Here is a 57,671-nt window from a genome sequence, read left to right as displayed (position 1 = left end):
TGAGTAAACAGGTTATAGGCAACGCGCACCGTCATCTGATTTTGCGCGTGCAACTGCTCGATGATCTGATAATCTTCAGGATAGTTCTGAAAGCCCCCGCCAGCGTCGATAGCGCTGGTAATACCGAGGCGGTTCAGTTCGCGCATAAACTGGCGCGTTGAATTTATTTGCATATCCAGCGGCAGTTTTGGCCCCTTAGCCAACGTGGAGTAGAGCAGCATCGCATTTGGTTTGGCGATCAGCATGCCGGTCGGATTGCCTTGGCTATCGCGGACAATCTCGCCTCCCGGAGGGTTGGGCGTTTCTTTGGTATAGCCGACCGCTCTCAGCGCTGCGCGATTAAGTAGCGCACGGTCGTAGAGATGCAGTACAAACACGGGCGTATCCGGTGCGGCTTCATTTAACTCTTCAATTGTGGGCATGCGGCGTTCGGCAAATTGAAATTCAGTCCAACCGCCCACTACGCGAACCCATTGGGGCGACGGCGTGCGTATCGCTTGGTCTTTAAGCATTCGTAATGCATCTGCCAATGAGGGCACGCCTTCCCAACGCAATTCGAGGTTATAGTTCAGCCCGCCTCGGATCAAATGAAGATGAGAATCGTTGAGGCCAGGAATGACCGTGTGGCCTTTAAGATCTACGATCAGGCTTCCCTCACCGGCAAAGCTCATTATCCAAGACGTCGTTCCGGCGGCGAGAATTTTGCCATCTTTAATCGCCACCGCTTCAGCCAGCGGATTCTCACTATCCAGCGTATGAAACTGGCCGTTGGTAAAAATTAGTGAAGCATGTTGTGACATAAACCGATCTCCTTACGAAGTCTTACTTTTTAAGCCAACTTGCAAACAGTCTGGTCATCATCGGCATCCATAGCCAAACTACTAACATCACCACGCAGGCGTCATTTATAAAATGTAGTCCTAACGTGCCGTGTAATTGAGGAAATATTTTTTCCGTTATCCATGGGATCAAGTTGGTACTTGGAAAAATGACCAGTAGCGTAATAAGAAACTGTTTCCACCTCGGTGGCTGTTTCATATTGGTACTTTCTGGCGTGAACCAGAAGGCGGCTTCAGTATGTACGGTGACTTTGTCATCGTCGTTCAAAACAGGCCCGATCTCTTCAACGAGCGCCTGTCGTTCGGGCGAATTGACCCAAGCATTGAGGTGTTCGAGGGTATCGAAGCGTATCACCACGTTGTAAGTGCTATTTCCAACCGTGGGACGAATAACGTGCACCCCGAGGTGGCCGGGAAAACGCGCCGCGATCGGCATTGTTTTTTCCAACCACTGTTCATAGCGTGCGGCTTGCCCCGGTTGGAGAGAATGAGTAATCAGTAGAGTAAAGGAATTATTGTCGGCCATATGAATACTCAGAATCAGAAAAGGGAAGTCAATCAGGGCGGAAACACCGCCCTGAAAATGAAGCGTTAGGCTTTACGCTCTGGCGCCCCGTGCACCATGGTGTAGGCGTAATCGACCCCCATGCCATAAGCACCGCTGTGCTCACGTACTAAATCAATCACGGCATCATAGGTATCTTTACGAGCCCAATCGCGCTGATACTCTAATAGAACCTGTTGCCAGGTTACGGGTATAGCACCCGCCTGAACCATACGGTCAATTGCGCGTTCATGTGCGTCTACGGAGGTACCGCCAGATGCATCCGTCACGACATAAACTTCATAGCCTTCTTCCAGCGCCATTAACGTTGGGAACGCGAGGCAAACTTCGGTCCACAGTGCGGCCATGATGAGTTTTTTTCGACCGATAGCTTTTACTGCTTCAACAAAGTTCTTATCTTCCCAAGAGTTCATCGAGGTACGTTCTATCGGTTTCACCTCGGGATGAACGGCCAATAGCTCTGGCCAGATGTAGCCGCTGAAACTTTGGGTTTCTACTGAGGTAAATATAGTTGGCACATTAAAAATTTTGCCGGCCTTTGCCAGGGCTACGGTGTTGTTTTTCAGAATTTGACGGTCGATATTGGCGACGCCAAACGCCATTTGAGGCTGGTGATCGATAAAAATCAGTGTAGAGTTACTTGGGTTGATGAGTTCACGGATAGACATTTTTTTCCCCTCAATTATTACTTTATTGATGTTTAGCTCAACCAGATATAACTGAGCTAGTGTCTGTTCCTGAGCCGAAAATTGATAACTGAAAATTTCTAACGTCTTATTTAATTATTTTTTGGTGATAAAGCTTTTAACATTTCTAGAGGCAAAGAATATGCGGGTAAATTTAGACGTATTGATGATTCTGGATGCTTTGGACAAATACGGTAGCTTTGCAGCAGCGGCTGAATCACTTTATAAAACGCCGGCTGCACTCAGCTACATGATACAAAAATTGGAAAAAGATCTAGACGTTCAATTGTTAGATCGTTCTGGCCATCGCGCGCGGTTTACTGATACCGGCCGCATCGTTTTGGAAAAAGGACGTATGCTGCTGAATATGGCAAAAGATCTGGAAAAACAGGCAATACAATCGGCTATCGGCTGGGAAAAAACGATAACCATCGCGCTGGACAGCTCATTTCCCTTTCATCTTTTGCTACCGCTGATAAAGTCATTTTATTCCCTTGGGCAGAAAACCACGCTTAACTTTACCCATCACTCCTTGGCGGGATCGTGGGAAGAATTAATCCACAACGGCGCTAGCATTATTCTCGGGGCAATCAACGAGCCACCGACTTCGGCTGAATACGCTTACAAGATGCTCGGTACGTTAGATAATGTGTTTGTGGTTTCACCGGTTCATCCGCTTGCTTTTATACAACGCCCACTTCGATATGATGATATTCGCCATCACATCGCGGTACTTATTGGTGACACGGCAAGAATCTGCCATACCATCAATACCAATTTTATCGAAGAGCAGGAGCGGATAGCGGTATATGATTTTCATAGTAAAGTTTTGTTGTTAACCGCGGGCTTAGGCTGCGGATTTTTGCCCCGTCACATAGCCCAACCCTTGGTCGCTAGTGGAGAACTGGTAGAAAAACAGGTTGAATCGTATAGGAAAACCGATGTGACCTATATTGGCTGGCGTGCTCATGATGAGGGGATAGCTGCACGCTGGTGGAGGGACCAGATCATTAATGAAGATTTTATGCAGAGGCTTTATCAAAGCTAAGCCGCGAATATCGTTTTTTATGGGTGATAACATCAGCGATGGCGCTAACTTGTTTTGGCCACCATATCTCAAACTCAAAAATAATAAAAAGACGACGTTTTTTTCGGTTGGATATAAGAATACGCGGTCTATTTATCATATTGAGCAAAATAAACGTATATAAATAAGGGGGGTAATACATAAGTATTTATTTTTCACAAATAGAATTTATATATTAAAAATCGACAAATTGTTAATGTCGTTACATTTAATTTATATATTCACATTCTTTACCCTCTTAGCCCATTTCTGGTGCTTTAATGTCAGGATTATAAATATCACTACCTTATAAGTAATATTTATAGCAAAAACATGATGTTGAATTTTTTCTCGTTGGCCAATTAATATCTTATTTGTTAATAGATAATTCTATCAATGCGTGTGAGTAAATATGGCATGATTTATGCTTTTGACCTGATTTGGCTACAATGCGTAAGTGGCTTTTCTATTGATTAATAATGATTTGTTTGTTTTTTTTGCCTGTTAATATTCGTAAGTTTTTGAGTTACATCTAATTTACACTCTAATTACTTTGATTTTACGGTCATTGACAAAACTCGGTCTAGAATTCATTTCAGATTCAACGAAAAGGAATCAATGTGTTAGTTGATTAGTCTGCCGCTGAATAAGTTAAATAAGAACACAATTAATTTACTTCGAGGTATACCAAATGAAAAAATTATTATCACTGGCCGCAGCAACCATGTTCGTTCTGTCAGGCACCGCGTTCGCTGCTGAGGCCGTCACTCAACCGGCTCAGGCAGCTACTGAACAATCTTCAGCCGCGCCGCATAAAGCCAGCGAGAAGACTAAGCATCATAAAGCACACTCTACGGCTAAAAAAGAAGCTAAAGTAGCCGCTGAACCCGCTGCTAAATAATTAACGCTATCCATTTTTATAATCAGGGTATATCAAATGAAAAAATTATTATCACTGGCTGTCGCATCTATGTTTGTCCTGTCTGGCACGGCGTTCGCGGCTGAAACCGTCACTCAACCGGCTCAGGCAGCTACTGAGCAATCTTCAGCCGCGCCGCATAAAGCCAGCGAGAAGACTAAGCATCATAAAGCACACTCTATGGCTAAAAAAGAAGCTAAAGTAGCCGCTGAACCCGCTGCTAAATAATTAACGCTATCCATTTTTATAATCAGGGTATATCAAATGAAAAAATTATTATCACTGGCTGTCGCATCTATGTTTGTCCTGTCTGGCACGGCGTTCGCGGCTGAAACCGTCACTCAACCGGCTCAGGCAGCTACCGAGCAATCTTCAGCCGCGCCTCATAAAGCCGGTGACAAGACCAAGCAACACAAAAAGCACAATAAAGCTAAGAAAGAAGCCGCTACGCCAGCCGCTTAATGAGTGACTTCTTATTAAATAAATGCCTGAAGCATAATTTTAAAAACCCCGGATACGGGGTTTTTTTATGGTGCAATATAAATCGCGGGACGATAACCCATAGCTTTGGTGCTTCTTTGTGAGTCAATTAATTAACGTTTACGCACTACATTAGTGCGGCGCACTCTCTTCTTATTTCCCGTCGGTTTATTTTGTTAATCCTATCTTTATTATTTTATATGTTCTGAAAGAGTCAGCGGAAATAAATATATATCGCCTATGCTGCCGGTACTCCCTCTGCGTTTACGCAATAAGCGTTGTTTAATTGTTATTGATTTGTAAGGTGATTCATTTCTATTTTGAGCCGGTATGATTAATCGTTAATCAACAGCGCCTCTTTGTCGTTGGCTCCGTTATTGGTTGGCTAATGGCGTTGTTTAAAAAACTGGCATGTTACTTGCTGTTATTCAATGGTTGGTGAATTACTTAATTGCGTTAAAGCGTTACCCGCTATCTGAGGAGAGGCATATGAAACTTGTCACTGTAGTGATTAAACCCTTCAAATTGGAAGATGTGCGCGAAGCCTTATCTTCAATTGGTATTCAAGGGTTAACCGTTAGTGAAGTTAAAGGATTTGGCCGTCAGAAGGGACACGCAGAGCTATATAGGGGCGCGGAATATAGCGTAAATTTTTTACCCAAAGTGAAAATAGACATTGCTATGTCTGACGATCAGGTTGATACCGCAATTGCCGCTATTACGCAGTCTGCCTATACCGGCAAAATTGGCGATGGGAAGATATTTGTCACTGAGCTGCTGCGGGTTGTTCGTATCCGTACGGGCGAAGCAGATGAAGATGCTTTGTAAGTTATTACCAGCTTGAATTTGATGAAGGATGAATAGCGATGAAAATACTCTTATCCAAACTGATTATTGGCCTCTCGGTAGTGATACCCGGAGTGGCGATGGCCGCTGAAAACGTGGCAGATAAAGCAGATAATGCCTTTATGATGATATGTACCGCGCTGGTGCTATTTATGAGCATTCCCGGCATTGCGCTGTTCTATGGCGGTTTGCTGCGTTCCAAAAATGTGTTGTCTCTGATGACTCAGGTCATCGCCACGTTCTCATTGGTTTGCGTACTGTGGGTGATTTACGGTTATAGCTTGGCTTTTGGCGAAGGCAACGCGTTTTTTGGCAATTTTCATGGTGTGATGCTTAAAGATATTCATTTAACCGATGTTATAGGAACGTTCTATAAGCTGATTCACGTTGTTTTTCAGGCATCTTTTGCCTGTATTACCGTAGGCTTGATTGTTGGTGGATTTGCGGAGCGGATCCGATTTTCTGCGGTAATACTTTTTATTCTTATCTGGTTCACTTTAGCCTATTTACCCATGGCCCATATGGTATGGGGAGGCGGATACCTGTTTACCCTTGGCGCTATCGATTTTGCTGGCGGTACTGTCGTACATATTAATGCCGCAACGGCGGCCTTAGTCGGGGCATATCTGGTCGGTAAACGCAGTGGCTTTGGTCGGGAAGCGTTTAAACCACACAACTTGCCGATGGTGTTTACCGGAACGGCCATTCTGTATATCGGCTGGTTTGGATTTAACGCCGGTTCAGCCAGCAGCGCAAACGAGATTGCAGCGCTGGCCTTTATTAACACCGTGGTTGCTACGGCGGGTGCCGTTCTGTCATGGCTTTTTACCGAGTGGATGGCGCGCGGTAAGCCTTCTCTGCTGGGTGCGTGTTCCGGCTGTATTGCCGGTTTGGTCGCCATTACGCCAGCGGCAGGAAGCGTTGGAATTGGTGGGGCATTAATTCTGGGGCTGGTCGCCGGTATTGCAGGGCTATGGGGCGTAGTGATGCTCAAGTCCTGGCTAAACGTGGATGATACCTGCGATGTGTTTGGTGTACACGGCGTGTGCGGTATTGTTGGCTGTATTGCGACCGGTATTCTGACCTCTTCAGCGCTTGGTGGTACAGGCTACGCAGAGGGGGTGACCATGCTTAAACAAATTGGCGTTCAGGCTGCCAGCGTAGGCGTCTGTATTGTGTGGTCCGGGGTTGTGGCGCTGATTGCCTTTAAAGTGGCCGATATTTGCGTAGGGTTACGGGTTTCGGAAGAGCTGGAACGCGAAGGTCTTGACGTCAACAGCCACGGGGAAAGGGCATATAATCAGTAGCGGATTAGGCTAGTTTGCATAAAAAAGACGGCATGCGCATGCCGGTCAGTTAAACATTTTTACATAATACGGTCCTATCATGTCGTCATCCCGGCGAAAGCCGGGATCTAGGTTTTAGCTAACAAATTAACACTTGGCTTAAAGACTGGGCCCCGGTTTTCACCGGGGTGACGACGGAGAAGGACTGATGATAATCAAGTAGATTATAGTTTCAAGGATGTTGATTACCCTGAACTGACTGGCATGCGCGCGCATGCCGTCTTTTTTAGTTCGTCGTTATCATCAGGCAAACAGGGTGTAAAGAATGGCTGAAATAGCAATCAGGCCCATGCCAATCACAAAAATATTGCTTAAATAGCCACGATACTTCTGCATCGCCGGCACTTTGCTGATGGCATACATTGGCATCATAAATAGAATCATCGCGATAACCGGGCCACCGAGGGTTTCAATGATGCCCAGAATGCTTGGGTTAAGCGTAGCGATAATCCAGCAGGTGACGATCATAAACACCGCAGTGATGCGCTCTAAGTTTCTCATCTTGATTGCTTTACCGCGTGAACGCTGAGATTTAATCATTAATCCCTGCATACCTTCGCTAGCGCCCAGATAGTGTCCTAAGAATGATTTAGTAATCGCAACGAATGCAATCACCGGCGCAACGTATTCAATCAGCGGAGTATGGAAGTGATTCGCTAAGTAAGAAAGAATTGAAATATTTTGCGCTTTGGCTTCAGCCAGGTTTTCCGGCGTTAAGCTCAATACGCAGCTGAATACGAAGAACATCACGGTGATTACCATCATCATGTGTGCGTATTTCAAGATTTTTCCGCTTCTTTCATCGGCATTCTTGCCATAGGTCTCTTTTTGGCTCACGGCAAAAGAGGAGATAATCGGCGAGTGATTGAATGAGAAAACCATGGTCGGAATAATTAACCACATGGTTAACAGAAGCCCTTTAATGCTGGCGGCATCAAAGCTGGTGTTAGCCTGTTGAAATATGGCACCGGTCCATTCTGGGATCATATAAAGCGCCAGTAGCATCAGTATTGCCACGAACGGATATACCAGAATGCTCATCGCTTTTACCACCATATCTCGCCCAAAGTGAACGATGGTCATCAGGCCCAAAATTAGGACAATCGACAGTAACCAGCGCGGTGGCGAGGTCATACCTAACTGAACTTCAATAAAGCTGATGGTGGTATTGGTAATACCAACGCTATAAATCAACAAAATTGGATAAATCGCGAAGAAATAAAGCAGGGTAATCAGAACGCCGGCAATTTTACCAAAATGTTCTTCAACAACTTCAGTAATGTCTCCGTTACGGGATGAGCCGGAAAGCACAAAACGGGTTAATGCGCGATGTGAATAATAGGTCATAGGAAAAGCGATGATCAACATGATCGCCAAAGGCCAGATCCCGCCTAAGCCTGCGTTAATGGGTAAAAAAAGAACGCCTGCTCCAATGGCCGTGCCGTATAGGCCTAACATCCAAGTAGTATCTTGTTTTTGCCATGCTGAAGCCTGATTCTGAGCTGTTGAGTCAGGGATCGAATCAGAGATGTCTTTAACCGACATTGAAAAACCTCATTGAGTTACTAATAGAATATTCGAAATCGCGCACATTCTAGGGGGAGTGGCTATAAGAAGATATAGATTCGATCACATAATTAGCGGGTTAGTCGGTGTTTCTAGCTAAAACATAGTGTAATAATTTGTGTTTTAACTGAATGGCAAGGTCAATGTGTTGGTTGAAAATTGTACGGTGAAATAAAAATCCTTTGATACGCAGTGACGCGTGGCTGATAGCGGTAATTCAGGCCGCGAAAGCGGCCGTTACTATTTAGTCGTGTGGTGGCGAATGACGCCTTCCTGCGTGGTTGATGCGACCAACGCACCGTCTCGGGTGAAAAACTGCCCGCGGACATATCCTCTGGCTCCCGATGCTGTTGGACTTTCAATGGCGTAAAGTAGCCATTCATCCAGCCGGAAAGGGCGATGAAACCAAATGGAATGGTCTATGGTCGCGACCTGCATACCCGGTTGAAGCAGTGCGACACCGTGAGGTTGAAGCGCGGTAGGGAGAAAATTGAAATCTGATGCATAGCCCAGCAGGTATTGATGAATTCCTAAATCGTCGGGCATGGTGCCGTTAGCCCTTAGCCACACGTACCTTACCGGTTGGTCTACGCTTGCTTTGAGCAGGTTATGAAACTTGACCGGGCGCATCTCGATTGGCATTTCATTACAAAATAGCGCTCTCATTGATTCAGGAATCAGATGCGCTACTTTTTTGGCAATATCGGTTTCTGAAGCTAAGGTTTCAGGAGCCGGAACGTTCGGCATTATGGCTGCCTGATGTTCGAACCCCGGCTCATCGCTTTGAAACGAGGCGGTCATATAAAAAATGGTTAGATCGTTTTGAATTGCGCTAACCCGGCGAGTGCTAAAACTATTACCATCGCGAATAATTTCCACTTCATAATCAATAGGCTGTTTGCTATCGCCCGGACGTAAAAAGTAGCTGTGACACGAGTGGACTTTACGTTCTTCCGGTACGGTCTGTTTAGCCGCCGAAAGTGACTGGCCTACAACCTGACCGCCAAATAGCTGGCGTAAGCCTAAATTCTGGCTCTGTCCGCGGAATTTGTTGGTATCAATTTTTTCCAACTGAAGCAGGGTTAAAAGCGTTTCTAATATTTCGCTCATCGCGAGGGGATCCTGTCTGAGTGTCTTGGCAGAGTGCGCTTTGTAAAGAATAGCATAGTTAACATACTGATATTTTAGTCACAAATGCCGTTATGCGGAAATTTTTCGTCAGCAATTAAGCTAAGAATTCACAGATTATGCGATTTACTGAACTTTTGTGATGAAATATGTGTCTACAGTAGATAAATATGCCGTTAAAAGACGTTGGCTAGGCTAATTTGCTGGCATCACTGAAATTGAGGGGGATTTATGAGAGGGTTAAAAATACTAAGCAACGTGGTGCTCACGCTGGCATTAGTTGGGTGTGCTGGCCTCAGTCATATGATGAAAATGCCCTCTGACGCGGTGACCGGTACGCTAACCTATCGGGAAAAGGTGGCTTTGCCAGATGACGCCATGGTTACCGTGAGCCTGTCTGACATCTCTTTAGCCGATGCCCCGGCACGGGTTATTTCAACGGTATCATTCCCCGCTGAAGGCAAGAGCATACCGTTTGATTTTAGCCTGCCGTACAGTAACGCGCAGATAAAAGGTGCTCAGACTATTACCGTTTCCGCCAGAATCACTCACGGTGAGAAGATGCTGTTTAAGACAACATCGTTAAATGAAGTACTGACTCACGGTAAACCGGCAAAAATGGATATTGTGTTAAAGCAGGTTAAACGATAGCGGTGGCTGAACGGGCTAAATAACCGGCTAGTCTGAATGCTAATGTTTGGCTTTAGACTAGCCAGCCATAGAGTTTAAAGTTAATTCTATCGCTTTGAGTAAAGAGTACGCCGTCGGCTAATAGCGCCTCTTTCTGTCGAATATAATCAGGACCGGTTAGCGATATTTTCCCTTGAGAATTCACCACTCTAAACCAGGGCAGTTTGCTGTCTTTTGGTAGCCGTTGCAAAATGGTGCCGACCTGACGCGAGTTACGCGGCGCTCCGGCGAGACGAGCAATAGTGCCATAGGTGGTGACTTTTCCCTCAGGGATAGCGGCAATAACGGTATACACTCTAATGGGCAGAGGTGGTTCGGTATCTTCCATTAATGCTGATGTCCTTTGCCAAGTACGGAAAGTGCTAAGATTGAACTAAACAGAAGGGGATTGAAAGCGTTAGCTGGGTAAGAAAGCAACGGTTGATATACTGAGCCTTGCAATTGGCTAATTCATCCCTGATAATGCGGCACCGCTTCAGTAACATGAAGCTGTCAATGGAGGCTCTGTTGGTTCTCCCGCAACGCTAACTTGTGAACTCGGTCAGATCCGGAAGGAAGCAGCCGTAGCAGGCGACGTGTGTGCCGGGATGTAGCTGGCAGGGCCTCCACCCAATTCTAGGTATCCCCTTAATTTCCTAATAAAAATTCAAGATATATTTGCCACTACTTTAGCGTTTCCCAAAACAATTATTCTGATTCGTTACCTATAAATTTGAGCGTTATTGTTGCATCAAATGGATTAGCTCAAATATAAGGTCATTTTTGATATTTTGTTTATGCGTATAAGCGAAAGCGTATAATTCTTTCTTTTCAAGAAAATCACAATAAACTTCTTTCACGGGGAATTTTTCCGTAATTAATGGAATAAGATATTTAGGAAAAGTCATAACAACATCATTATCAATGACATTTAATAGCAGATTAATAAATGATTCACTTCGGATCCAAGGCATAGTCGTTCGAGAGTCAAAGACATTTTCAAGTTCTGAAGTGACGTTTGCACTACCGTATGTTGATAATCGGCTAACGTAATTTTCGGTAGAAAATTGTTTTAAGCTGATTGAATCCTTGATTCTTGGATGATTTTTGCGACAGATAAGCGTCAGCTCGACGTTAATCAGCGGGGTACTGATGATGTTTCTATCGGACTCCATAACAATATCAATATCAATATCAACTTCTTGGGTGCGTAGCGCATTAACTCTTTTATCTATGTTTTTTGTATGATTAACAAAATCAAGCGTACACTTATTCGGGACTATCTTTTGTTTTATTGCATTATGCGTTAGCCAATATTCCATAATGGAATTTGCTCTAACAACGATGGTCGGATGTTTCAGCCTTGAAATAACGTCACCCTTTTTTGCCGTGATATTGTCTGCAATAGACTTATTGATAGGGTTAAAAACCTCATATAAATTCATGGCTAACGTGGTGGGGTTAACGCCGTTCCTCGATCTAACAAACAGCGGATCGTTGTAGTGCTTTCTGAGTTTAGCCACGGCATAACTAACCGCGGCCGGTGCTGTATCTAAGACTTCAGATGCTCCAGTCATACTACGAGTATCGACAATCGCTACCAGAAACTTGATGAGGTTGTAGTCAAAGCTATTATTCATTGGGTCGCTCACTAGCCATTAGTGATGATGATTTTAGTATAGTTGGGATTGGTTCATAGAATTTTTAGAGGAGCATTTTTAAGTTAATTTGGTTGGACTATCTATCCGGATGAGGTTCAATAGCAACATATTCCAAGATTTCTATATCTTGTTTTATTTCTTATATGAGTATTCTGATATAAGAAATTTCTATTAATTCCAGATGAGATAAAATAATAATGCAGCGGCGCTATATTACTAAACATGAATGGGAATTGGTTTTCCAACAGTTACCCGATCTACCCGATTTCTATCGGGATCGTTGTATGCTATTTATGACATATATTCACGGACTGAGAGTAAGTGAGTTAACTGGCTTAAGAATGGCTGATATCGATATGAACTCACAAACGATTTATATTTCACGCCTGAAGAATGGTTTTTCAACTATACATCCTTTACTTGATAGTGAGATAAAACTACTGAAGCAATGGATTTCTGTTCGTAATAAGAAGCAAGGTAATGAAAATAACCCTTGGTTGTTTACTTCGAATAAAGGCGGCAGAATTTCCCGGCAATGGATTTATAGCTTAATCAGAAAATATGGTGAACTGGCTAATCTGCCCATTATCTTGCATCCACATACATTACGGCACGCGTGCGGCTATAGTCTGGCAAATCAAGGCATGGATACCCGACTCATTCAGGATTATCTTGGCCATCGTAATATTCGGCATACGGTGCACTATACCGCAAGTAATCCAAAACGGTTTAATCGAGCTTGGCAAAACTTATCAGAACCTAACATTGTATTTGATAATGGTTCTGATTTTATTTTCAATAATGAATGATTTTCATTTTAAAAAAAGCACTGAATCACATTGAGTTGTTTTTTGTTAAGATAATAGTGAATGAAATAGCATTAAGGTTATTTTGTTATGGATATATATTATTTACGCTACCCTGACGTGAGTACTTTATACCTATAATGTTAATTTTTAATTTATTGAACGTTAATAGTTTTAAATCAATTGAATCAAATCAATATTTCGCTTTTACTTTAGCTACCTGATTGAGTTGGTAAATTATTCGGGTGGATAGCAATAAAGTTTTTTTAATGCATATTCTGGGCTATTAAAAGGTGAAATATTATGTCGAAAAGGAAGTACTTATCTGGGCCTGAAGTTGAAGCATTGCTCGAGGCTACTCGAACTACTCGTCATCATGAGAGAAATTACTGTTTAATTTACATGGCTTATTTACATGGGTTGAGGGCCAGTGAGTTGCTCAGTTTACGCATGTCTGATTTAGATCTGCGAGGTGGTACATTAAACGTCAGGCGACTAAAGAACGGATTTTCGACAGTGCATCCACTATTAGTGGAAGAGATTAAAGTCATTAAAAAATGGTTGAGTGTGCGCCGATTTGCAACGGGTTTGGAATGCGATTGGTTGTTTGCAACACAGCAAGGAAGAATCTTATCTCGGCAACAATTTTATAACATTATTAGCGGATTAGGCAAAGAAGCAGGATGTTCATTTTGCCCACATCCGCATATGTTACGTCATGCATGTGGTTTTGCTTTGGCCGATCGGGGAATTGATACGCGATTGATTCAAGACTACCTTGGGCATCGAAATATCCGCCACACGGTGCGGTATACCGCCAGTAATGCAGCCAGATTTAAAGGAATTTGGAGCTTAAATAAAAACCAAAATAAACGACATTTAGGACCAAAGTGTCAATCCACTGGATTTCAGGACGCTATTTTCTATGAATAGAAAATAAAAATCCACTGTTATTCATCATCCTTTTGAATCGTAGGTTATATTTTAAGGTACTAATATACCAACTTGTTGTATTTGAAATAATTTGCTCATGGCTAATTTTTCAGTAATATATTTCAAAATGCGTTGTATTCGATATCGAAAGATGAATGTACTTTAGAGGTGAATGGTATTGGATTGTCATCCCTCACATTCACACTATTCAGTATTTTACACTTATATTGTCAAAATGGTCCTAAATGACAAGGTGCTGGGCCGGTAGAAACACTCATTTTCTAAGATAGGGAATGGATTGGAAAAGTGGAAATCACAGGGAATAGTTGTAACAAAAAAGTTGCTATTATAAATTCAGACTGTTTTTTTCTGTCATCTCTCTTCTTTTCGTTAAACTAAAGTCGGCATCTCTAATCCTAACTAATAGAGGGGATGCCGTATGATAGGTATAAGACAGAAACGAGTTTGTGTCTGAAGTTTTATAATCTCATATTGTTTAACTCTATTTTGGTATTAACAATACCAAATATATCGGGTTTTTGTTTGTCTGGATATTAATTGAGCATTATTGGATTGATCAGAGAAGATCGCCGTGTTTAAAAGAGCTCACGCAATAAGTATTGTTAATTAACGGATTTAACACGCTTTGGTTGAGTTATCGCTTGTAGGATAAAAACAGATTCATATTAAAAACGTTAGGTTATATCGCTGGTGTAGTCAATTGGACCACATTTTCATTAGCAATAATGATTGATTTAGTTTGGTTGTAAGATGCATTGGGCTTTTATTCAAATGAGGTTTGTTGATGAAGCGCTAATTCTTAATGGCATGATTTAAACTTGGTTATCTTATTAATTTAACTGTGTTTTTTATTTATAATTTTTATAGTTATAGTTTGGTCGTCGTCATTCCTGAACGAGCCATCTATTAAATTAAGTGAGTTTAAGGATTTGTTATGAAATATCAAGGACATAATGCTAAGAGTAATGGGGCGCTGTTTCCCGTTTTTAGTAAGCGGATTTTAGCCAGCTTATTATTCCCATTGATCAGTACAACTACATGGGCAGTTGATACAACAATTAGCGTTATAGACGGCAGCAGCTCAACTATTTCCGGCGATTTGAATACTTCCACCGATTATACTAATTTAATTACCGTTCTCAATCCTGGCAGTATGGTAAACAATAGTGGCGGGAACATCTTTACCGCACCCTCTTCAACGACGGGTGTTGGCGGAGCCGTTGTTGCAAACGGCGGTGTGCTGAATTTAGATGGAGCAGAATTTAATTTAGACGGTAAATCTAGCTATCTTATTCAAGTCAGGCAAGCTGGTTCAAAGATTAATTTAAATAATGTTCAGGCATCGATAGGCTTGGCAGGGGTGCCTAGTTATGTGAATACTGGAATAGTCGCCTCGGATGGCGCGGCAGTTTCATTAAACAACTCAACTATTACTAACCATTCAGGCCTTTATCTTTTAAATGTATCCGGTGCTAATACGACCTTAACCGGGAGTAATAACACCTTCAATTCATCTAGCTCGTATGCGTTATTGGTTTCAGACGCCTCTGCCACGCTGAATAATACGACGATCAACCTTGGTTCCTCATTAACCACTTATAATACCATTCGGACTATGGGTAATGGTAGTAACCTTGTCATGCTAAACGGCTTAAATGTGTCGGGGACAGTTTATTATTCCTCAATATCGAACCACGGTGCTGTTCTCAAGATTAATGATGCAATATTAAACCAGACAAATGGTCGTGCTGGGATAGACACATGGGGGGGAGAGACGACGTTAACCAATGTTAATTTCATCGCTGTTCTCAACTCCGTGCTTCCTACTGATACTTTGATTTATGTCGATGACGCAACTCTGAATATTGAGGGTGGTTCATATGAGGTTTCCAATGGCTATGGTTTTGTGAATGGCCATATTAGCGGTGAACTTCATGCCAATAATACTCAAATAACGACCAACAGTGATGAGTCTAAGGCGATAGGTTCTTTGGGTAACACGGTGCTTGCGAATACTCAAATTACCACTCGAGGAAATGACTCCATTGGCCTGTATTCATCCGGGGTGTCGGGTGTTATCGATGGAACTCATTTAAATGTCACTATCGAAGGGGCGAATAGCCTAGCTTTAAGCGCCAATCATTTAGGCTCCATGAGCATTTCTGATTCAATAATCAGCACCTTGGGCACCGATGCCCATGGACTTAATGTTCAAGATGGTGGCTCAATACTGTTAACGGACAGCCAGATTTCAACTACTGGCAATGGTGCTGACGGTATTTATGCCAATAATGGCAATAATCAAGTCGCTTCCGTCCGGTTAGATCACTCGTCGTTAATCAGTGCTACTGCAAATGCTATCACTGCCAGCGGCACTAGCCTAAATGTTGATGCAACCAATGGCTCTCAGATAAGCAGTGACAACGGCATTTTAATCAATGCTATCACTGATAATTCTAGCGGTACGGCGGTAACCAGCACTATTAATCTGTACGCCGATAGCGGCTCTATCTTGACCGGTGATATTCAGGCAGAGCAGGATAATGTCGCTAACTTATCTTTGGCCAACGGCGCAGTTTGGAATGGTACCACGCACGATGCTAACAATATTAATGTTGGCAAAGATGGCACATGGAATCTAACCGGTGATGCGGACGTTGTGGCTCTGAATCTGGGTGGCAATGTTAACTATGCACCGGGCAATAGCTTGCGGGCATCCGGAACTGATTTCAGTACGTTAACGGTGAAAAACGATCTCATTGGCAACGGCGGCGTGGTGATCATGAATGCGGTGCTGGGTGATGACAGCTCCCCAACCGATAAGTTAGTGGTTTTGGGTAACACCAGCGGCGATGTAGGTATTCAGATTAAGAATGCTGGCGGTATCGGAGCACAAACTGTAAACGGTATTCAGCTGGTGTCAGTGGCCGGTCAGTCCGACGGTAACTTTAAGCTCAGTAGCCGCGCAGTTGCCGGTACCTATGAATATAAATTGTCCAAAAATCTGGTTGATGGCGGATGGTATTTAAATTCGTCGGCTATTCGTGCTGAAGCCGGCAGCTATATCTCCAATATGGCTGCGGCCAACAAGCTGTTTAACCTGCGATTAGAAGACCGTGACGGTCGGGCTGAGAACTCCAGCATGTGGTTGCGCCAGCAAGGGGATCGCACTAAGTTCAGAGATGCTACCGGTCAGATTAAATCATCCACTAATACCTATGTGATTCAGGGTGGTGGTGAAGTGGCAGACACTCAATTTGGCATTACAGACCGTTTAGGTATTGGTCTGATGCTGGGTTACGGTAAGTCAGATAGTAAAAGCATCAGTACCAATATGGACTATACCTCCAAGGGTACGGTTGATGGCTATAGCGGCGGTGCATACGCCACTTGGTATCAAGATGCCAAAACGCTGGACGGTTTGTACGTTGACAGCTGGGTGCAGTACAGCCTGCTGAACGGCGAAGTAAACGGTGACCAGCTATCGGGCGAAAGCTACGATATGAACGGCTTCAGCGCTTCGGTAGAAAGCGGCTATCGTATGTCGGTTTATCAGAGTGAAAACGGTAATGTGTTTGTTACTCCACAGGCTCAAATTACCTGGAATGGTGTCAAGGCTGATCGCCACACCGAATCCAACGGCACCCTAGTTGAGTCTGACGGCAATAACAATATTCAGACCCGTCTGGGCGTTAAGTTATCCCGTGACGGCGTGAGCGAGATGGATAAAGGCAGCGATAAACTGTTTACTACTTACGTAGAAGCGAATTGGATACACAATACCGAACAGGCTGGGACCATCATGGACGGCGTGTCTATGGAACAGGCCGGTAATATTGATGTTGCTGAGCTGAAACTCGGGGCTGAAGGCCAACTAAACAAGAATGTCAACCTATGGACCAACGTCGCCCAACAGGTCGGCGATGATGGTTATAGTGATACTGTGTTAACCGTTGGATTTAAGTATAAGTTCTAATTGTATCTAGCACCTTAAAAGGCCTACAGCGCAAAGTTGTGGGCCTTTATGACATCCAATGAGCCGTTTCGATTTTATTTGAATAAATAAAGTGTGGAAAATATGAAAATTAAACCTTGCTGTCATTATTGTGGTAACAGTCAGCACGTTAGAAAGCACGGCGTATCACGGGCTCGTATCCAACGTTATCTGTGTATGTCTTGTAATCAAACTTTTCAGGTTCGTTATATCTATCACAGCTATGAATCCAACGTTTATCAATTAATTGATAAAATGTTATCTGAAGGGCAAAGCCACATATCTATTGCTCGTCAATTAGGTATAGACGCCATTCTTATTAGTCGGCATGTTTTGAATGCGGATATAGATCAATGATCTTTTAATATATTAATGATGAAGATTTTGATAATTTTCATACATTGTTAAAAACAAAAACGGCTGATACACACCGACCAGAAAATGCAGTTCGGTGTGTTTTTTTGATCTCATTCCACTTTATTCTTACTGACCATTAGTCGATTCCTTCGACAGCAAATCAGTTCTGATTCATAAAAATAGCCGTCCACCGTTCTTTGAGTGAGGCAGGTATCATTATTAGACTTTCCATTGCGTTAATTGAATCGGTAGGCTGCTGAGCGTCGCCGGTTGCTAAGCGTGGTCGAACGCTTTGTGTTCGTAAGCAGTAAGATGACCTGCTAACCTTTAGAATGCTGGCACCAATCACTTTAGGAGATAAATATGAAGAAATTACAGCTTGTTGTTCCTGCATTAGTACTCTCTTTTTCCGCTTCGGTTATGGCTAATCAAACGATGCATCATAGCCCGGCACCGGAAACTAAGGCCAAGACGGAAAATAGCTGCCCCTGCGCGATAGATAATTCAGTGAAAGCTGAGTCGGCATTCACGCCTGCCGGGAAAGAGTTTGAAGCTACGATGAATCGAATGCATGAGCCTATGATGGCAGCAACCAACGAAGTCGACCCGGATGTTGCGTTTGTGAAGGGGATGATTCCTCACCATAAAGGGGCGGTTGAAATGGCTAAAACGGTCTTGAAATACGGTAAAGATCCGGAGATCCGTAAGCTGGCTGAAGACGTTATTAACGCCCAAGAGGGCGAGATCAAAATGATGAACGATTGGCTGGCTACGCATGATAAGAAAGTGAAGTAAGCAACGCTCGGCACGAAGGTCGGATTGTTAGTGAGCCGGGTTTTAAGATAGTCATCGCTTATATAAGCGGAAGATGCAAAAAAGCAGGGCCGCATTTCGCGGCCCTGCTTGGAAAGTTAAATAAGAGCTAACTTATTTTACTGTTTAGTATGGTTAACTGCGTGTGAGTGCTCGATGTCTTTCGAACGGCTGTTGAAGACGCGGCGAATCACAACGAAGAACACGGGTACAAAGAAGATAGCCAATATGGTGGCTGCAATCATACCGCCGAGAACGCCAGTACCTACCGCATTCTGTGAGCCGGAACCTGCACCGCTACTGATAGCCAGCGGCAATACGCCGAGCATAAAGGCTAAAGACGTCATCAATATTGGGCGCAGACGCATCCGTACTGACTCAAGCGTTGATTCAACCAACCCTTTGCCTTCTTTGTCCATCAGGTCTTTAGCAAACTCAACGATCAAGATAGCATTCTTTGCTGCCAGCCCCACGGTGGTTAACAGGCCTACGATAAAGTATACATCGTTCTCCATACCCCGAACGGTGGTGGCAATTAATGCGCCAATAACGCCCAGTGGAACAACCAGTATGACGGAGAACGGTATTGACCAACTCTCATACAGCGCGGCCAAGCACAGGAATACCACGATTAATGAAATGGCATAAAGAGCAGGGGCCTGATCTCCCGATAAGCGTTCCTGATAGGACATTCCAGTCCAGTCATAGCCGATACCGGTAGGTAGCTGAGAGGCCAGTTCTTCCATCAGGTTCATCGCGTCACCGCTACTTTTACCCGGCGCCGCTTCACCTAAGATTTCCATCGAAGGTAAACCGTTATAACGCTCAAGCCGCAGCGAACCGTATTGCCAGCTTGCGCTGGAGAAGGCCGAGAACGGTACCATCTGATTGTTCATGCCGCGGACATACCAGTTATCTATATCCGATGGCAGCATGCGGTAAGGAGCCTCAGCCTGAACGTACACTTTCTTTACGCGACCGCGATCAATGAAGTCATTCACATAGGTTCCGCCCAGCGCAGTAGATAAGGTCTGATTAATATCGCTAACCGAAATCCCTAACGCTTGTGCTTTTTCCTGATCGATAGTCAGCTTAAACTGCGGCGTATCTTCCATACCGTTAGGACGTACACCGACCAGCATATCTGGATGTTCCGCCACTAAGCCCAGCAGTTGATTACGCGCTTTTGTTAGTGCCTCATGCCCTAAGCCTGCCTGATCGATAAGCTGGAAGTCGAAGCCTGATGCCGTACCCAGTTCAACAATTGCGGGTAAGTTAAACGCAAAGACTAAACCATCCGATATTTTAGAGAAGGATTTTGACGCTCGGGCTACAATCTCCGGAACTTTGTTCTCTTTGCCTTCGCGAAGACTCCAGTCTTTCAGGCTGATAAATACCATACCGGTATTTTGCCCTTGCCCACTGAAGCCAAACCCGTTGAGGGCAAACACAGAGTTCACGTTATCTTTCTCTTTGGTCAGATAATAATCACTAACCTCATTGAGAACTTGCTGCGTTCTTTCCTGCGTTGCGCCTTGCGGCATCTGGACCATGGTTAAAAATACACCCTGATCTTCTTCCGGTAAGAATGATGATGGTAGCTTGTAGAACAACACGGCCATACCAAAAAATATCAACGCATAAATAACAATATAGCGCCCGGTACCCTGTAAGATATTACCTACGCTTTCGGTATAGTGGTTGGTACTCTTCTCAAACATCTTGTTAAACCAGCCAAAGAAGCCAGTTTTTGAGCCATGCTCGCCTTTATGCACCGGTTTTAATATGGTGGCACACAGGGCAGGGGTCAGGATCATCGCCACCAGAACCGACAGTACCATGGCTGATACGATAGTAATGGAGAACTGGCGATAGATGGCACCGGTTGAACCACCAAAGAAGGCCATTGGTACGAATACCGCTGACAGAACCAGCGCAATACCCACCAGAGCGCCCTGAATCTGCTCCATGGATTTACGCGTGGCCTCTCTTGGCGATAGGCCTTCTTCCGTCATGATCCGCTCAACGTTTTCTACGACAACGATGGCGTCATCGACCAATAATCCGATGGCGAGCACCATGGCAAACATCGTTAGCGTGTTTATCGAATAGCCAAATATCGAAAGAATCGCGAAGGTACCTAATAGTACTACCGGTACGGCCATCGTCGGAATTAACGTTGCGCGAAGATTTTGCAGGAATAAGTACATAACGATAAATACCAGCAAAATCGCTTCGACTAACGTTTTGACTACTTCCTTAATTGAAATCTTAACGAACGGCGTAGTGTCGTATGGATAAACAACTTTTAACCCAGCCGGAAAGTATTTTTCAAGTTTATCTAGCCCACCTTTTACCGCCGCTGAGGTATTCAGGGCGTTGGCACCGGTGGCCAGTTTAATACCAAGGCCGGCTGCAGGTTTGCCATTGTAGCGGGCAATAACGTTGTAACTTTCACCGCCGAGTTCAATGTCAGCCACGTCTTTTAAACGAACCTGAGAACCATCAGTATTAATTTTTAGCAGAATATTGCCAAACTGTTCTGGGGTCTCTAAGCGGGTCTGAACGATAATTGACGAGTTTAATCTCTGTCCTTTTACCGGCGGCGTTCCGCCTAATTGCCCTGCGGCAATCTGGTTATTTTGTACTTTGATTGCATTGGTAACATCAATTGGCGTTAGCGAGTAGTTATTTAACTTATTTGGGTCTAACCATACGCGCATTGCATATTGAGAACCAAACAGCTGCACGTCACCTACGCCAGCGCTCCGGCTGATAGGATCTTTAATATTAGAACCTACATAGTCGGCAATATCTTCTTGGGTCATGGTGCCGTCTTCAGAAATAAAACCGACAACCATTAAGAAGCTACTGGATGATTTCTCAACGCTGATACCCATTTGCTGTACTTCTTGAGGAAGTAGCGGCATCGCCAACTGCAGTTTGTTTTGAACCTGAACCTGAGCAATATCGCCATCGGTACCCGAGTCAAACGTTAAGGTAATAGAAACGTTACCCGCGGAATCACTGGTTGATGACATATACATGAGGTTATCGATACCGTTCATATTCTGTTCGATAACCTGCGTTACGCTATCTTGTACCGTTTTGGCATCCGCGCCCGGATAGGTTGCAGCAATAGAGACTGCAGGTGGTGCAATGGTTGGATACTGAGAGATCGGCAATTGTATAATTGCTAAAATGCCTGCCAACATGATAATTATGGCAATAACCCAGGCAAATATAGGGCGATCAATAAAAAATTTAGCCATCTGTTATACCCAATCCCGTTTTATGGTTTTTCTGCTGGTGCTGCTTTTGGTGCTTCTGCCGTTTTCGGCTGTGCTGAGAATTCTTTGGTTTTTACCGTTGCTTCCGGTCTAACTTTTTGTAGGCCTGTCACGATGACGCGATCGCCGGGCTGAAGCCCCTTAGTGACTAACCAGTCACTACCGATAGCCTGAGCCGTTTCAATCGCCCGCAGTTCAACCTTATTGTCTTTATTGACGACCATTGTGGTTGCCTCACCGCGTTGGTTACGGGTGATACCCTGTTGAGGTACTAAGATTGCATCCTGCTTTATGCCTTCATCAACGCGGGCACGAACAAACATGCCGGGTAATAGCTGATGATCCGGGTTAGGGAAGACTGCACGTAGCGTAATCGAACCGGTTGTTTCATCAACGGTGACGTCAGAAAACTCTAAAGTCCCTTTTTGTTTGTATTCGGCACCGTTATCTAATAATAGCGTGACGGCTGCTTTACCGTCTTTCTTCAGAGAACCGCTGGCAATCTCTTGCTTAAGGCGCAAGTAGTCATTACTCGATTGAGTTACGTCAACGTAGATTGGATCAAGCTGTTGCACGGTTGCTAAGGCATTCGCCTGATTAGCGTTGACCAGCGCACCTTCAGTCACGCTTGATTTACCAATTTGCCCGCTGATTGGCGAGAGCACTTTGGTATAGCCAAGGTTGATCTGAGCGGTATCCAACGCAGCTTTTGCGGATAATACGGCGGCATCGGCCTGACGGGCACTGGCTACGGCAGTATCATAATCCTGACGGCTGATAAAGTTAGTGCCTAACAGCGGCTTGTAACGGTTTACCGTTAATTGCTTGATTTTAGCATCAGCCTGAGCCCTGACCAGATCGGCTTCAGCACTGTTGACGGTCACCTGATAGGTTGCCGGATCGATTTGATACAACGATTGACCTTCTTCTATCATGCCGCCTTCAGTAAACAGGCGTTTTAGAACAATACCGCTAACCTGTGGGCGAACTTCGGCAACGCGAAATGATGACGTACGGCCTGGAAGTTCGGTCGTGATATTGAGTGGCTGCGTTTTTACAGTAACGACGTCAACTTCTAGAGCCGGATGTTTAGCACCTTCGCCTGATTGATCGTTACATCCTACTAGTACTAAACTGCTTGATAGCATTAGTACTGCTGCCAGAGGCATTACCCCTCTGTTTCTACTCATATAAATCAACCTCAAATAATCAATATCAGTTACCACAGTATAGATAGAATCTTTGGTAACCACTCGGTTATGTTAGAAAAGTTAGCGTGCTATAATACTAACATTCATCTATGTATGTTAGTCATTACATCACACACCGCACGTAAAGCATAAATTATGGTTCGTAAGACAAAGCAACAATCACTAGAAACACGCCAGCAAATCTTAGATGCCGCAATGCAAGAGTTTGCTAAATGCGGCGTATCCAGCACATCATTGAACGACATTGCTATTTCAGCTGGCGTTACGCGTGGTGCTATTTACTGGCATTTCAAAAATAAAGTCGACATATTCAATGCCATGTGGAGTCAGATAGAGTCTAGCATTGATGATGTAGAGCGGCGATACAGAAATCAGTTTCCTTCTGAGCCGATTTTAGTGTTACGCCATACGCTTATTTTTGTGCTTGAGACGGCCGCTATCGACCCCAAGCGAAAGACTTTATTGGGGATATTATTCCATAAATGTGAGTTTGTTGGCGAATTAGTTTCTTTACAACAAATACATCAGGCTATGTATTTAGAAAATTTTGAACGCATTGAAAAAATACTCTGCCAGTGCATTGAATATGACCAATTGCCAAAAAATTTGGATACCAGAATTGCCGCCATTACCATGCGATCGTACATTTGTGGAATTATGGAAAACTGGCTGTTTATGCCTGAGGCATACGATCTGGCTTCTTGTGCGGAGCGTATGGTAGACGCTTTTATTGATATGCTTAAATTCAGTCCTGCCTTACTATGCCCATCACTATGCCCATCAGTGGCACCTGAAAAGATGCCGTAAGATTATTTAAGGAACGTAATATATGCAACATATCCTAATTATTGCTAACGGTGCTCCATACGGTAGTGAATTATTATTTAATGCATTACGCTTAGCTATCGCATTAAAAGAGCAATCGCCTGAGACAGAGCTTAAAGTGTTTCTAATGTCTGATGCAGTTAGTGCAGGTATCGCTGGGCAAAAACCGCATGAAGGCTATAACTTACAGCAAATGCTGGAAATTCTGACCGCACAAAACGTGGAAATAAAATTGTGTAAGACCTGTACTAACGCGCGCGGCATTAGCCAGCTTCCGCTGGTTGACGGCGTTGAAATTGGTACGCTGGTTGAATTGGCACAATGGACACTGGACGCCGATAAAGTCCTGACTTTTTAACCCAGCGCTGGCGAGTAGTCGCTGTGATAATAGATGGCTTGGGGGGCTGATGAATAAGGATGGCAAGGTTAAGATATCGCATCTGAACGATGTCGTTTATACATTGCTCGTTCTGATTATTGGTTTGCCATTGTGCAGTCAGGGCATGGCCTTTACCTGCTCATTATTGGTGGAATCCAGTAATTGGTTTAGCCGCGATCTGCTGTTTAATCATCGGGTTGTCGTCAGCAGAGAATGGTTAATTACTTTAACGCACGGGCTCAGTATCGCCATTTTTTGTTTTTCTATACTGATGCTAGGGTATCTGTATGGCAAATATGCCCCAATGCCGAAGCGGTTTATAGTGCGTTATTCCTTATTTATTGGCTCTATTCTCTATACTGTCATCGTTTCCGCCGTCGTTCTTTATGCCAACGGTTCCGGCGCGTTAAGCGGCCACCTTTCCGATCTTCTGTTTTGGGCTTTTCTGCCTTTCTTCACTGGCAGCGTGAGCCAGAGCCTGAGTTTTCATGACTTACACGTATTTCTTTTATTGGTCTTTTTGACCTATAGCCTGTTTGCAATCGGCGTTTCCCTTGCCAGTAAGCAGCGCTACCCGGATGAACCCAACTTGGGTATTTTTCGGTTTAATATCACTGCGGTATGCTTATTGTTGATGGGGCTATGCGGCTATTTTATCGCCAAACTAGGCTGACTAATCTAGCAGTACCTGCGCAAGGTTCGGTGTGTGTGGGCGGCCGTTGGTTAACGATGTCGAATATGTGCTAATAAAGTCGTGCTGCTCTATTTTTCAGGCTGTTCTGGTTTAGGCAGTTCTATTTTTGGCAGTTCTAAGCTAAGCCGCCTTTCTAGGTCTTGTTCAACAATTTTTAATGCCGCTAGCGCAACGTTAGGATCAATCTCATTGCTTTCCAGAAGGTAGATGAGATCGACGGCCAACTGAACGTCTTTTGGGGCCTGTTCCAGTGACATGATTGATGTCTCTTTTTATCTAAATGATAGAAAACCAATCTTAGCGGATTGGCGATTATTTTTATCTATTATTCCTGATAGCGATAGCCTGAACCATGAATGGTCCGAATGAATAATGGCAATGTAGGGTCGGGTTCAATAATTTTTCTAAGCTTTGAAATATGCTGATCTAAGGTGCGGCTATTGGGCAGATGGTCATAACCCCACGCCCAGTCAAACAGCGTATCTCGGCTAACAACCTGATTTTTATGTCGGTACAGGCACTCAAGAATTTTTATTTCCCTTAGCGATAGCTCAAGTACCTGTTGCTGGCGCTTAGCGCACAGTTCCATAGGGTAAACCATCAGGTCGCCGAAGCTGAAGGCCCGATCCGAGGCGTTTTGCTTTGCCTTCAGGCAGCGACGGGCAATGGTTTTAATTCTGGCCCGGACTTCATGAATGCCAAAAGGCTTATTGATATAATCGTCGGCTCCTAGCTCCAGCCCCAGTACTTTATCGATTTCTTCCCCTTTCGCCGACAGGAAGATGACGGGCGTATGTTCGTCATGCCTGCGGATCTCTTTACAAACCGCGTAACCGTCTAATTCCGGCATCATGATATCCAGAATGATAAAATCAGGCTGTTCCTGTTGGTACTTCATCAGCGCTATTTTGCCGTTTTCTGCCGTGGAAACCGCGTAACCTTCTCGGGATAGCATATCCGCCAGCCCCTGGCGAATGTGAAGATCGTCTTCTGCAATAAGAATTTTCATCATTGATTATTCCGTTAATTTATTCAGGCCAGAGCTGGGCGAGCGCTTCGGCAACCTAAGGATAAAATCGATGCCGGGGTTTTGACCCACGGCGTTAATCTCTCCTGAGAGACTATCGGTTAGCTGCCGGGCTATGGTTAACCCGATGCCGGTTCCGGCTACGCCTTCGGTAATGGCTGATTTAACCCGATAGAACGGCTGAAAAATCTGTTTTATCTCTTTAGAACTGAGCCCGTTGCCGTAATCCCGGACGTGAATATAAACGCTACTATCATCCTGCACGGCGCTGAGATCGACACGCTTGCCCATGGCCGCGTATTTTTCTGCGTTACTCAATAAATTGCTGATTATTTGGGTCACCCGATCAACGTCGGTTTCAGCCGAAAGCTCACCTTCAACGCGGAGCGTTAGCTGAATGTCTTTGGCTTCAAACACCGGAGTGAAAATAGCGTAAATTTGCTCAAGAAGCTGATTAATATTCACTTCCCGAATGCAGAGCTGAGGTAGTTTAGTAAAGGTTAATACGTTCTGAATCAGGCGCGACAAGCGCTGGCTTTCACTAATGATAACGCCCAGATAATGGGTATTCTGGCTCTCTTCCTCTGACTCCATCTCTTTGAGCATTTCGGCATACAGCGTGATGTTGGTTAGCGGCGTTTTCAGTTCATGAGAAACCTGCCCGACAAAGCTAACCTGCTGACTGGCTAGCCGGGCTGCCCGGTTAAACTCACGGTATAAAATAAACGCCATGAATCCGACGGCAAAAATAATGATAGCGATCAGTATTAACCCTGAATAATAGAGCGAACGCCCGTCGGCCGGTGCGGTGTAATAGTCGATTTGCCACGAATGCAGCGGAAAAGGGAGGTTCTGGCTATAAGATGGCGTTTGATTATCACCAATGGATGTCGGTAAATATTGATATAACAGCTGACCGTTGTCTGAAATTTTTAAGCTATCGGGTGCAAAATCAGGTTCGATGTTAGCAATCACGTCGGCTAAAAATTTCACATAAGACAGCCTGATACCAACGATATCACCACCGTTTTTTCGCCAATAAATCCAAACGGGATAGCTATTGTCCTGCATGACAAACCAGCCTGAATCAGGGGTTTTATCTTCAGATTTATGCTGTTTAGCGGTGAGTAGCGCAGGATCGCGGCTCACCGGAGTAATCAGCTCAACCAGTTTCTGGTCTTTCAGGCTTAACGATTTAGACGCGTCGGGAAAAACCAGCCTATTGCTCTTGATAACAAAAATTCCGTCAATATCGCTATCCTGTGAAATCAGCTTATTCAACGCGGCGTTATCTAATTCCAGATAGGCAAGCATGGCATCTAGCCTGACCTGCTTCTGGCTAATTTGTTGCAGAATATAAGACTGAACGCTGGTGACGTGGCTTTTGGCTAACTGCTGGGTTTGATATTGGTTAAGCGAGCTTTCCTGAGTGATAGTACGAAGCCCAAAATAGCCAATCAGCCCGACGATCAGGGCTGTGATTATGACAAACAAATAAAGAGACTTTTTGGATTTCATCAATACTCTGACCGCTAAATAATTGACCGGAGATAAGAGTACCTTACCTCCGGCAGTTTGCTACTTTTTGTTCTGCTGTTTTTCTGTGCTGTACGTACTTTCTTTTAGGCTTTTACGCGATGATGAAACGTCTTTAGTTTCAACTTCAGTCGCCAGTTTTTGGTTGGCCTCTTTACTGGATGTCGCCTTTGATACCGCCGCAGGCGAACTTACGCTACCTGACAGGGCATCCATGCTGGCCGCATTTTGCTGGATAATTTTATTGGCTTCATCTTTCTTACCTTCGTCCAGTAATTTGATGGCGCGTTCATTTTCAATATTGGCTTTTTGGATAGCTGAATCCACCACAATCTCTTCCTGAACCGCTGCCGCTACGGCTTTTGATGATTTGCTGTAGCTAATATTCACCATGTCATTAAAGGTATCTTTTTGGTGGGTTTTCAGATTGTCATAGCTAATAGATACGTTGGCCAGCGGCTTGTTCTCACTCTCTTTTCCTTTTGGTGGAACCACCTCTAACAGAACGTATTTTTCCTGATTAGAATAAAGCTGGTTCATTTTAACCGTAACGCTATTACCGATAATGTCGCCATCGCGGCCCAGCAGGCGAACGGGTTTTACGCCATCCTGTAGCTTAATGGTTACCACAACTTCTTGGGCAACGACGGACATCACGTCTTTAAATTCACGCACAAAGGCGGTTTCAAGGTCGGCAGAATTTTCAACATAGGCATGATTACCGTCGCTAAAGCCGGCCAGCGCGGTCATCAGATCTTCGTTATAGCCATTGCCCAGACCGATGGTGGTCACCGCAATGCCTTGCTTACCGGCAACCTGACCCAGATCGGCCAGCTCTTTTGTGGTGCTTGGCCCTACGTTGGCTTGCCCGTCAGACAGCAGAATAATGCGGTTAACCTGATTTTTCTTGATGAACTTATTAACCTCTTTGATACCTTTACTTACGCCTGCGAACAGGGCGGTTCCTCCGCCGGGCTGAACGGTATCGTTAATCACTTTAATCATATTGGCTTTATTTTTAGCTTTTGTAGCCGGAATAATGACATAGGCATTATCGTCATAGGCGATGACTGAGACAATATCGTCATCTTTGAGCATATTAATCGCCATAATGGCGGCTTCACGGGCTTTCTCAATTCGGTCGCCGGACATCGATCCGGAGCGGTCAATGACTAGCGCCAGATTTATCGGGGTTTTCACTTCTTCATTTTGTTTAAAACCGGTTAACGAGATTTTCAGGTAATTATTTTCCTGAGTATTTTCTAAAATGATGGGAGAAGAGAGCTCTGCTTTGGTGATAACTTTCAAATCTCCGTCAGGAGGCGGCATGCTTACCGCAAAGGCAGAACTGGATAAAAGGGCAAGGGCGGGTAACAGATATTTAAGGCTCATCACATAACTCCTGTATTAAGTGGTATGCCGGTATTATTGCGAAGCTATTTTTTTAGTTGTGCGTTAAATGCATAAAAATGTAACAATATGTAAATTTCCGGTGCCTAATGCTCTGAAAAGCTTGTGCTAGCTGTATCCAGACTCTCTGCGTTCTATCTGTTTTTCTATGCGCCTTAACGCTTGGCGGCAGCGTACCAGTCGGCCTTCAAGGGTTGCTAACTCTTTCTGTAATTTTTGCTGGGCATCAAGGGTAGTTTGTTGAAAGAGCAGGCTTTCTTTATCACGCAGCATTTCCTGAAGACGTCGCTCAAAGTCCTGATGCTGAGCCAGCGTTTGATACATATCGGTACCCGATTTCACTGCGATCGTATTTTTCTCCCTTAGCTTTAACGTAGCCAGTTCACGCTGAAGGGCAGTAATTTGCGCCACAATGCGTTCGGCCAGAAAGGCAACCTGCTCTTGTCGGCCTTTTTCTACTTCTTGTTTAAGCTGGCTCAAATTTTTTTCAACTTCAGCCAGATAGTTATTCAGCCGGGCACCCCGTTGGTTAAACAGCTGATTATCAAAGCGAGGCTGAGCGGCAGACATTGCTGGTGCATCAGCAATGGTTTGGGCTAGCTGCTGTATCTGTTGTTCTAATGTATGAAGTCGGTTTTTGGTGTTCATTTAAGCCTTGTTTAGAACGCGATGGTTAACTGGCCGGAACGTAGAGCGTAGCAAATAGGTTCGAATACCGTTAATGCCTTTATATATCGTGATATCTTATATCATTACTGGGGTTTAACAGATTTATTTGATATAGAATATCAGCCTGAATTACAGGGTACACGGCACTATGTATAAAATTCTTCTTCTAATTCTTGGTTGGTTAGCAATGGGATTGGCCTGCTTGGGGGCCGTATTACCTATATTGCCCACAACGCCTTTCTTACTGTTAGCTGCATGGTGCTTTGCCCGATCCTCTCCTCGGTTTCATCACTGGTTACTATACCGTTCATGGTTTGGCTCTTATTTACACCATTGGCAAACTTATCGCGGGTTACCTCCCGGCGCTAAGTGGAAAGCCATTATGATTGTGTTGGTCACGTTTAGCTTTTCATTGTGGACGATTTCTCTGTGGTGGGTAAGAGCATTGTTGATGGTCATATTGGTGGTAATATTGGCCTTTATGCTACGTATACCGGTTATTGATCCGCTACAACAAAACGACAAGTAATCAATTTAATGTGATAACAGCGGTTGCATTTCTGATGTGCATTGCATAGATTTGAGCGTTTTTTGTTGGTGACCGCGCGCTATTATGGATGCGCTAATGTCGAAAACGGGCGTTTCGGCAATGACAGGTTGTTTAATCAGGCAATAATTATGACTATTCAAGAACAGCAGCTACAGTTAATTAAAGACAGCATTATCACTATTCCCGACTACCCAAAAGCGGGAATTCTGTTTCGTGATATCACGACGTTGCTGGAAAATCACGCCGCTTATTCTACCTGCATCAAGCTGATGGTAGAAAAGTATCAAAATAAAGGCATTACCAAGATTGTCGGTACTGAAGCGCGCGGGTTTCTATTCGGTGCACCGGTAGCGTTGGCCTTGGGCGTCGGTTTTGTTCCCGTTCGTAAAAGAGGCAAATTACCTCGCGAAACGCTACAGGAAACTTACGATCTGGAATACGGTACTGACGTACTGGAAATTCACACCGACAGCGTTAATCAAAATGACACCGTGTTAGTGATTGATGATTTGCTGGCCACCGGCGGCACGATTGAAGCCACAACCCGACTGATTCGTCGCCTTGGTGGTAAAGTCACGGATGCCGCATTTGTGATTGAATTACCTGAATTGGCAGGGCGTGCCCGGCTTGCGACACAGGGGATTGAATGTTATAGCCTTGTCTCTTTTGACGGCCATTAATTCAACAACAAACATCGTCGCTTATCATCGGTTGTGGTAAGATGTTTCACCTAATTTAATCGACTTTTCGGTATCAATGAGCTATCAAGTTCTTGCCCGCAAGTGGCGCCCACAAAGCTTTTCTGACGTTGTTGGTCAAGAACATGTCTTGACCGCCATCTCGAATGGTCTGTCTTTAGGACGGATCCATCATGCTTATCTTTTTTCCGGTACCCGGGGCGTTGGTAAAACGTCTATAGCCAGGCTATTGGCTAAAGGTCTGAACTGTGAAACCGGCATTACCGCCACGCCGTGCGGCCAGTGCGGTAACTGCCGTGAAATCGAAGAGGGCCGATTTGTCGATTTGCTTGAGATTGACGCCGCCTCGCGTACCAAAGTGGAAGATACCCGAGAGCTGCTGGATAACGTGCAATATGCCCCGGCCCGTGGCCGCTTCAAGGTCTATCTGATCGATGAAGTTCACATGCTTTCCCGCCATAGTTTTAACGCGCTGTTAAAAACGCTGGAAGAGCCGCCAGAGCACGTTAAGTTCCTACTGGCAACCACCGATCCTCAAAAGCTTCCGGTCACCATTCTGTCCCGCTGCCTGCAGTTTCATCTCAAGGCATTAGACGTCGATCAGATTAAACAGCAGCTAGAAAAAATTCTGCATGCCGAGCATATTCAATCCGAGCCTCGCGCATTACAGCTGTTATCCCGCGCCGCTCAGGGCAGTATGCGCGATGCTTTAAGCCTGACCGATCAGGCGATTGCCATGGGTGACGGCGTTGTTGCAGCCGAATCGGTTAGCATGATGCTCGGAACTCTGGACGACGAACACGCTCTGGCATTAGTTGAATCTCTGGCGCACGCTAACGGTGAAGCGCTCATGTCGTTAGTGACTCAGACCGCGTCCAAAGGCGTTGACTGGGATACGCTGTTGGTTGAAATGCTGGCGTTACTGCATCAGGTTGCGATGGTTCAGCTTCTGCCGTTGGCAACCGATCCGTTAAAGCATAATGAACAGCGAATGCGCGATCTGGCCCGCCAGATTAGCCCACAAGATTTACAGCTCTATTACCAAACGTTATTAATTGGTCGAAAAGAGCTGGCCTACGCCCCTGACCGCCGGATGGGCGTTGAAATGACATTATTACGCGCATTGGCGTTTCATCCCAAAAACTTGGTGAATATTCCTCAGGTCAGCGTAGAGAATGCGCCACCTTCGCCTGCGCCCGCTAAAATACCGCATACCGTTTCGCACCAGCCCGCAGCGAGTTCCCACCCGGAGCCAGTGAACAAGGCTCCGGTACAGCATCAACAGCCACAGCAGCCAGCACCGGATTATCAGGCCCGAATTGCGGAACCCAGTGAGCCAGTAGCCGCGCTACCGCCGAGCGAGGCAGAAGCCAAGGCCGAAGCTGAAATAGCGAAAGGTTTATCAGAATCAACGGCACAAATGCTTCAGGCGCGAAATCAGGTGCGTCGTCAGCAGGGTGCCTCCGACGCAAAAAAGAATGAGCCGGCTGCGCAATTAAAAGCGCGGCCGGCGTCTGCTGCGCTCGACAGACTGGCGTCAGCGGTTGAGAAGGGCGGCGCGCCCGGCACTTCTGGCACAACAGCACCAAAATCACCGGCTAAAAAAGAGAGCTACCGCTGGAAGGCCCAGCATGATTTCGAGGCGGTTGCTGAACCGGTAACGACACCTAAGGCGCTGCGTTCCGCCCTTGAGCATGAGAAAACGCCCGAGCTTTCGATTAAGCTGGCTGAAGAGTCCTTGACGCGAGATCTCTGGGCGGCTGAAATCAATCAGCTACCCTTGCCTAAGCTGGTGCAGCAACTTGCGCTGAACGCGTTTAAGCAGCAGCTATCGGATAACGAGATTTGCCTGCATCTTCGCCCCTCTCAGCGGCACCTTAATTCAACCTCTGCCCAGCAGATCCTGAGTGAAGCACTGAGCCAGCAAGCTGGCCAGCCGGTTACGCTGACGATTGTTGAAGATGAAGACGCATCGGTGAAAACTCCGCTGGAGTGGCGGCAGGCCATCTATGAAGAGAAACTATTGCAGGCCAGAGCGTCAATGGCCTCCGATATCCATATTCAAACCCTCTGCCGGTATTTTGATGCAGAGCTTGATGAAGATAGTATCAGACCTGTATGAGCGATTACCGTTATTAGTACGCCGCTAGCGGCAAACACGACAACGGCAATTATTTGATTTTATCCACAGAAGAGAGAGATAGCCATGTTTGGTGGTAAAGGCGGACTGGGTAATTTAATGAAGCAAGCGCAGCAGATGCAAGACAAAATGCAGCAAATGCAAGAAGAAATTGCCAAGCTGGAAGTCACCGGTGAATCCGGTGCCGGTATGGTTAAAGTGACTATCAACGGTGCGCATAACTGCCGCCGGATCGAAATCGATCCAAGCCTGATGGAAGACGATAAAGAGATGCTGGAAGATCTGATTGCGGCCGCCTTCAATGACGCAGCGCGCCGCATTGAAGAGACCCAAAAAGAGAAAATGGCTCAGGTATCTGGCGGTATGCAGTTACCTCCCGGATTTAAGATGCCGTTCTGATGCAAACCAGTCCTCTTCTTGAATCACTGATGGAGTCCCTGCGCTGCTTACCCGGCGTGGGGCCGAAGTCTGCACAACGTATGGCGTTTCAGCTATTACAGCGCGATCGCAGCGGTGGAATGCGTTTAGCTCAGGCGTTGACCCGGGCCATGTCTGAGGTTGGCCACTGCCGCGACTGCCGTACCTTTACGGAAGAAGAGGTTTGTACGATTTGTGCCAACCAGCGCCGTCAGAACAGCGGTCTAATCTGTATCGTTGAAAGCCCGGCCGATATTCATGCCATTGAACAGACCGGGCAGTTTGCCGGGCGGTATTTTGTTCTGATGGGGCATTTATCGCCGCTTGACGGTATCGGGCCGAATGATATCGGTCTGGATCGCCTAGAGGAACGGTTGGCATCTGAAACGATTAATGAAGTTATTCTCGCCACTAACCCAACGATTGAAGGGGATGCCACGGCTAACTTTATTGCTGAAATGTGTGCCATGTATGGCGTTATGGCTAGCCGGATAGCCCACGGTGTACCGGTTGGCGGTGAACTGGAAATGGTTGACGGCACTACGCTGTCGCACTCTCTGGCCGGTCGTCACCAGATCAAGTTTTAATCGAACCTGAGTTCATAAAGGCAATCGATAGATTTATCGTTGCCTTTATGGCTTTTCATCTATATATAAAGTATTAATAAAGGCTGTTTTTTAGCCCTGTGTTTCTAAAAAATTATATTTCTCGGTTCTGTTTTTCTATTTTTAAATTTACTTATCTTTATGATTTTATATAAATTATTTTGGAACTGTGGGTTGGTGCCGGTTTATATTTAATTTTGATAGGATTTTGCCCATTTAACTTAATTCAGGGAATGCACCGTGAGCGTGGAAAATATTACATTACTCGCCCAAATGATTGTGACCGACGGTAATAATGGATGGCCAGATATTTACCACAAAGCAATCAGCTCACCTGAAGAACTGCTTAATAGCTCTCAATATAAAAAATACGACTTTGGCCGATATCTTGATAACGTGTACGCCGGTGGCTTAATTGACCTGCTTTATTGCTATACATATCAGGACGGTTTTATTGATATGGTTGACTGGCGTGGAGAAGATGATGACGGGCAAATTGCCAATTTTGTTGTCCGGCGCATAGCCGCTTTTCGGCCAGATATAAATCTTGGGGTTTGCCTTAATGAGCTGGAACAACGTATTCAGCGCGATGAACTGCGCGAAAAAGAGGTTGCCGCCGGTGATTATGTTCTGCATCAGTTTACTGAGGTTACGGAGTATCTCAAGCCGATGGGGCTCTCATTTGGCTGTATCAATATTGGCTGGGATTCATACCTGATATTTGTCACCACGCAGGAAAATATGGCGGTACTGCAGGCGATTGACGACCACCATTTTACTATTTCAGCATTTTAGCTAACTGATTACCTTCGCTGTACATAGGTTGGTGCCAGTATTGATTTCTTTGACGAAAAATATTGGCATCGGCTCACTTTTCACCATAATCGTTGTTATTTTGACGCAATTTTTTTAAGCATACTGAGTTTATACGCTTGAAAAGCTTCTGCTTAATCCCCATCTCTTGTACATCCGGTATTAACCTGCCTGAATGAAACTTAGATATTGAGGTAAGCAATGAGTATGAAAAGCCAAGAAACCAGAGGGTTCCAGTCAGAAGTTAAACAGCTTTTACATCTGATGATCCACTCCCTGTATTCCAATAAAGAAATTTTTCTGCGTGAACTGATCTCTAACGCATCCGATGCCTCGGACAAGCTTCGTTTTCGTGCGCTGTCCAACTCTGATTTATATGAAGGTGATGGTGAACTTCGCGTCCGGGTTTCATTTGATAAAGATAAGCGCACCCTGACGCTGAGCGATAACGGTATTGGTATGACCCGCGATGAAGTTATCGACAACCTCGGTACTATCGCCAAGTCAGGCACTAAAGCATTTTTAGAATCCATGGGTTCCGATCGGGTGAAAGACAGCCAGCTAATTGGCCAGTTTGGCGTAGGCTTCTATTCAGCCTTTATTGTTGCCGACAAAGTTACCGTTCGTACCCGGGCAGCGGGCGTATCTGCTGATGAAGCAGTATTCTGGGAGTCCGCCGGAGAAGGTGAATACACCATTGCTGAAATCAGCAAAGCCGATCGCGGCACTGACATTACGCTGCATCTGCGCGAAGGTGAAGATGAATTCCTCGATGACTGGCGCGTTCGCTCAGTGATCGGTAAATATTCTGACCATATTGCACTGCCGGTTGAAATTCAGGTTACCGAAGATAAAGAGGGCGAAGAGCCTAGCGTTAACTGGGAAAAAATCAATAAGGCTCAGGCGCTATGGACCCGCAATAAGTCAGAGGTTAACGACGAAGAGTATAACGAATTTTATAAGCACGTTTCCCATGACTTCAGCGATCCGCTGGCCTGGAGCCACAACCGAGTTGAAGGTAAACAAGAATATACCAGCCTGCTCTATATTCCGTCTCAGGCCCCGTGGGATATGTGGAACCGCGACCATAAGCATGGTTTAAAACTCTACGTTCAGCGCGTATTCATTATGGATGACGCAGAGCAGTTTATGCCGAACTACCTGCGCTTTGTTCGTGGCCTGATTGACTCAAACGACTTACCGTTAAACGTTTCCCGCGAAATTTTGCAGGACAACCGGGTGACTCAAGGCCTGCGTAATGCCTGCACTAAGCGGGTACTTCAGATGCTTGAGAAACTGGCTAAAAACGACGCCGAGAAGTATCAACAGTTCTGGCTGCAGTTTGGTTTGGTATTGAAAGAAGGCCCGGCAGAAGACGGCGGCAATCAGGAAACTATTGCTAACCTGCTGCGTTTCGCCTCAACCCATAACGACAGCAATGTCCAAAACGTTCCTCTGGCCGACTATGTCAGCCGTATGCAGGAAGGTCAGGATAAGATTTATTACATTACTGCCGACAGCTACGCGGCCGCGAAAAATAGCCCACACCTTGAGCTGTTCCGTAAGAAAGGCATTGAGGTTCTGCTGTTATCCGATCGCATTGACGAGTGGATGATGAGCTACCTGACCGAGTTTGAAGGCAAGTCATTCCAGTCGGTCAGCAAAGCCGATGAGTCTGTTGATAAACTGGCTGATGCAGAAACTGAAGAGCAGAAAGAAGCAGAAAAAGCGCTAGAGCCGTTTGTTGAGCGGGCTAAAGCTTTTCTTGGCGAGCGAGTTAAAGAGGTGCGGTTAACTCACCGCCTGACGGATACGCCAGCGGTGGTAACAACCGATGCCGATGAAATGACAACTCAAATGGCGAAGCTGTTTGCCGCAGCCGGTCAGAAAGCGCCGGATGTAAAATATATCTTCGAGCTTAACCCCGAGCACGCGCTGGTAAAACGCGCGGCCGATATCACCGATGAGGCTGATTTTGGCGAGTGGGTTGAACTGCTGCTGGATCAGGCCCTGTTGGCCGAGAAGGGAAGCTTAGACGATCCAAACAGCTTTATCCGCCGGATGAATCAGCTGCTATTGAAGTGATAGTTAAATTATCACTATGCTAAGTGGAAAAGGCCGACGGGATAACGTCGGCCTTAGACTGATGACAACGGGTTCTGATTTTGTTTCGGCGTAAGTTTCGTCGGTAAAAAGAAAGTCGGAAGATTCACTTTCTCTAGCGGCCGACCGGCAATGTTCTGCGTCCAGTGAGTTTCTGCCATAGTCTGCTTTGTATCTAGAACTGTTGTTCTACAAGCACATACGGGTTTAATGATTGTTTCCTATTAAGCAGCACGGGCTATCAAAAGCTGGTATGATACGCCCCGCTATAATTGAGCAATATTTTCCATTGTCGTTCTGAATAATGCATTTATTTCGGCAAATGAAGCGCTAGCGTGTGGGCTGGTAGTAATTGAATGCTTATCATCTGCGCTTGAGCATCATGGCATTGGGTGATAAGGTTTACGGCTGTTTCGTCATTTTAAATAAAAAGCTAAATTTCTAGGGGAGTTACGCAATGCGTATCATTCTGCTTGGCGCTCCCGGCGCCGGTAAAGGCACTCAGGCTCAGTTCATCATGGAGAAGTACGGGATCCCTCAAATCTCTACCGGTGATATGCTACGTGCAGCGGTTAAGGCTGGCTCCGAACTGGGTAAGCAGGCAAAAGAACTTATGGATGGTGGCAAGCTGGTAACCGACGCGTTGGTTATTGCTTTAGTGAAAGAGCGAATTACGCAAGAAGATTGCCGTAATGGTTTTTTACTCGATGGCTTCCCGCGCACGATTCCACAGGCCGATGCTATGAAAGAAGCGGGCATTCAGGTTGATTACGTCCTTGAGTTCGATGTGCCAGACGAAATCATCGTTGAGCGCATTGTCGGGCGTCGTGTACACACTCCGTCTGGCCGTGTTTATCACGTTAAATTCAACCCGCCGAAGGTTGAAGGTAAAGATGATGCTACCGGCGAAGAGCTAACGCTGCGTAAAGACGATCAGGAAGAGACCGTTCGCAAGCGTTTAGTTGAATACCATTCTCTGACTAAACCACTGGTGAACTACTACACTGCTGAAGCTAGCAACGGTAGCACCCGTTATTTCAAGTTAGACGGTACCCGTAAAGTGACCGAAGTTAGCGCTGAGCTGGCAAAAATTCTTGGTTAATTGATTCTTCAATTGACTAACAAAGGCGACCAATGGTCGCCTTTTCTGTATCCGTTGCTCCCAACTTCATCTGATAACTTACTGTTGATGGCTAATAACCCTTTTTTATAAGAGTTTTTAACTCATTGATTTTAAAATAAGAGAATCGAGGTCTTAGAAAAGGGTATTAGACGGCCCTGAGTGAATAAACAGATTAACAACAGTAAGGTAGTGGAGTATGGTTCTACTGAACCGCCGCATAGGCGGCTTAGAAAATTAGATCGGCGGCTCGTCATCGTTGCTCATTCTGAACCGCCGCATAGGCGGCTTAGAAACGATTATAGCCAAGTTTATCCGCGCATAACGTCTGAACCGCCGCATAGGCGGCTTAGAAAAGTAGAATCGCCAGTCCGAGGTGTAAAGAAATCTGAACCGCCGCATAGGCGGCTTAGAAATAGATCCCCAGCGCATCAGTAATGTTTCTTATCTGAACCGCCGCATAGGCGGCTTAGAAATCATGAAAGTTTACCCATTGCATACCGCCGTTCTGAACCGCCGCATAGGCGGCTTAGAAATGACTCGCTGACGCGCACCGCCTCAGCAGGTACTGAACCGCCGCATAGGCGGCTTAGAAAATTAAAATAGTAGCCACGCCACCAATTCCACCCTGAACCGCCGCATAGGCGGCTTAGAAAAGCGTGTCAGCGCCACCGACTTTGTAGATCATCTGAACCGCCGCATAGGCGGCTTAGAAAAGTCTGTGGGCGTATAACACACTGGATGCCATCTGAACCGCCGCATAGGCGGCTTAGAAACGGATGGATAAACCAACCGGATCGGCTTCTGACTGAACCGCCGCATAGGCGGCTTAGAAAACAGCGCATCATCAAACCCGTTGCTATCGAGGCTGAACCGCCGCATAGGCGGCTTAGAAAAGCGCAACGGATGATTGATAAGGCTTATCCCGCTGAACCGCCGAGGCGGCTTAGAAATTGTGCAGGACCGTGAGTTTCAAAAATTTACACTGAACCGCCGCATAGGCGGCTTAGAAAGCAAACATTTTAGCATCGAATTCGCTGCTGGTCTGAACCGCCGCATAGGCGGCTTAGAAACTTTATAAACATCCTCTGCATAAACCCAAATCCTGAACCGCCGCATAGGCGGCTTAGAAACTGATTCGCTGTACCAGTGCATTGATATCTGACTGAACCGCCGCATAGGCGGCTTAGAAATTCCTTATTTGAGCCAGCTGTAGTGATCGCAACTGAACCGCCGCATAGGCGGCTTAGAAATACGTCCGCTGCTGGTGAATATTGAGCAAGAACTGAACCGCCGCATAGGCGGCTTAGAAAAATCTAACTTTTTCTGAATGCCGACCCATCCACTGAACCGCCGCATAGGCGGCTTAGAAAAAAGCTAAATGATTCTACCGACTCCATCGGCTCTGAATCGCTGCAGGCGGTTAAAAAAGCACTGCGTTGGCAAATCATATCACCGTTATCTATCGTAGTAATTGGCTCGAAAAGAATGATATGGCGCTCGCTATATGTCAATATATTGCCTGCCGTTAAGGCCGCTAACGGATATCAGTATTGATAATATTACGGTGAACTGCCGCACGGGCGGCACCTCTTTACACTTGTTGGAGCTACCGCCTTATAGGCGAGCAAAACACCTATGCCGCAGATTAAAACCGGAATCCTGTTAGTTAACCTAGGTACGCCTGATGAGCCAACGGGGCCGGCGGTAAAACGTTATCTTTCTCAGTTTTTACACGATCGTCGGGTGGTGGATACCCATCGCCTGATTTGGTATCCGTTGCTGCACGGTGTGATTCTACCCATTCGCGTACCGAAAGTGGCTAAGCTGTATCAGGCCGTATGGATGGATGAAGGCTCCCCGCTGCTGGTTTATAGCCGCAGGCAGCAGCAGGCGCTGGCGAAACGTTTGCCCGGTACGCCGGTTGAATTAGCTATGACCTACGGCTCCCCGTCGATTAAACAGGCGCTGGCCAGCTTAAAGCGCCAGCAGGTTAATCGTTTAGTGGTGTTACCGATGTATCCACAATATTCTTGTTCAACTACGGCCGCCGTCTGGGATGCGCTATCGGCTGAGCTTCGCCAAACCCGCGACCTGCCGCAGGTGAAGTTTATTCGTGATTATGCTGAACACCCTTTGTATATCGCCGCGTTAGTTGAGTCGATTAAAGCCTCGTTTGAGCTGCACGGTAAGCCCGATCTGCTGCTGTTTTCCTATCATGGAATTCCCCAACGCTATGCCGCCGAAGGGGATGAATACCCGCAGCGGTGCGCTGATACCACCCGAGAAGTGGTAACGGCGTTAGAGCTCGATGAATCGCAGTATAAAATGACCTTCCAGTCACGCTTTGGTCGTGAGCCATGGCTTCAGCCATACACGGATGAGACGTTAAAAGCGCTGCCTCAGCAGGGCGTTAAATCGGTACAGGTTATCAGCCCCGGGTTTGCGGCTGACTGTTTGGAAACCATTGAAGAAATTGATAAGCAAAACCGCGAATTCTTTTTAGAACAGGGCGGTGAAAGCTATCACTATATTCCTGCACTGAATGACAACCCGGCGCATATTGATTTATTGCAGGCGTTGGTGACCTCAAAAGACTAATCCCGGTTTCCACCGGGATAACGATGTGGAGGGGCCGGTGATTAAATCGGACACTCTTTCATTTTTTCTTCATCTGAAAGTTTATTGTATGTAAGCGTTTTTTGCTTGGAATCGAGTGATACGTTTGAAAATGGCTGAGTATTAGCTGGTGAGTCTAATTAAAGCGGGTTTTTATGAGGATTAGTGAAATGCTGCCGTGCAGAATAAGGGTTTCCCCCTGAGGTGAAAATACTTTACCTCAGGGAAAGCGGCTTGAAGTTACTCTTTATTCTCAATATTCGGCAGTAAAGCGGTAAGAATGCCTAATAACGGTAGAAAAGCGCAAATATGATAAACCATTTCAATGCTGGTATGGTCTGCAACATAGCCTAGCGCCGCCGCACCTAGCCCGCCCATGCCAAATGATAAACCAAAAAATAGCCCTGAAACCATGCCGATTTTGCCCGGAATCATCTCTTGAGCATACACCAGAATGGCTGAAAACGCAGAAGCCATAATCAGTCCGATTATCACGGTCAAAATACCGGTCCAGAACAGCGATGCATAGGGTAAAAGTAGGGTAAATGGCGCAGCACCTAGAATAGAAGCCCAAATTACATATTTACGCCCAATTCTATCTCCCACAGGCCCGCCAATAATGGTTCCGGCGGCTACGGCAAACAGAAACACAAACAGATGAACCTGAGCATTCTGCAGCGTAACGCCGAACTTATGCATCAGGTAAAAGGTGTAATAGCTGCTAATGCTCGCCAGATAGAAATATTTCGAGAATATCAGCGTTAATAAAATAAATAGTGAGAACGCAATGGTCTTATTGGGCAAGCGTTGAGCACCGCTTGGCTTAAACGCCTTGCCGCCGTTACTGCGCTGTTGGGCCTGATACCAGCGGCCTATCTGCAATAACACCACAATGGCCAGCAACGGCGCTAAGGCGAACCAGGTTAGCGCACCTTTACCGTAGGGGGCAATAAAGATAGCCGCCATTAACGGGCCTAGTGAAGAGCCGAAGTTACCACCGACCTGAAATACTGACTGGGCCATACCGTGCTTACCGCCCGATGCCATTCTGGCCACGCGTGACGATTCCGGGTGGAATACGGAAGAACCGGTTCCCACCAGCGCTGCCGCAATGAGTACCATCGGGAAGCTCGACGCGTAGGCCAACAGCATCAGCCCGACCAAGGTAAAGGTCATTCCTACCGGCAGCGAGAACGGTTTGGGGTGTTTATCGGTATATAGGCCGATCAGCGGCTGAAGCAGGGAGGCTGTGAGCTGATAGGTTAGCGTAATCAGACCAATCTGGCCGAAGCTCAGCGAGAACTCCCCCTGTAGCATCGGGTAAATAGCCACGATCAGTGACTGAGTCATATCATTTAACATATGGGAAACGCTGATCGCTCCCAGGATCCGGAACGATGTTTTGCGCGAACTATCGGCAACCGGGGGCAGAACTTCGCTACTGCTTGTTTGCTGAGTCATAGTGATTATTTATGGTGCTTAGTTAGAGGGAGTCAGCAATTAACTATCGACAGGAGAAGCCGATGGTATTCGGAATTTATCCTGACGAGTCAACGTAAATCCAGCGTTACCGCAGTATAGCTTGGCTTTTCCGTACAATAAAAGCGTTATTGTATCGCGTATGATGATTTGTCATTAATGGCGATTTTGTACCGTGTTCTGCGGGAAACGGCTACCCAGCGTCTTTTACTGCAATGACTGCAATGGGGGCGAACGCTCCGGACACTAAACGGCAAAGATCGTCCGGCTTCAGTTCAATATCCAGACCGCGCTTTCCGCCGGAGATAAAGATGCTGACAAAGCGTTTAGCACCTTCGTCAATTACGGTGGGCAGCCGCTTTTTCTGGCCCAGTGGGCTAATGCCGCCAACCAGATAGCCGGTAACGCGCTGCGCCAGCAGGGGATCGGCCATGTCGACTTTTTTGACCGACAGGACTTTAGCCATTTTTTTCAGATCCAACATGCCCGAAACCGGCACAACCGCAACGGCCAAATGCTTTGAGTCACCGTTAACGCTGACTAACAGGGTTTTATAAACGCGGTTGGCGTCCAAGCCCAACTTGTTTACCGCTTCATCGCCAAAGTTGGTTTCATTCGGATCGTGGCTGTACGGATGCAGGATGTAGTCGATTTTTTTCTGTTTAAGTAGCCTGACTGCGGGTGTCATCGGTTGTCCTTGTGTATCAATACGCTTAACCGTCAGCGTGCAACGGCTGGAGTGGTTTGCTATTTACTCGTGTTTAATAAGTCAGGCAAATTATTTTCGCCGTACAAATGCAGAGCGCCGACCACCACCACATATTTTCCTTTTGGCCGGGAATGCAGCCACTGGGCCCATAGCGCATTACGACTGCTAATCAGCAAATTATACAGATCTCCACTCATGCCATAAGGCAGGGTGAGGTTTTTTTGCTTCGGCTTGGCTTCCAGCCACCAGTCGATCATGATTTTCATCATGTCACTGTTGTCCTGCCAGTGGGCCAGTGAATCCTGTAATAGCGGTATGCCGTTATCGGGGATTCGATCTAGCAGCTGCATTTGGCGTTCGGCTCCCTCTAGCTCAATCACCGGAATTCCCATCCGATAGGCGGCCTGTATTGCCTGATAGTCAATGCCGTTTTCACTTTGCAACCCGTTCTGGTTAGCCTGCATGGCCTGTAGCATTAGAGCAGCATGCCAGCCTGGTTTATGGGCGATCGATTGAAGGCTGAGCCCTAACGAGTGGCAGCGTTCAGCCAGCTGTTGATACTGGCTTGATGAAAGCCGCTGTTGTAGAGAAGGGTAGTCATCCGGCGTATTAAAGCTGATGGGTTTGGTAATATCGACTTCGACGATCAGCGCACTCGCGTTTTCAATCTCTTTTAATAGTGCGGGCGGGAGCGGTGACATGTCCCGCGTGCCCATATGAATACTTCCTACCAAATGTAGCCGACTGCCGTTAGCGGTGTGAACGTTATAAGCCGGATAGGCTCCGACCTGTGGTGTCGCTAAGCCCATGAGTACGGCCAAACGGCGGAAGGTTGTCATCATAAGCATCCTGGAAAACTGAGTGGTTGATTGTCGTTGAGTAATGAAGAGTATTAACAGGTTAAGCCGACAGACTCAAGACGCTGAGTTTGTCGGCCTACTACACGGTCACTACACGATTACTACACGGTTACTGTAAGGCTACTACAGGCTGGCTATTGTTTAGGTTTAAAGCGCAGCAGGCGGTTAGCGTTAGCCACTACGGTAATGGAAGACAGGGCCATGGCGGCACCTGCCACCACCGGGCTGAGTAGGGTTCCGGTTAGCGGATATAACACACCGGCGGCAATCGGTATGCCTAACGAGTTATAAATAAACGCACCCAACAGGTTTTGTTTCATATTACTCAGCGTTGCTTTAGACAGTGCTAACGCATCGGATACCCCGGTGAGGCTATGTCGCATCAGGGTTATTGCCGCCGTTTCTATGGCTATATCACTGCCGCCGCCCATGGCGATACCCACATCGGCACAGGCCAGCGCCGGGGCATCGTTAATGCCATCACCCACCATGGCCACCTTATGGCCAGAAGCCTGCAGTTGCTTGATGGCGTCGGCTTTACCATCGGGTAATACTCCGGCAATCACTTTATCGATACCGGCCTCTTTAGCGATAGCGTTGGCCGTCACCGGGTTATCACCGGTCAGCATCACCAGCCGGTAGCCTTGTTGATGCAACCGTTCCAGCGCCTTAACGCTATCGCTTCTCAGCGGATCGCGGATTGCCAATAGCGCAACCAGCCTGTCGTTGGCTGCCAGTAGCACCGGCGTTGCGCCGCGTTCAGCCTCTGAGCGCATGGTTTCTGCCGCTTCGCTGATGTCGATGTTCAGTAAAGCCATCAGGCGATCGTTACCCAGCAGTAGTGCGTTGTCGTTCAGGGTCCCGCTAACGCCAAGCCCGCGAAGCGTGCGGAAATCACTGACAGCGGGCAAGCTTATTTCACCGGCCTTGGTTAGTATCGCATGGGCCAGAGGATGACTCGCCCCCTGTTCCAGCGCGGCGGCCCATTCCAGCGCCTGAGCTTCATTGGTATTGGCAAAAGTATAAATCGCAGTAACCTGCGGCTTACCTTCCGTCAGGGTACCGGTTTTATCAAACACCACGGTATCAACATGGCTGGCCTGCTGCAGGGCATCGGCATCTCTGACTAACACCCCCAGTTCGGCCGCCCGACCCACGCCGGAAATAATCGACATCGGGGTTGCCAGCCCAAGCGCACAGGGGCAGGCAATGATTAATACCGTCGTGACGATAACCAAGGTATAAACCAGCTGCGGCTGCGGCCCGATCGCATACCAAATCAGCCCAGCGAGCAGCGCAACAGCCACCACCACCGGAACAAACACCGATGAAATACGGTCGGCCATTCGGCCAATTTCGGGCTTACTGCTTTGAGCTTGGCGAACCAGCTTAATAATTCGCGCCAGCGTAGTCTGATTGCCAATGGCACCGGCACGGAACAGGGCGCTGCCGTCCTGAACGACGGTACCGGCGTGGATTTTAGCGTTGGCTTCCACCGACTTTTGCTGTGGCATCGCTTCGCCGGTCAGCATGGCTTCATCCAGCCAGATTTCGCCCTGAATCACTTCACCGTCAACGGGTACGCGATCTCCCGTGACTAAGCGAATCGTCATGCCCAGCTCTACGTCAGATAGCGGAATGATCTGTTCACCCTGTTCGGTAACCACTTTAGCGGTGGGCGGAGTCAAATCTAAAAGCCGCTCCAGCGCTTTAGATGAACGCTGCCTTGCCCGCTGTTCCAGCATATGACCGAGGTTGATCAAACCAATAATCATGGCGCTGGCTTCAAAGTAAATATGCCGGGCCGCCATCGGGAAAACCTCTGGCCAGACGGCTACGCTGATGGAGTAAATCCACGCCGCGCCGGTACCTAAGGCAATCAGGGTATCCATGGTGGCGCTGCCATTCATCAGGCTGCGCCAGGCATTAACGTAGAAATGCCCGCCAGCGACAATCATCACCGCCAGCGTGACCAGACCCACGGCTATCCAATAAGGCTGACTGTCAGGCGTCACCATCATGGTGCCGCCCAAAATGCCCCACAGCATCAGCGGTGCACCCAAGGCTAAGGCCAGAGCAGACTGCCAGCGATAGCGTTGAATACTTTGCCGTGAGGTCTCGTGCTGGCGGGCTCTGCGCTCATCTTCATCGAGAATGATTTCTGCTCCATAGCCCGCTTTTTCAACCGCAATGATTAAATCGGCCTGCTGCGCCTGGCCGAAAACCATGGCGCTACGCTCGGCCAGATTGACCCGCGCCTGTTCAACGCCCGGTACGCTTTCCAGCGCTTTTTGTACTTTACTAACGCAGCTGGCGCAGCTCATGCCGCTGAGTAAAAGCTGTAGGCTATCGTCGCCACCACCGGCAGAGATCGCCGTTGGCAAACCGGCTACCGGAATACCGCTATTGGCCGCTGTCATCGGCTCCGGTTGTTCTGATACTGACAGCGGCTCAGATTTTGGGTGAGAAAACTCCCCGCTCAGCGTCGCGTGATAGCCCGCCTGTTCGATCGCAGCGATTAGCGTTTCTGCGCTGGCGCTACCGTAAACCTCGGCTTTATCGATGGTTACGTTTGCGGCGAATACCCCATCAATGGCCTCTAACGCTTTGGTGGCTGTTTTGGTGCAGTGGCCGCAGCTTAGACCCGATAGGTTAAGCGTAACGTCTGGCTGAGCCAGCTCCGCCTTATAGCCACTTTGTTCAACGGCGGCGATAAGCTCAGCGTTATTCAGGCTGCTCACCACTTTGGCATACTGTACGTTTACGTCGGACGACTGTACGCCGGCTAAGGCATCCAGCGCTTTTTTAACTTTCCCGGCGCATCCCATACAGGACAAACCTTCCAGATGAAAAATCGTTGTGTGTGTCATCATAAACCCCCTGAGTATTCTTCAGATTAGTATCGAAACCGGTTGGTTATCTCACCTATAAATGAGTTTAAACCTTCCAGCAACAGGAAGGTCAAGGGCGAGTCTTCATTTAGTTTGATTTAATAAAAGCGGGGTGGTTTGAAACCCATTGCGATCGGATAGCGCCTTTCACCCCATATGCTTTTTAATTATTTAATATGTCTTTCGATTCTTTAATCTAACCAAACCCGCAAGATACTCTTAGACGCATTCATTCTAAGGGATCCGCATACTATGTCCGATAAGGCGATATCTACCCCTGTTTTACCGCTGTCTCAGGAGCAACTGGCGCAGTTAACAGCGGTTACCGCGGGGCTGAGTTCCATTCAAATAGCCTGGGTGTCCGGTTACCTATGGGGGTTGAGCAGTCAGGGTTCGGAAACGCTGTCCGTCTTATCGGCTCAGCCGGTAGCCGCGTCTGCTTCGGAAAAACCGATTACCATACTGTCAGCCTCGCAGACCGGCAACGCCCGACGGGTGGCCGCTCAGCTACGGGACGACCTCACTCATGCCGGGCTACCCGCCGTTCTGGTTAACGCGGGTGACTATAAATTCAAACAGATCGATCGGGAGCAACGGCTGGTTGTTGTGGTGTCGACTCAGGGTGAGGGCGATGCGCCGGAAGAGGCCATTGCGCTATACAAATACCTGTTCTCCAAAAAGGTTCCGCAGCTAAGCCAGACTCAGTTTGCGGTTTTTGGCTTAGGCGATACCTCTTATAAAAACTTCTGTCAGACCGGTAAAGATTTTGATGCCCGTCTGGCTGAACTGGGCGCAACTCGTTTTATGGAGCGGGTCGATGCCGATGTCGATTATCAGCCACTGGCGGAACTATGGCGTAAAAAGGTGGTTGAGCATTTGACGTTGGCGATCAAAGCCAGCGCTCAGGCTGCCGTGCCCGCATCGTCAGCCAGCTCTACTGAGCCCAACGCCAAGTACAATAAAGAACGGCCGTTGATTGCCGAACTGTCGGTTAATCAAAAAATTACCTCCCGTAGCTCCGATAAAGATATTCGCCATATCGAAATTAATTTGGGTGATTCCGGGCTCAGCTATCAGCCGGGTGACGCGCTGGGGGTTTGGTTTCATAACGATCCTGAACTGATAGCGCGGTTGCTGTCTGAATTGAGCTTAACCGGCGACGAGCCGATTGAGGTTAAGGGCAAAATTGAACCGCTGCGCGATGCGCTGAAGTATCACTACGAACTGACGCAGAACACCGCCAGCATTGTGGAATCGTATGCGCTGCTTTCCCAAGATGCCCGCTTGGCCGAATTAGTCAAAGATAAGCCCCGCTTGCAGTCCTATGCGCAGAATACGCCGGTGGTAGATATGGTTCGCCGTGCGCCCTGCAGGCTAGATGCCCAAGCGCTGATAAGCCTGTTACGCCCAATAACGCCAAGGCTTTACTCGATTGCCTCATCGCAAGAAGAGGTGGGCAATGAAGCGCATCTTACCGTTGGCGTGGTGCGTTATGACATTGACGGGCAGCCTCGCACCGGCGGCGCTTCCGGCTTCTTAGCCGATCGTCTGGAGGAAGAGGGGGAAATAGCGGTGTTTGTTGAACACAATGACAACTTCCGCCTGCCTGACGACCCTGAAACGCCAATCGTGATGATTGGGCCGGGCACCGGTATTGCGCCGTTTCGGGCCTTTTTGCAACATCGGGAAGCCACCGACGCCACCGGAAAAAACTGGCTGATGTTTGGTAACCCGCATTTTACCTCTGATTTTCTTTATCAGGTTGAGTGGCAACGCTACGTTAAAAGCGGGTTGATAAACCGTATCGATCTGGCGTGGTCGCGGGATCAGGAACACAAAGTCTACGTACAGGACAAGCTGCGCGAGAACGGCAGCGAACTATGGCAATGGATTCAGAATGGCGCCCATCTTTATGTTTGCGGTGATGCAAACCGCATGGCTAAAGACGTCGAGCGGGCGTTGCTGGACGTTGTGTCTATTCACGGTTCAATGGACCTTGAACAGGCCGACGAGTTTTTAAGCGAATTGCGCCTCGAAAAGCGCTATCAGCGGGATGTCTATTAATGAGCGATGATTCTGAACTAAATCCAGTACCAAATCAGCTACCAAATCAGCAACAACAGGTAGCGCCAAAGCTGTCGGATAACGAAAGGCTTAAAGGCGAGAGTAACTTCCTGCGCGGAACCATTGCCGACGACCTGAAAGACGGGTTAACCGGTGGTTTTCGAGGCGATAACTTTCAGCTAATTCGCTTTCACGGCATGTATCAACAAGACGATCGCGACCTGCGTGCCGAACGCGCAGAGCAAAAGCTCGAACCGCTACTGAACGTGATGTTGCGCTGTCGGCTACCGGGCGGAATTATTACTCCACGGCAGTGGCTGGGAATCGACCGGTTTGCGGCGCAAGACACGCTATACGGTAGTATTCGCCTGACAACTCGCCAGACCTTTCAGTTTCACGGCGTGTTAAAAAACGATATTAAACCGATGCACCAGTTGCTTAACAGCTTGGGGCTAGACTCTATCGCCACCGCTGGCGACGTTAATCGCAACGTGCTTTGTACCTCTAATCCGGTTGAGTCCGTGCTGCATCAGCAAGCCTATGAATGGGCGAAAAAGATCTCTGAACATTTGCTGCCGAAAACGCGCGCTTATGTAGAAATCTGGCTGGACGGCGAAAAGCTGGAAACCACCGACGTAGAGCCGGTGCTGGGTTCAACCTATTTGCCGCGTAAGTTTAAAACCACGGTGGTGATCCCACCGGATAACGATGTCGATCTTCACGCCAACGACCTCAACTTTGTGGCGGTGGGTGAAAAGGGCCAACTGGTTGGTTTTAACGTACTGGTCGGCGGTGGTCTGGCGATGACCCACGGCGATAAACTGACTTATCCGCGAAAAGCCTCTGAATTTGGCTATATTCCGCTGGAATATACGCTGGCTATCGCGGAAGCGGTGGTTGCGACCCAGCGCGATTGGGGAAATCGCTCAGAGCGAAAAAATGCAAAAACCAAATATACCCTTGAACGGGTTGGCGTTGAGGCGTTTAAACAGGAAGTCGAAAAACGGGCCGGGATTAGCTTTGCGCCGGTTGTACCCTATGAGTTTACCTCTCGCGGCGATCGTATTGGCTGGGTAGAAGGCATCGATAATAAATGGCATTTGACGCTGTTTATTGAAAACGGTCGCCTGCTGGACTATCCGGGCCGAACGTTGAAAAGCGGCATGGCTGAAATTGCTAAAATCCATAAAGGTGATTTTCGTTTAACGGCCAACCAAAATTTGATCGTTGCCGGTATTTTGCCGGAAGATAAAGCCCAGATTGAGCGCTTAGCCCGCCAGCACGGTTTGATTAACGACGGCGTCACCGAACAGCGTAAAAACTCAATGGCCTGCGTTTCTTTTCCAACCTGCCCGTTGGCCATGGCCGAAGCGGAACGTTTCCTGCCTGAGTTCGTGACCAACGTTGAAGGTATTATGGCTCAGCATAACGTACCTGATGAACACATTGTTTTGCGGGTAACCGGATGCCCGAACGGCTGCGGCCGGGCGATGTTGGCGGAAGTCGGTCTGGTAGGCAAGGCCCCCGATCGCTATAACCTGCATTTAGGCGGTAATCGTGAAGGCACTCGGATCCCGAGAATGTATCGCGAGAATATTACCTCCGCCGAAATTTTATCTGAGCTGGATGGGCTAATTGGCCGCTGGGCCGGTCAGCGCCACTCAGATGAAGGCTTTGGCGACTATACGATCCGCGCCGGTATTGTTAAACCGGTTATCGATTCGGCCCGTGATTTTTACGATTGAGGCGATCTCATGACTGATATTGATTTAGCGGCGCTCAGCGCGCTGTCGGGTGAGCAACAAACGGCAGAACTGGCGGATATTAACCGCCGGTTAGAATCGTTGTCAGCAGCCAAACGGGTTGAATGGGCGCTAGAACATTTACCCGAGAACAAGGTGCTTTCTTCCAGTTTTGGCATTCAGGCGGCGGTGTGTTTGCATTTAGTCAGCCGTCAACGCCCGGATATTCCCGTGGTATTGACGGATACCGGCTATTTGTTCCCGGAGACCTATCAGTTTATTGACCGCCTGACTGAGCAGCTTGGGCTAAATCTGAAAGTCTATCGTTCATTGCATACGCCAGCCTGGCAGGAAGCCCGCTACGGAAAACTGTGGGAGCAGGGCGTAGAAGGGATTGATCGCTACAACCAACTGAATAAGGTCGAGCCGATGAGCCGGGCGCTGACGGAGCTACAGGCTCAAACCTGGTTTGCCGGCCTGCGCCGCGAACAGTCCGGCAGCCGGGGCTTATTACCGGTACTGGCTATTCAGCGCGGTGTGTTTAAATTCCTGCCGATCGTTGACTGGGATAGCCGACAGGTTTACCGCTACCTGACGGATAACGAACTCAGCTACCACCCGCTATGGGATCAAGGGTATCTATCGGTTGGTGACACGCATACCACCCGTAAATGGGAACCGGGAATGAGCGAAGAACAGACCCGTTTTTTTGGCCTGAAGCGTGAATGCGGGCTGCATGAAGGGTAAGGGTTCTGGTAATTAACGCTGACTAACACCGGCTAACAATGCTATCGCGGCCGGTTTTGCGTGACTTGGCGCAGGTTATAACGCTTGTTGCTCAGGCTGGGTTTTTTTATCGTTTTGTTTATTTATTCCCCGTTATGTCGAATTCTAGATCTGCTTCGCAAAACGGCTGAAAAGCCATAAGGCCGTTAACCAACTTTTCTGCGTTTACTCCCACGATTTAACTAAATTTTTCCTTTAGTCATTATCTTTTTTCTATTGCTGATACGGTGAGCTATCTATTTATTTTAGTAAATACACGGCATTAGGCTGATGTTGCTAATGCTCCACCGTTATTTTTTTGATGGGTAAATATCGGGCGGTTTAAATAAATGACTTTCATTTATTTGTAACTACTCTATAATTCCCAATATGGGAACTTGATTGACGATGAAAGTATTAGGCGTCTCCAGACTTGAAGCGTTTTATAAGAAGCACAATCAGGCTAAAGGGCCGTTAGAAGCTTGGCTCGATGATGTGAAAAGAGCCGATTGGAAAACGCCCCAAGATATAAAAAATGGCTATAAAACGGCGAGTTTTATCCATGGCAACGTGGCTATTTTCAACATAAAAGGGAATACCTACAGGCTGTCGGTTAACGTTCAATATGCCTTTGGTCAGGTATTAATTCTGTGGGTTGGTACCCACGCTGAATATGACAAAGTGGAGTTTTGGTTATGACAACGTTTAAAATTTTACGCAGTAAAGAAGATCACGATGAGGCGCTTGTGCGTATGGCGCAGCTAATGGCTTCTGAGCCAGAAATCGGCACGGAAAAGGGCGATGAACTCGAAATTCTGGCGCTGCTCGTTGAAGACTATGAACGAAAAAATCATCCCATTGATAAACCATCTCCAATTGAGGCGATCAAATATCTGATGGATAAAAAGGGTCTATCCCAGTCAGATATGACGCGCTATTTAGGCTCAAAGTCTAAGGTATCAGAAGTTCTTAACGGGAAACGAGCGTTAAGCATTTCCATGATCAGAAAGCTTCATCATGAGCTGGGCATTCCGGCAGATATCCTCATTCAGGATATGAATAGCATTGACTGGGAACTGGCCAATAGCAACATCGAGCCTAAAGTACGGCTGCGAATATTGGCGAACTAGAGGCCAGCTCATCATAGAACGGATTGTTCCACTAAGCTGATAACAAATCTCAATAATTGAATGTTTGGTCTTAAAATAGCTAACCGTAGGGAAACCGGGCCCGGAGCACTATATGCTCAAAAGCGCTGCGCTTCGGCCACCGGAAAATGGCCAATCAGGCTAATAGTCGATGAATAATTATTCTACACCGATTCGGTTCGACGTTCTTTGGCCCTATTTAGATCTCAACATCAGTTTCTATTCCATTCAGCTATATCAAATACTTTTTCATCATTTCTATCGTGGCGTAGGACTCTCTATAGTCAGGCTATAACTTTGTTAACTGAGCGAAGATTGCCTTGGATTACCTACCGATATTTACCGATCTTAAACATCGACCGGTGCTGGTTGTTGGCGGCGGGGACGTGGCTGCCCGTAAAATCGCGCTGTTACTGAGCGCTGGGGCCAAGGTGTTTGTCGTGTCTGACGCGTTATCTGACCCCGTGGCGGAGCTTCATCAGCAGGGGGTTATTCACTGGCTAGCCAAACGTTTCGATGCCTCTCAGCTCGATGATATTTTTCTGGCGATTGCAGCCACTAACGACAGCACGCTGAATGCCCGGGTTTTTCAGGCGGCCAACCAGCGGCGCAGGCTGGTTAATGTGGTTGACGATCCTGCCCGTTGCTCGTTTATCTTCCCTTCTATTATTGACCGTTCTCCGCTGGTGGTTGCCGTATCGTCCGGTGGTAAAGCGCCGGTACTGGCCCGTTTGTTGCGGGAAAAACTAGAGGCCCTGTTACCCGCCAGCCTCGGAACCGTAGCCGAAATAGCGGGTAGCTGGCGCGGTCGGGTTAAGCAACGGTTGAAAACTATCGTTGAACGCCGCCGGTTCTGGGAGCGTATTTTTAACGGCCGCTTTGCCGCACTGGTTGCCGCTAACCGTATTCACGATGCTCAGGCTGAGCTTGAGCAACAGCTTTTACATCATGAAGGCCAAACCGGCGACGTTACGCTGGTCGGAGCCGGTCCGGGCGACGCCGGGCTGTTGACCCTGCGCGGGCTGCAGGCGATTCAGCAGGCCGATGTGGTACTGCATGACTCGTTAGTCACCGATGACATTCTGGCATTGGTTCGCCGGGACGCAGAGCAAATTAGCGTGGGTAAAAGAGCCGGTGCTCACTCGGTGGCGCAGGAAGAGACTAATCAGCTTTTGGTTAAGCTTGCCCGACAGGGCAAGCGGGTGGTGCGCTTGAAAGGCGGCGATCCGTTCATTTTTGGCCGGGGCGGCGAAGAGTTAGAAGTGCTGGCTGCGGCAGGCATTCCTTTTCAGGTAGTTCCGGGAATTACCGCTGCGGCAGGCGCTACGGCCTATGCCGGCATTCCGCTGACGCACCGGGATTATGCTCAAAGCGTTACTTTTATTACCGGCCGCTGCCGCCTTGAGTCTGACGGCCTTAACTGGTCTCAGCTGGCTCAGGGGCACCAAACGCTGGCTATCTATATGGGGGCGGTAAAAGCCTCTGATATCCAGCATCAATTAATCACGCACGGGCGTGCGCCATCAACGCCGATTGCCGTTATCGGGCGCGGAACCCGTGCCGATCAACAGGTATTAACCGGCACCTTATTACAGCTTAGCGATTTGGCTAAGCAAGCCCCTTCACCGGCGCTGTTAGTAATCGGTGAGGTTGCCGCGCTGCATCAGCGCCTTAGCTGGTTCGGTGAGTCGGCCGATCGTCAAATATTCCAACAGAATCAACCGGCGCAATGGCAGTCGGTGGTCAATTTAGCTTAACCGCCGTCAGGCAGCGAACTGAGGTATTAACGTGGACGAAAAACGACTGACTCATCTGCGCCAACTGGAGGCAGAAAGCATACATATTATCCGTGAGGTTGCGGCGGAGTTTTCTAATCCGGTCATGCTGTATTCGATTGGTAAAGATTCATCGGTGATGCTGCACTTAGCCCGCAAGGCTTTCTTTCCGGGAAATTTACCCTTTCCGCTGCTGCACGTCGATACCGGCTGGAAGTTTCAGGAAATGTATCAGTTCCGCGATCGGATGGCACAAACCTATGGCTTTGATTTATTGGTTCATCAAAATCCAGAAGGGTTAGCCATGGGGATTAATCCGTTTGTTCACGGCAGCGCCAAGCATACTGACATCATGAAAACCGAAGGATTAAAGCAGGCACTGAACAAGTACGGTTTCGATGCTGCCTTTGGCGGAGCCCGCCGCGATGAAGAGAAGTCCAGGGCTAAAGAGCGAATCTATTCGTTTCGCGATCGCTTTCACCGCTGGGACCCGAAAAATCAGCGCCCGGAGCTGTGGCATAACTATAACGGCCAGATTAATAAAGGCGAAAGCATCCGCGTTTTCCCGCTTTCTAACTGGACCGAGCTGGATATCTGGCAATACATCTTTTTAGAAAACATTGACATTGTTCCGCTGTATCTGGCGAAACCTCGCCCGATTCTAGAGCGTGACGGCATGCTGATGATGGCGGATGACAATCGTATCGACCTTCAGCCGGGCGAGGTGATTGTGAAACGTAAAGTACGTTTCCGTACTCTCGGCTGCTGGCCGTTGACCGGCGCCGTAGAGTCTGAGGCTGAAACATTGCCTGAAATCATTGAAGAGATGTTGGTATCGACAACCAGTGAACGGCAGGGGCGGATGATTGACCGCGATCAGGCCGGCTCAATGGAACTTAAAAAACGTCAGGGCTACTTCTGAGGGGAAGCATTATGGGTGCAGTGATTAATCATCCGCCGGTTATTAACGATGCGATTGCCCGGCAAATCGCCGAGCAGGGCGGCGTTGAAGCCTATCTTCACGCCCAGCAGAATAAGAGCCTGCTGCGTTTTTTGACCTGTGGTAGCGTTGACGATGGTAAAAGCACCCTGATAGGGCGCTTGCTACACGATACCCGCCAGATTTATGAAGACCAGCTTTCAACGCTGCACAGCGATAGTAAACGCATCGGTACCGCCGGTGACAAACTGGATCTGGCCCTGTTGGTTGACGGGCTTCAGGCTGAGCGTGAGCAGGGAATTACCATCGACGTTGCCTATCGCTATTTTTCTACTGAAAAGCGTAAATTTATTATTGCCGACACGCCGGGCCACGAGCAGTACACGCGAAATATGGCGACCGGCGCGTCGACCTGTGATTTAGCCATTTTGCTGATCGATGCCCGCAAAGGCGTTCTGGCCCAGACCCGCCGCCATAGCTTTATTGCTACGCTACTGGGGATTCGCCATTTGGTGGTGGCGATTAACAAAATGGACCTGATGGACTATAGCCAGTCAGCGTTCGAGCAAATTAGCCGTGATTATCTGGCCTTTGCCCAGCAGCTACCTGCCGATCTGGATATTAAATTTGTTCCGCTATCTGCGCTGGACGGTGACAACGTTGCGCTGCCTTCTTCCGCTATGCCTTGGTATTCAGGGGCAACGTTACTGGAGATTTTAGAATCCGTTAACGTGATTGCTGAACGAGAGGAACGACCATTACGTTTTCCGGTTCAGTACGTTAACCGGCCGAACCTAGACTTTCGGGGCTATGCCGGAACGCTGTCATCGGGCATTGTTCAGGTCGGGCAGGAGATTAAGGTGCTGCCTTCCGGCGTAATCAGTAGGGTAACGCGCATTGTCACCTTTGACGGTGACCGCCAGCAGGCCTACCCGGGTGAGGCAATTACGTTGGTATTAAGCGATGAGATTGATATCAGCCGTGGAGATTTATTAGTGGCTGCGCACGATAACGGCTTACAGCCAGCCCAGAGCGCAACGCTGGACGTTGTTTGGATGGCTGAAAACCCGTTGCTGCCGGGGCAAAGCTACGATATCAAAGTGGCCGGTAAGAAAAGCCGGGTGCGGGTTGAGGCCATACGGCATCAGCGCGACGTCAATTCTCTTGAGCTGCGTGAATCGACCGGGCTGCCGCTGAACGGTATTGGCGTGGTGGACGTCGCTTTTGACGAACCGCTGCTGTTTGACCGCTATCAGAATAATCAGGATACCGGCAGCCTGATCTTTATCGACCGTTTAACCAACGTGACGGTGGGGGCTGGCTTGGTGTGCGAAACGCATTCCGGCAGCGTGGCTACGGTGCAAAAAACCGCGGCTGACAGTGAGTTTGAAAAAGAGCTGAATGCGTTGGTCAGGCGTTACTATCCACATTGGAATGCCAGCGATTTGTCTCAGTGAGGCTAAGGTGTTTTTATGCAGCAGAACGTTGTCTGGCATTCACATGCCATAACCCGAACCGAGCGGGAAGTGGCCAACCAGCACTGTGCGGTAGTGGTCTGGCTAACCGGACTATCCGGTTCGGGTAAGTCAACCATTGCCGGCGCGCTGGAACAGGCGCTACACCATCGGGGGGTGCATACTTACCTGCTGGACGGTGATAACGTCCGTCACGGTTTGTGTCAGGATTTGGGCTTTTCTGACGGTGACCGGCGGGAGAATATTCGCCGCGTTGGTGAAGTTGCCGGTTTAATGATGGATGCCGGGCTGGTGGTGATTACCGCTTTTATTTCTCCTTATCGCCACGATCGGGAGAGCGTCGCTCTGCGCCTGCCACCGGGCAGCTTTATTGAAGTGTTTGTTGATACGCCGATTGAAATCTGTGAACGGCGCGATCCTAAAGGGTTGTATAAGAAAGCCCGTCGGGGCGAAATCAAGCAGTTTACCGGTATCGATTTACCCTATGAACAACCGCTCAATCCGGATGTCCATCTCGACGGAAAACTGCCGCTGGAACAGCTGGTGGACAGGCTGGTGGGGGAATTGCATCAGCGGGCTATTATTTAGCCCTATCGGCATGTTTTTCTTTTTTGATGTGGCGTTTATTTGCTTTATCCAAGTTTTTGAAGTTTGTTCAAAACAACGGGGTTTGGTTTCAAGCGATGAACGCATTTTTATTTGTAAAAATAGCTAATTAGCCCGTAATGCCGATCAGTTAAGGATCGGTTGACCGATCCAGTGGTTGTGTAAGAATCCGGAAATGCTCACCCGTTTCCGGATTTTTTTATGCACATTGGACAGGCCCTTGATCTCGTTTCTAGTTACGACTCCTTGCGTAACCCACTAACTTCTCTCGGCGATTTTCTTGACCAGAAGCTCATCTCTCGTTGTCTTGCCGAGTCCGGCACAGTCACCCTGCGTAAACGCCGCCTGCCCCTGGAAATGATGGTCTGGTGCATCGTTGGCATGGCTCTTGAACGTAAAGAGCCGCTTCATCAAAT

The 57,671-nt window shown here is 47.3% G+C and carries 52 protein-coding genes, 1 other RNA gene, 2 CRISPR repeat arrays and 1 other annotated feature (1 of these 56 running past the window's edge); of the genes, 35 read left to right on the top strand and 18 right to left on the bottom strand.

The window, feature by feature from the left end:
- The 3 genes from GVI43_RS12070 to GVI43_RS12060 form a co-directional block, all read right to left on the bottom strand.
- Positions 1 to 800, bottom strand: the start of a protein-coding gene (locus GVI43_RS12070) for an amidohydrolase (protein WP_159567115.1). The gene continues 1,069 nt to the left of window position 1, outside the view; only the first 800 of its 1,869 coding nucleotides appear in the window; its start codon is at positions 798 to 800; its stop codon lies off the left edge, out of view.
- Between the two features lie 22 nt (positions 801 to 822).
- Complete coding sequence (locus GVI43_RS12065; RefSeq protein WP_159567114.1) at positions 823 to 1,365, bottom strand: antibiotic biosynthesis monooxygenase; 543 nt, start codon at positions 1,363 to 1,365, stop codon at positions 823 to 825.
- Positions 1,366 to 1,430: 65 nt separating this feature from the next.
- Positions 1,431 to 2,072: a hydrolase gene (locus tag GVI43_RS12060; RefSeq protein ID WP_159567113.1), complete on the bottom strand. Its 642-nt coding sequence runs from the start codon at positions 2,070 to 2,072 to the stop codon at positions 1,431 to 1,433.
- 160 nt (positions 2,073 to 2,232) lie between these two features.
- Here GVI43_RS12060 and GVI43_RS12055 point away from each other — a divergent pair, with 160 nt between their 5' ends.
- From GVI43_RS12055 to amtB, 6 genes are all read left to right on the top strand, one after another.
- On the top strand, positions 2,233 to 3,138 hold the full coding sequence (locus GVI43_RS12055; protein ID WP_159567112.1) for a LysR family transcriptional regulator: 906 nt from the start codon (positions 2,233 to 2,235) through the stop codon (positions 3,136 to 3,138).
- Positions 3,139 to 3,847: 709 nt separating this feature from the next.
- Positions 3,848 to 4,057 (top strand): acid-shock protein, encoded by a 210-nt coding sequence (locus tag GVI43_RS12050; RefSeq protein WP_159567111.1) that lies wholly within the window; start codon positions 3,848 to 3,850, stop codon positions 4,055 to 4,057.
- A gap of 36 nt (positions 4,058 to 4,093) precedes the next feature.
- Positions 4,094 to 4,303, top strand: coding sequence for an acid-shock protein (locus GVI43_RS12045; RefSeq protein ID WP_159567110.1), 210 nt, complete (start codon positions 4,094 to 4,096; stop codon positions 4,301 to 4,303).
- 36 nt (positions 4,304 to 4,339) lie between these two features.
- On the top strand, positions 4,340 to 4,537 hold the full coding sequence (locus GVI43_RS12040; RefSeq protein ID WP_159567109.1) for an acid shock protein: 198 nt from the start codon (positions 4,340 to 4,342) through the stop codon (positions 4,535 to 4,537).
- Positions 4,538 to 5,044: 507 nt separating this feature from the next.
- Positions 5,045 to 5,383, top strand: a complete 339-nt coding sequence (gene glnK / locus GVI43_RS12035) for a P-II family nitrogen regulator (protein ID WP_159567108.1) — start codon at positions 5,045 to 5,047, stop codon at positions 5,381 to 5,383.
- A gap of 38 nt (positions 5,384 to 5,421) precedes the next feature.
- Complete coding sequence (gene amtB, locus GVI43_RS12030) at positions 5,422 to 6,708, top strand: ammonium transporter AmtB (RefSeq protein ID WP_159567107.1); 1,287 nt, start codon at positions 5,422 to 5,424, stop codon at positions 6,706 to 6,708.
- 282 nt (positions 6,709 to 6,990) lie between these two features.
- On the opposite strand, the gene GVI43_RS12025 is transcribed toward amtB, so the two are convergent.
- Positions 6,991 to 8,292, bottom strand: coding sequence for an HAAAP family serine/threonine permease (locus tag GVI43_RS12025; RefSeq protein WP_159567106.1), 1,302 nt, complete (start codon positions 8,290 to 8,292; stop codon positions 6,991 to 6,993).
- A gap of 261 nt (positions 8,293 to 8,553) precedes the next feature.
- A complete protein-coding gene (gene tesB, locus GVI43_RS12020) occupies positions 8,554 to 9,423 on the bottom strand; it encodes an acyl-CoA thioesterase II (RefSeq protein ID WP_159567105.1) in 870 nt (289 codons plus the stop codon).
- A gap of 249 nt (positions 9,424 to 9,672) precedes the next feature.
- Between tesB and GVI43_RS12015 the strand changes: the two genes are divergently transcribed.
- Positions 9,673 to 10,092, top strand: a complete 420-nt coding sequence (locus tag GVI43_RS12015; protein WP_159567104.1) for a YbaY family lipoprotein — start codon at positions 9,673 to 9,675, stop codon at positions 10,090 to 10,092.
- A 52-nt stretch (positions 10,093 to 10,144) separates the two neighbouring features.
- Here the strand turns inward: GVI43_RS12015 and GVI43_RS12010 are convergent, their stop codons facing one another.
- A complete protein-coding gene (locus GVI43_RS12010) occupies positions 10,145 to 10,459 on the bottom strand; it encodes an MGMT family protein (protein ID WP_159567103.1) in 315 nt (104 codons plus the stop codon).
- Between the two features lie 177 nt (positions 10,460 to 10,636).
- On the opposite strand from GVI43_RS12010, the gene ffs reads away from it, so the two are divergent.
- An RNA gene (ffs, locus tag GVI43_RS12005) (signal recognition particle sRNA small type) lies at positions 10,637 to 10,733 on the top strand.
- A gap of 117 nt (positions 10,734 to 10,850) precedes the next feature.
- Here ffs and GVI43_RS12000 read toward each other — a convergent pair.
- A complete protein-coding gene (locus GVI43_RS12000) occupies positions 10,851 to 11,750 on the bottom strand; it encodes a LysR family transcriptional regulator (RefSeq protein ID WP_159567102.1) in 900 nt (299 codons plus the stop codon).
- 218 nt (positions 11,751 to 11,968) lie between these two features.
- Between GVI43_RS12000 and GVI43_RS11995 the strand changes: the two genes are divergently transcribed.
- From GVI43_RS11995 to copM, 5 genes are all read left to right on the top strand, one after another.
- Complete coding sequence (locus tag GVI43_RS11995) at positions 11,969 to 12,580, top strand: tyrosine-type recombinase/integrase (protein WP_159567101.1); 612 nt, start codon at positions 11,969 to 11,971, stop codon at positions 12,578 to 12,580.
- Positions 12,581 to 12,880: 300 nt separating this feature from the next.
- Positions 12,881 to 13,510, top strand: coding sequence for a tyrosine-type DNA invertase (locus GVI43_RS11990; RefSeq protein WP_159567100.1), 630 nt, complete (start codon positions 12,881 to 12,883; stop codon positions 13,508 to 13,510).
- Positions 13,511 to 14,465: 955 nt separating this feature from the next.
- The gene (locus GVI43_RS11985) at positions 14,466 to 17,507 is read left to right on the top strand and encodes an autotransporter outer membrane beta-barrel domain-containing protein (protein WP_159567099.1); all 3,042 of its coding nucleotides are present in this window, start codon (positions 14,466 to 14,468) and stop codon (positions 17,505 to 17,507) included.
- 102 nt (positions 17,508 to 17,609) lie between these two features.
- Positions 17,610 to 17,882 carry an IS1/IS1595 family N-terminal zinc-binding domain-containing protein gene (locus tag GVI43_RS16075; protein ID WP_425482149.1) on the top strand — a complete coding sequence of 91 codons (273 nt, stop codon included), beginning with the start codon at positions 17,610 to 17,612 and terminating at the stop codon, positions 17,880 to 17,882.
- Between the two features lie 363 nt (positions 17,883 to 18,245).
- Positions 18,246 to 18,677, top strand: a complete 432-nt coding sequence (copM, locus tag GVI43_RS11980) for a CopM family metallochaperone (RefSeq protein ID WP_246201854.1) — start codon at positions 18,246 to 18,248, stop codon at positions 18,675 to 18,677.
- A 137-nt stretch (positions 18,678 to 18,814) separates the two neighbouring features.
- Here the strand turns inward: copM and GVI43_RS11975 are convergent, their stop codons facing one another.
- Positions 18,815 to 21,967 (bottom strand): efflux RND transporter permease subunit, encoded by a 3,153-nt coding sequence (locus GVI43_RS11975; RefSeq protein ID WP_159567098.1) that lies wholly within the window; start codon positions 21,965 to 21,967, stop codon positions 18,815 to 18,817.
- 20 nt (positions 21,968 to 21,987) lie between these two features.
- A complete protein-coding gene (locus GVI43_RS11970; RefSeq protein WP_159567097.1) occupies positions 21,988 to 23,175 on the bottom strand; it encodes an efflux RND transporter periplasmic adaptor subunit in 1,188 nt (395 codons plus the stop codon).
- 156 nt (positions 23,176 to 23,331) lie between these two features.
- On the opposite strand from GVI43_RS11970, the gene acrR reads away from it, so the two are divergent.
- Genes acrR through GVI43_RS11955 form a run of 3 tightly spaced genes read left to right on the top strand, consistent with a single transcriptional unit; the run spans position 23,332 to position 25,073 of the window.
- The gene (gene acrR, locus GVI43_RS11965) at positions 23,332 to 24,003 is read left to right on the top strand and encodes a multidrug efflux transporter transcriptional repressor AcrR (RefSeq protein ID WP_159567096.1); all 672 of its coding nucleotides are present in this window, start codon (positions 23,332 to 23,334) and stop codon (positions 24,001 to 24,003) included.
- A 22-nt stretch (positions 24,004 to 24,025) separates the two neighbouring features.
- Positions 24,026 to 24,379 carry a DsrE/DsrF/TusD sulfur relay family protein gene (locus tag GVI43_RS11960; RefSeq protein WP_159567095.1) on the top strand — a complete coding sequence of 118 codons (354 nt, stop codon included), beginning with the start codon at positions 24,026 to 24,028 and terminating at the stop codon, positions 24,377 to 24,379.
- A gap of 49 nt (positions 24,380 to 24,428) precedes the next feature.
- Positions 24,429 to 25,073: a hypothetical protein gene (locus GVI43_RS11955; RefSeq protein ID WP_159567094.1), complete on the top strand. Its 645-nt coding sequence runs from the start codon at positions 24,429 to 24,431 to the stop codon at positions 25,071 to 25,073.
- Positions 25,074 to 25,162: 89 nt separating this feature from the next.
- Here GVI43_RS11955 and rsmS read toward each other — a convergent pair whose 3' ends face one another.
- From rsmS to priC, 5 genes are all read right to left on the bottom strand, one after another.
- Positions 25,163 to 25,351: a pleiotropic regulatory protein RsmS gene (rsmS, locus tag GVI43_RS11950; RefSeq protein WP_159567093.1), complete on the bottom strand. Its 189-nt coding sequence runs from the start codon at positions 25,349 to 25,351 to the stop codon at positions 25,163 to 25,165.
- A gap of 68 nt (positions 25,352 to 25,419) precedes the next feature.
- Positions 25,420 to 26,103 (bottom strand): response regulator transcription factor, encoded by a 684-nt coding sequence (locus tag GVI43_RS11945; RefSeq protein ID WP_159567152.1) that lies wholly within the window; start codon positions 26,101 to 26,103, stop codon positions 25,420 to 25,422.
- Between the two features lie 6 nt (positions 26,104 to 26,109).
- Positions 26,110 to 27,639 carry a sensor histidine kinase gene (locus GVI43_RS15910; protein WP_246201853.1) on the bottom strand — a complete coding sequence of 510 codons (1,530 nt, stop codon included), beginning with the start codon at positions 27,637 to 27,639 and terminating at the stop codon, positions 26,110 to 26,112.
- Positions 27,640 to 27,699: 60 nt separating this feature from the next.
- On the bottom strand, positions 27,700 to 29,049 hold the full coding sequence (locus GVI43_RS11935; protein WP_159567092.1) for a vWA domain-containing protein: 1,350 nt from the start codon (positions 29,047 to 29,049) through the stop codon (positions 27,700 to 27,702).
- A 126-nt stretch (positions 29,050 to 29,175) separates the two neighbouring features.
- Positions 29,176 to 29,715 carry a primosomal replication protein PriC gene (gene priC / locus GVI43_RS11930; RefSeq protein WP_159567091.1) on the bottom strand — a complete coding sequence of 180 codons (540 nt, stop codon included), beginning with the start codon at positions 29,713 to 29,715 and terminating at the stop codon, positions 29,176 to 29,178.
- Between the two features lie 169 nt (positions 29,716 to 29,884).
- On the opposite strand from priC, the gene GVI43_RS11925 reads away from it, so the two are divergent.
- From GVI43_RS11925 to hemH, 9 genes are all read left to right on the top strand, one after another.
- A complete protein-coding gene (locus GVI43_RS11925; RefSeq protein WP_159567090.1) occupies positions 29,885 to 30,265 on the top strand; it encodes a DUF454 family protein in 381 nt (126 codons plus the stop codon).
- 149 nt (positions 30,266 to 30,414) lie between these two features.
- The gene (gene apt / locus GVI43_RS11920) at positions 30,415 to 30,966 is read left to right on the top strand and encodes an adenine phosphoribosyltransferase (RefSeq protein ID WP_159567089.1); all 552 of its coding nucleotides are present in this window, start codon (positions 30,415 to 30,417) and stop codon (positions 30,964 to 30,966) included.
- A 76-nt stretch (positions 30,967 to 31,042) separates the two neighbouring features.
- Positions 31,043 to 33,106: a DNA polymerase III subunit gamma/tau gene (gene dnaX, locus GVI43_RS11915; protein WP_159567088.1), complete on the top strand. Its 2,064-nt coding sequence runs from the start codon at positions 31,043 to 31,045 to the stop codon at positions 33,104 to 33,106.
- Positions 32,436 to 32,500: a sequence feature (DnaX frameshifting element), on the top strand. It overlaps the preceding gene by 65 nt.
- An 84-nt stretch (positions 33,107 to 33,190) precedes the next feature.
- Positions 33,191 to 33,523, top strand: coding sequence for a YbaB/EbfC family nucleoid-associated protein (locus GVI43_RS11910; protein ID WP_029095451.1), 333 nt, complete (start codon positions 33,191 to 33,193; stop codon positions 33,521 to 33,523).
- Positions 33,523 to 34,128: a recombination mediator RecR gene (gene recR, locus GVI43_RS11905; RefSeq protein ID WP_159567087.1), complete on the top strand. Its 606-nt coding sequence runs from the start codon at positions 33,523 to 33,525 to the stop codon at positions 34,126 to 34,128. The genes GVI43_RS11910 and recR overlap by 1 nt, the downstream gene beginning before the upstream one ends.
- A 258-nt stretch (positions 34,129 to 34,386) precedes the next feature.
- The gene (locus GVI43_RS11900) at positions 34,387 to 34,941 is read left to right on the top strand and encodes a DUF6630 family protein (protein ID WP_159567086.1); all 555 of its coding nucleotides are present in this window, start codon (positions 34,387 to 34,389) and stop codon (positions 34,939 to 34,941) included.
- 225 nt (positions 34,942 to 35,166) lie between these two features.
- Positions 35,167 to 37,044 (top strand): molecular chaperone HtpG, encoded by a 1,878-nt coding sequence (htpG, locus tag GVI43_RS11895; RefSeq protein ID WP_170324330.1) that lies wholly within the window; start codon positions 35,167 to 35,169, stop codon positions 37,042 to 37,044.
- A 475-nt stretch (positions 37,045 to 37,519) separates the two neighbouring features.
- Complete coding sequence (adk, locus tag GVI43_RS11890) at positions 37,520 to 38,164, top strand: adenylate kinase (protein WP_159567084.1); 645 nt, start codon at positions 37,520 to 37,522, stop codon at positions 38,162 to 38,164.
- 226 nt (positions 38,165 to 38,390) lie between these two features.
- A CRISPR array of direct repeats spans positions 38,391 to 39,078; the repeat unit is 28 nt; unit sequence CTGAACCGCCGCATAGGCGGCTTAGAAA.
- Between the two features lie 88 nt (positions 39,079 to 39,166).
- Positions 39,167 to 39,555: direct repeats of the CRISPR family, unit length 28 nt; unit sequence CTGAACCGCCGCATAGGCGGCTTAGAAA.
- A 265-nt stretch (positions 39,556 to 39,820) separates the two neighbouring features.
- Positions 39,821 to 40,783 (top strand): ferrochelatase, encoded by a 963-nt coding sequence (hemH, locus tag GVI43_RS11885; RefSeq protein WP_159567083.1) that lies wholly within the window; start codon positions 39,821 to 39,823, stop codon positions 40,781 to 40,783.
- 258 nt (positions 40,784 to 41,041) lie between these two features.
- Here the strand turns inward: hemH and GVI43_RS11880 are convergent, their stop codons facing one another.
- From GVI43_RS11880 to copA, 4 genes are all read right to left on the bottom strand, one after another.
- Positions 41,042 to 42,262: an MFS transporter gene (locus tag GVI43_RS11880; RefSeq protein WP_159567082.1), complete on the bottom strand. Its 1,221-nt coding sequence runs from the start codon at positions 42,260 to 42,262 to the stop codon at positions 41,042 to 41,044.
- A gap of 211 nt (positions 42,263 to 42,473) precedes the next feature.
- Positions 42,474 to 42,968 (bottom strand): Cys-tRNA(Pro)/Cys-tRNA(Cys) deacylase YbaK, encoded by a 495-nt coding sequence (gene ybaK / locus GVI43_RS11875; protein ID WP_159567081.1) that lies wholly within the window; start codon positions 42,966 to 42,968, stop codon positions 42,474 to 42,476.
- Between the two features lie 59 nt (positions 42,969 to 43,027).
- Positions 43,028 to 43,831: a TraB/GumN family protein gene (locus tag GVI43_RS11870; protein WP_159567080.1), complete on the bottom strand. Its 804-nt coding sequence runs from the start codon at positions 43,829 to 43,831 to the stop codon at positions 43,028 to 43,030.
- A gap of 152 nt (positions 43,832 to 43,983) precedes the next feature.
- Positions 43,984 to 46,719: a copper-exporting P-type ATPase CopA gene (gene copA, locus GVI43_RS11865; protein ID WP_159567150.1), complete on the bottom strand. Its 2,736-nt coding sequence runs from the start codon at positions 46,717 to 46,719 to the stop codon at positions 43,984 to 43,986.
- A gap of 273 nt (positions 46,720 to 46,992) precedes the next feature.
- Between copA and cysJ the strand changes: the two genes are divergently transcribed.
- The 10 genes from cysJ to GVI43_RS11815 form a co-directional block, all read left to right on the top strand.
- A complete protein-coding gene (gene cysJ / locus GVI43_RS11860) occupies positions 46,993 to 48,804 on the top strand; it encodes an NADPH-dependent assimilatory sulfite reductase flavoprotein subunit (RefSeq protein WP_159567079.1) in 1,812 nt (603 codons plus the stop codon).
- On the top strand, positions 48,804 to 50,549 hold the full coding sequence (gene cysI, locus GVI43_RS11855) for an assimilatory sulfite reductase (NADPH) hemoprotein subunit (protein ID WP_159567078.1): 1,746 nt from the start codon (positions 48,804 to 48,806) through the stop codon (positions 50,547 to 50,549). Before cysJ ends, cysI begins: the two co-directional genes overlap by 1 nt.
- A gap of 9 nt (positions 50,550 to 50,558) precedes the next feature.
- Positions 50,559 to 51,293, top strand: a complete 735-nt coding sequence (locus tag GVI43_RS11850) for a phosphoadenylyl-sulfate reductase (protein WP_159567077.1) — start codon at positions 50,559 to 50,561, stop codon at positions 51,291 to 51,293.
- 426 nt (positions 51,294 to 51,719) lie between these two features.
- Positions 51,720 to 52,010 carry a type II toxin-antitoxin system HigB family toxin gene (locus GVI43_RS11845; RefSeq protein WP_159567076.1) on the top strand — a complete coding sequence of 97 codons (291 nt, stop codon included), beginning with the start codon at positions 51,720 to 51,722 and terminating at the stop codon, positions 52,008 to 52,010.
- Entirely contained in the window at positions 52,007 to 52,441 is a 435-nt protein-coding gene (locus GVI43_RS11840; RefSeq protein ID WP_159567075.1) for a helix-turn-helix domain-containing protein, read from the top strand. The genes GVI43_RS11845 and GVI43_RS11840 overlap by 4 nt, the downstream gene beginning before the upstream one ends.
- Before the next feature lie 338 nt (positions 52,442 to 52,779).
- Complete coding sequence (cysG, locus tag GVI43_RS11835) at positions 52,780 to 54,216, top strand: siroheme synthase CysG (RefSeq protein ID WP_159567074.1); 1,437 nt, start codon at positions 52,780 to 52,782, stop codon at positions 54,214 to 54,216.
- A 31-nt stretch (positions 54,217 to 54,247) separates the two neighbouring features.
- A complete protein-coding gene (gene cysD / locus GVI43_RS11830) occupies positions 54,248 to 55,156 on the top strand; it encodes a sulfate adenylyltransferase subunit CysD (RefSeq protein WP_159567073.1) in 909 nt (302 codons plus the stop codon).
- Positions 55,157 to 55,167: 11 nt separating this feature from the next.
- Complete coding sequence (gene cysN, locus GVI43_RS11825; protein ID WP_159567072.1) at positions 55,168 to 56,631, top strand: sulfate adenylyltransferase subunit CysN; 1,464 nt, start codon at positions 55,168 to 55,170, stop codon at positions 56,629 to 56,631.
- A gap of 15 nt (positions 56,632 to 56,646) precedes the next feature.
- The gene (gene cysC / locus GVI43_RS11820) at positions 56,647 to 57,237 is read left to right on the top strand and encodes an adenylyl-sulfate kinase (RefSeq protein ID WP_159567071.1); all 591 of its coding nucleotides are present in this window, start codon (positions 56,647 to 56,649) and stop codon (positions 57,235 to 57,237) included.
- Between the two features lie 219 nt (positions 57,238 to 57,456).
- On the top strand, positions 57,457 to 57,671 hold a 215-nt coding region (locus tag GVI43_RS11815), incomplete at its 3' end, for a transposase domain-containing protein (RefSeq protein WP_211959091.1).

The organism is Budvicia diplopodorum (assembly GCF_009800925.1).
GTDB lineage: Bacteria > Pseudomonadota > Gammaproteobacteria > Enterobacterales > Enterobacteriaceae > Budvicia > Budvicia diplopodorum.
Note: the sequence above shows the minus strand (reverse complement) of the source record. Positions and strands in the feature narration are given on the sequence as shown.

Excerpts from the sequence above, each read along its gene's own strand:
- GVI43_RS12065 (WP_159567114.1), bottom strand. The coding sequence starts at position 1,365 with ATGGCCGACAATAATTCCTTTACTCTACTGATTACTCATTCTCTCCAA.
- GVI43_RS12060 (WP_159567113.1), bottom strand. The coding sequence starts at position 2,072 with ATGTCTATCCGTGAACTCATCAACCCAAGTAACTCTACACTGATTTTT.
- GVI43_RS12055 (WP_159567112.1), top strand. The coding sequence starts at position 2,233 with ATGCGGGTAAATTTAGACGTATTGATGATTCTGGATGCTTTGGACAAA.
- GVI43_RS12050 (WP_159567111.1), top strand. The coding sequence starts at position 3,848 with ATGAAAAAATTATTATCACTGGCCGCAGCAACCATGTTCGTTCTGTCA.
- GVI43_RS12045 (WP_159567110.1), top strand. The coding sequence starts at position 4,094 with ATGAAAAAATTATTATCACTGGCTGTCGCATCTATGTTTGTCCTGTCT.
- GVI43_RS12040 (WP_159567109.1), top strand. The coding sequence starts at position 4,340 with ATGAAAAAATTATTATCACTGGCTGTCGCATCTATGTTTGTCCTGTCT.
- glnK (WP_159567108.1), top strand. The coding sequence starts at position 5,045 with ATGAAACTTGTCACTGTAGTGATTAAACCCTTCAAATTGGAAGATGTG.
- amtB (WP_159567107.1), top strand. The coding sequence starts at position 5,422 with ATGAAAATACTCTTATCCAAACTGATTATTGGCCTCTCGGTAGTGATA.
- GVI43_RS12025 (WP_159567106.1), bottom strand. The coding sequence starts at position 8,292 with ATGTCGGTTAAAGACATCTCTGATTCGATCCCTGACTCAACAGCTCAG.
- tesB (WP_159567105.1), bottom strand. The coding sequence starts at position 9,423 with ATGAGCGAAATATTAGAAACGCTTTTAACCCTGCTTCAGTTGGAAAAA.
- GVI43_RS12015 (WP_159567104.1), top strand. The coding sequence starts at position 9,673 with ATGAGAGGGTTAAAAATACTAAGCAACGTGGTGCTCACGCTGGCATTA.
- GVI43_RS12010 (WP_159567103.1), bottom strand. The coding sequence starts at position 10,459 with ATGGAAGATACCGAACCACCTCTGCCCATTAGAGTGTATACCGTTATT.
- GVI43_RS12000 (WP_159567102.1), bottom strand. The coding sequence starts at position 11,750 with ATGAATAATAGCTTTGACTACAACCTCATCAAGTTTCTGGTAGCGATT.
- GVI43_RS11995 (WP_159567101.1), top strand. The coding sequence starts at position 11,969 with ATGCAGCGGCGCTATATTACTAAACATGAATGGGAATTGGTTTTCCAA.
- GVI43_RS11990 (WP_159567100.1), top strand. The coding sequence starts at position 12,881 with ATGTCGAAAAGGAAGTACTTATCTGGGCCTGAAGTTGAAGCATTGCTC.
- GVI43_RS11985 (WP_159567099.1), top strand. The coding sequence starts at position 14,466 with ATGAAATATCAAGGACATAATGCTAAGAGTAATGGGGCGCTGTTTCCC.
- GVI43_RS16075 (WP_425482149.1), top strand. The coding sequence starts at position 17,610 with ATGAAAATTAAACCTTGCTGTCATTATTGTGGTAACAGTCAGCACGTT.
- copM (WP_246201854.1), top strand. The coding sequence starts at position 18,246 with ATGAAGAAATTACAGCTTGTTGTTCCTGCATTAGTACTCTCTTTTTCC.
- GVI43_RS11975 (WP_159567098.1), bottom strand. The coding sequence starts at position 21,967 with ATGGCTAAATTTTTTATTGATCGCCCTATATTTGCCTGGGTTATTGCC.
- GVI43_RS11970 (WP_159567097.1), bottom strand. The coding sequence starts at position 23,175 with ATGAGTAGAAACAGAGGGGTAATGCCTCTGGCAGCAGTACTAATGCTA.
- acrR (WP_159567096.1), top strand. The coding sequence starts at position 23,332 with ATGGTTCGTAAGACAAAGCAACAATCACTAGAAACACGCCAGCAAATC.
- GVI43_RS11960 (WP_159567095.1), top strand. The coding sequence starts at position 24,026 with ATGCAACATATCCTAATTATTGCTAACGGTGCTCCATACGGTAGTGAA.
- GVI43_RS11955 (WP_159567094.1), top strand. The coding sequence starts at position 24,429 with ATGAATAAGGATGGCAAGGTTAAGATATCGCATCTGAACGATGTCGTT.
- rsmS (WP_159567093.1), bottom strand. The coding sequence starts at position 25,351 with ATGTCACTGGAACAGGCCCCAAAAGACGTTCAGTTGGCCGTCGATCTC.
- GVI43_RS11945 (WP_159567152.1), bottom strand. The coding sequence starts at position 26,103 with ATGAAAATTCTTATTGCAGAAGACGATCTTCACATTCGCCAGGGGCTG.
- GVI43_RS15910 (WP_246201853.1), bottom strand. The coding sequence starts at position 27,639 with ATGAAATCCAAAAAGTCTCTTTATTTGTTTGTCATAATCACAGCCCTG.
- GVI43_RS11935 (WP_159567092.1), bottom strand. The coding sequence starts at position 29,049 with ATGAGCCTTAAATATCTGTTACCCGCCCTTGCCCTTTTATCCAGTTCT.
- priC (WP_159567091.1), bottom strand. The coding sequence starts at position 29,715 with ATGAACACCAAAAACCGACTTCATACATTAGAACAACAGATACAGCAG.
- GVI43_RS11925 (WP_159567090.1), top strand. The coding sequence starts at position 29,885 with ATGTATAAAATTCTTCTTCTAATTCTTGGTTGGTTAGCAATGGGATTG.
- apt (WP_159567089.1), top strand. The coding sequence starts at position 30,415 with ATGACTATTCAAGAACAGCAGCTACAGTTAATTAAAGACAGCATTATC.
- dnaX (WP_159567088.1), top strand. The coding sequence starts at position 31,043 with ATGAGCTATCAAGTTCTTGCCCGCAAGTGGCGCCCACAAAGCTTTTCT.
- GVI43_RS11910 (WP_029095451.1), top strand. The coding sequence starts at position 33,191 with ATGTTTGGTGGTAAAGGCGGACTGGGTAATTTAATGAAGCAAGCGCAG.
- recR (WP_159567087.1), top strand. The coding sequence starts at position 33,523 with ATGCAAACCAGTCCTCTTCTTGAATCACTGATGGAGTCCCTGCGCTGC.
- htpG (WP_170324330.1), top strand. The coding sequence starts at position 35,167 with ATGAAAAGCCAAGAAACCAGAGGGTTCCAGTCAGAAGTTAAACAGCTT.
- adk (WP_159567084.1), top strand. The coding sequence starts at position 37,520 with ATGCGTATCATTCTGCTTGGCGCTCCCGGCGCCGGTAAAGGCACTCAG.
- hemH (WP_159567083.1), top strand. The coding sequence starts at position 39,821 with ATGCCGCAGATTAAAACCGGAATCCTGTTAGTTAACCTAGGTACGCCT.
- GVI43_RS11880 (WP_159567082.1), bottom strand. The coding sequence starts at position 42,262 with ATGACTCAGCAAACAAGCAGTAGCGAAGTTCTGCCCCCGGTTGCCGAT.
- ybaK (WP_159567081.1), bottom strand. The coding sequence starts at position 42,968 with ATGACACCCGCAGTCAGGCTACTTAAACAGAAAAAAATCGACTACATC.
- GVI43_RS11870 (WP_159567080.1), bottom strand. The coding sequence starts at position 43,831 with ATGATGACAACCTTCCGCCGTTTGGCCGTACTCATGGGCTTAGCGACA.
- copA (WP_159567150.1), bottom strand. The coding sequence starts at position 46,719 with ATGACACACACAACGATTTTTCATCTGGAAGGTTTGTCCTGTATGGGA.
- cysJ (WP_159567079.1), top strand. The coding sequence starts at position 46,993 with ATGTCCGATAAGGCGATATCTACCCCTGTTTTACCGCTGTCTCAGGAG.
- cysI (WP_159567078.1), top strand. The coding sequence starts at position 48,804 with ATGAGCGATGATTCTGAACTAAATCCAGTACCAAATCAGCTACCAAAT.
- GVI43_RS11850 (WP_159567077.1), top strand. The coding sequence starts at position 50,559 with ATGACTGATATTGATTTAGCGGCGCTCAGCGCGCTGTCGGGTGAGCAA.
- GVI43_RS11845 (WP_159567076.1), top strand. The coding sequence starts at position 51,720 with ATGAAAGTATTAGGCGTCTCCAGACTTGAAGCGTTTTATAAGAAGCAC.
- GVI43_RS11840 (WP_159567075.1), top strand. The coding sequence starts at position 52,007 with ATGACAACGTTTAAAATTTTACGCAGTAAAGAAGATCACGATGAGGCG.
- cysN (WP_159567072.1), top strand. The coding sequence starts at position 55,168 with ATGGGTGCAGTGATTAATCATCCGCCGGTTATTAACGATGCGATTGCC.
- cysC (WP_159567071.1), top strand. The coding sequence starts at position 56,647 with ATGCAGCAGAACGTTGTCTGGCATTCACATGCCATAACCCGAACCGAG.